At 71.4% G+C, this 54,567-nt stretch carries 59 protein-coding genes (2 of these 59 cut by a window edge); 18 read left to right on the top strand and 41 right to left on the bottom strand.

The genetic code is table 11. The annotated features are described in order from the left end of the window. The 6 genes from ACZ63J_RS24580 to ACZ63J_RS24555 form a co-directional block, all read right to left on the bottom strand. Positions 1-194, bottom strand: partial view of an ectoine synthase gene (locus ACZ63J_RS24580; RefSeq protein ID WP_465301683.1) — the 5' portion only. The gene continues 193 nt to the left of window position 1, outside the view; 194 of the gene's 387 nt are visible here — the first part of the coding sequence; the start codon lies at positions 192-194; the stop codon falls past the left edge of the window. 13 nt (positions 195-207) lie between these two features. Continuing rightward, complete coding sequence (ectB, locus tag ACZ63J_RS24575) at positions 208-1,461, bottom strand: diaminobutyrate--2-oxoglutarate transaminase (protein ID WP_465405379.1); 1,254 nt, start codon at positions 1,459-1,461, stop codon at positions 208-210. A gap of 15 nt (positions 1,462-1,476) precedes the next feature. Further along, positions 1,477-1,989, bottom strand: a complete 513-nt coding sequence (ectA, locus tag ACZ63J_RS24570) for a diaminobutyrate acetyltransferase (RefSeq protein WP_465405377.1) — start codon at positions 1,987-1,989, stop codon at positions 1,477-1,479. A 227-nt stretch (positions 1,990-2,216) separates the two neighbouring features. Further along, entirely contained in the window at positions 2,217-5,333 is a 3,117-nt protein-coding gene (locus tag ACZ63J_RS24565; protein ID WP_465405375.1) for a patatin-like protein, read from the bottom strand. Positions 5,334-5,459: 126 nt separating this feature from the next. After that, positions 5,460-6,695 carry a DUF445 domain-containing protein gene (locus ACZ63J_RS24560; RefSeq protein WP_465405373.1) on the bottom strand — a complete coding sequence of 412 codons (1,236 nt, stop codon included), beginning with the start codon at positions 6,693-6,695 and terminating at the stop codon, positions 5,460-5,462. Between the two features lie 3 nt (positions 6,696-6,698). Beyond that, positions 6,699-7,490, bottom strand: a complete 792-nt coding sequence (locus ACZ63J_RS24555; RefSeq protein WP_465334301.1) for an Abi-alpha family protein — start codon at positions 7,488-7,490, stop codon at positions 6,699-6,701. Positions 7,491-7,562: 72 nt separating this feature from the next. Between ACZ63J_RS24555 and ACZ63J_RS24550 the strand changes: the two genes are divergently transcribed. Beyond that, complete coding sequence (locus ACZ63J_RS24550) at positions 7,563-8,384, top strand: maleylpyruvate isomerase family mycothiol-dependent enzyme (RefSeq protein ID WP_465405371.1); 822 nt, start codon at positions 7,563-7,565, stop codon at positions 8,382-8,384. Positions 8,385-8,405: 21 nt separating this feature from the next. Here the strand turns inward: ACZ63J_RS24550 and ACZ63J_RS24545 are convergent, their stop codons facing one another. Genes ACZ63J_RS24545 through ACZ63J_RS24530 form a run of 4 tightly spaced genes read right to left on the bottom strand, consistent with a single transcriptional unit; the run spans position 8,406 to position 11,639 of the window. Continuing rightward, entirely contained in the window at positions 8,406-8,846 is a 441-nt protein-coding gene (locus tag ACZ63J_RS24545; protein WP_465405369.1) for a LapA family protein, read from the bottom strand. Positions 8,847-8,892: 46 nt separating this feature from the next. Further along, the gene (locus tag ACZ63J_RS24540) at positions 8,893-10,032 is read right to left on the bottom strand and encodes a dipeptidase (protein WP_465405367.1); all 1,140 of its coding nucleotides are present in this window, start codon (positions 10,030-10,032) and stop codon (positions 8,893-8,895) included. Between the two features lie 42 nt (positions 10,033-10,074). Next, complete coding sequence (locus ACZ63J_RS24535; protein ID WP_465334296.1) at positions 10,075-10,677, bottom strand: alpha/beta hydrolase; 603 nt, start codon at positions 10,675-10,677, stop codon at positions 10,075-10,077. After that, positions 10,674-11,639 (bottom strand): ring-cleaving dioxygenase, encoded by a 966-nt coding sequence (locus tag ACZ63J_RS24530; RefSeq protein ID WP_465405365.1) that lies wholly within the window; start codon positions 11,637-11,639, stop codon positions 10,674-10,676. The genes ACZ63J_RS24535 and ACZ63J_RS24530 overlap by 4 nt, the downstream gene beginning before the upstream one ends. Positions 11,640-11,719: 80 nt before the next feature. Here ACZ63J_RS24530 and ACZ63J_RS24525 point away from each other — a divergent pair, with 80 nt between their 5' ends. Then, a complete protein-coding gene (locus ACZ63J_RS24525) occupies positions 11,720-12,175 on the top strand; it encodes a MarR family winged helix-turn-helix transcriptional regulator (protein ID WP_465334292.1) in 456 nt (151 codons plus the stop codon). 46 nt (positions 12,176-12,221) lie between these two features. Beyond that, positions 12,222-12,602, top strand: a complete 381-nt coding sequence (locus ACZ63J_RS24520; RefSeq protein WP_465301659.1) for a VOC family protein — start codon at positions 12,222-12,224, stop codon at positions 12,600-12,602. A gap of 48 nt (positions 12,603-12,650) precedes the next feature. Here the strand turns inward: ACZ63J_RS24520 and ACZ63J_RS24515 are convergent, their stop codons facing one another. The 7 genes from ACZ63J_RS24515 to ACZ63J_RS24485 form a co-directional block, all read right to left on the bottom strand. Continuing rightward, positions 12,651-13,505 carry an amidohydrolase family protein gene (locus ACZ63J_RS24515; RefSeq protein ID WP_465405363.1) on the bottom strand — a complete coding sequence of 285 codons (855 nt, stop codon included), beginning with the start codon at positions 13,503-13,505 and terminating at the stop codon, positions 12,651-12,653. Next, positions 13,502-15,046, bottom strand: coding sequence for a benzoate-CoA ligase family protein (locus tag ACZ63J_RS24510; RefSeq protein WP_465405361.1), 1,545 nt, complete (start codon positions 15,044-15,046; stop codon positions 13,502-13,504). The genes ACZ63J_RS24515 and ACZ63J_RS24510 overlap by 4 nt, the downstream gene beginning before the upstream one ends. An 8-nt stretch (positions 15,047-15,054) precedes the next feature. Further along, complete coding sequence (gene boxB, locus ACZ63J_RS24505) at positions 15,055-16,476, bottom strand: benzoyl-CoA 2,3-epoxidase subunit BoxB (protein WP_465334289.1); 1,422 nt, start codon at positions 16,474-16,476, stop codon at positions 15,055-15,057. A 5-nt stretch (positions 16,477-16,481) separates the two neighbouring features. After that, positions 16,482-18,101, bottom strand: a complete 1,620-nt coding sequence (gene boxC, locus ACZ63J_RS24500) for a 2,3-epoxybenzoyl-CoA dihydrolase (RefSeq protein ID WP_465405360.1) — start codon at positions 18,099-18,101, stop codon at positions 16,482-16,484. 32 nt (positions 18,102-18,133) lie between these two features. Continuing rightward, on the bottom strand, positions 18,134-18,571 hold the full coding sequence (locus ACZ63J_RS24495; RefSeq protein ID WP_465405358.1) for a hypothetical protein: 438 nt from the start codon (positions 18,569-18,571) through the stop codon (positions 18,134-18,136). Positions 18,572-18,660: 89 nt separating this feature from the next. Then, the gene (locus ACZ63J_RS24490; RefSeq protein ID WP_465405356.1) at positions 18,661-19,563 is read right to left on the bottom strand and encodes a GNAT family N-acetyltransferase; all 903 of its coding nucleotides are present in this window, start codon (positions 19,561-19,563) and stop codon (positions 18,661-18,663) included. Positions 19,564-19,715: 152 nt separating this feature from the next. Then, a complete protein-coding gene (locus ACZ63J_RS24485; protein WP_465405354.1) occupies positions 19,716-22,142 on the bottom strand; it encodes a beta-glucosidase in 2,427 nt (808 codons plus the stop codon). 74 nt (positions 22,143-22,216) lie between these two features. Here ACZ63J_RS24485 and ACZ63J_RS24480 point away from each other — a divergent pair, with 74 nt between their 5' ends. Continuing rightward, positions 22,217-22,798 (top strand): TetR/AcrR family transcriptional regulator, encoded by a 582-nt coding sequence (locus ACZ63J_RS24480; RefSeq protein WP_465405352.1) that lies wholly within the window; start codon positions 22,217-22,219, stop codon positions 22,796-22,798. A gap of 2 nt (positions 22,799-22,800) precedes the next feature. On the opposite strand, the gene ACZ63J_RS24475 is transcribed toward ACZ63J_RS24480, so the two are convergent. Next, positions 22,801-23,184 (bottom strand): PPOX class F420-dependent oxidoreductase, encoded by a 384-nt coding sequence (locus tag ACZ63J_RS24475; RefSeq protein WP_465301641.1) that lies wholly within the window; start codon positions 23,182-23,184, stop codon positions 22,801-22,803. Positions 23,185-23,196: 12 nt separating this feature from the next. After that, positions 23,197-23,784: a dihydrofolate reductase family protein gene (locus ACZ63J_RS24470; protein ID WP_465405350.1), complete on the bottom strand. Its 588-nt coding sequence runs from the start codon at positions 23,782-23,784 to the stop codon at positions 23,197-23,199. 90 nt (positions 23,785-23,874) lie between these two features. On the opposite strand from ACZ63J_RS24470, the gene ACZ63J_RS24465 reads away from it, so the two are divergent. Then, positions 23,875-24,330, top strand: coding sequence for a winged helix-turn-helix transcriptional regulator (locus tag ACZ63J_RS24465; RefSeq protein WP_465405349.1), 456 nt, complete (start codon positions 23,875-23,877; stop codon positions 24,328-24,330). Between the two features lie 3 nt (positions 24,331-24,333). Here ACZ63J_RS24465 and ACZ63J_RS24460 read toward each other — a convergent pair whose 3' ends face one another. After that, complete coding sequence (locus ACZ63J_RS24460; RefSeq protein ID WP_465405347.1) at positions 24,334-24,744, bottom strand: MarR family winged helix-turn-helix transcriptional regulator; 411 nt, start codon at positions 24,742-24,744, stop codon at positions 24,334-24,336. Between the two features lie 82 nt (positions 24,745-24,826). On the opposite strand from ACZ63J_RS24460, the gene ACZ63J_RS24455 reads away from it, so the two are divergent. The 4 genes from ACZ63J_RS24455 (at position 24,827) to ACZ63J_RS24440 (ending at position 30,297) form a co-directional block, all read left to right on the top strand. Next, positions 24,827-25,294 carry a DUF1579 family protein gene (locus ACZ63J_RS24455; protein ID WP_465405345.1) on the top strand — a complete coding sequence of 156 codons (468 nt, stop codon included), beginning with the start codon at positions 24,827-24,829 and terminating at the stop codon, positions 25,292-25,294. Positions 25,295-25,649: 355 nt separating this feature from the next. Then, positions 25,650-27,557, top strand: a complete 1,908-nt coding sequence (locus ACZ63J_RS24450) for an ABC transporter ATP-binding protein (RefSeq protein WP_465405454.1) — start codon at positions 25,650-25,652, stop codon at positions 27,555-27,557. A gap of 383 nt (positions 27,558-27,940) precedes the next feature. After that, the gene (locus ACZ63J_RS24445) at positions 27,941-29,416 is read left to right on the top strand and encodes a WS/DGAT/MGAT family O-acyltransferase (RefSeq protein ID WP_465405343.1); all 1,476 of its coding nucleotides are present in this window, start codon (positions 27,941-27,943) and stop codon (positions 29,414-29,416) included. Next, the gene (locus tag ACZ63J_RS24440; RefSeq protein ID WP_465405341.1) at positions 29,416-30,297 is read left to right on the top strand and encodes an alpha/beta fold hydrolase; all 882 of its coding nucleotides are present in this window, start codon (positions 29,416-29,418) and stop codon (positions 30,295-30,297) included. Before ACZ63J_RS24445 ends, ACZ63J_RS24440 begins: the two co-directional genes overlap by 1 nt. On the opposite strand, the gene ACZ63J_RS24435 is transcribed toward ACZ63J_RS24440, so the two are convergent. Both ACZ63J_RS24435 and ACZ63J_RS24430 read right to left on the bottom strand, forming a co-directional pair. After that, a complete protein-coding gene (locus ACZ63J_RS24435; protein WP_465405339.1) occupies positions 30,281-31,036 on the bottom strand; it encodes a 2-keto-4-pentenoate hydratase in 756 nt (251 codons plus the stop codon). The genes ACZ63J_RS24440 and ACZ63J_RS24435 overlap by 17 nt on opposite strands. After that, positions 31,033-31,833, bottom strand: a complete 801-nt coding sequence (locus tag ACZ63J_RS24430; RefSeq protein ID WP_465334276.1) for a 2-keto-4-pentenoate hydratase — start codon at positions 31,831-31,833, stop codon at positions 31,033-31,035. Before ACZ63J_RS24430 ends, ACZ63J_RS24435 begins: the two co-directional genes overlap by 4 nt. Positions 31,834-31,971: 138 nt before the next feature. Between ACZ63J_RS24430 and ACZ63J_RS24425 the strand changes: the two genes are divergently transcribed. Genes ACZ63J_RS24425 through ACZ63J_RS24415 form a run of 3 tightly spaced genes read left to right on the top strand, consistent with a single transcriptional unit; the run spans position 31,972 to position 33,530 of the window. Then, entirely contained in the window at positions 31,972-32,475 is a 504-nt protein-coding gene (locus tag ACZ63J_RS24425; RefSeq protein WP_465405337.1) for a VOC family protein, read from the top strand. 57 nt (positions 32,476-32,532) lie between these two features. After that, positions 32,533-33,105 (top strand): hypothetical protein, encoded by a 573-nt coding sequence (locus tag ACZ63J_RS24420; RefSeq protein WP_465334272.1) that lies wholly within the window; start codon positions 32,533-32,535, stop codon positions 33,103-33,105. 23 nt (positions 33,106-33,128) lie between these two features. Beyond that, a complete protein-coding gene (locus tag ACZ63J_RS24415; protein ID WP_465301619.1) occupies positions 33,129-33,530 on the top strand; it encodes a CoA-binding protein in 402 nt (133 codons plus the stop codon). On the opposite strand, the gene ACZ63J_RS24410 is transcribed toward ACZ63J_RS24415, so the two are convergent. The 12 genes from ACZ63J_RS24410 to ACZ63J_RS24355 form a co-directional block, all read right to left on the bottom strand. Further along, a complete protein-coding gene (locus tag ACZ63J_RS24410; protein WP_465405335.1) occupies positions 33,527-34,054 on the bottom strand; it encodes an NHL repeat-containing protein in 528 nt (175 codons plus the stop codon). The genes ACZ63J_RS24415 and ACZ63J_RS24410 overlap by 4 nt on opposite strands. 74 nt (positions 34,055-34,128) lie before the next feature. Continuing rightward, the gene (locus ACZ63J_RS24405) at positions 34,129-34,686 is read right to left on the bottom strand and encodes a GvpL/GvpF family gas vesicle protein (RefSeq protein ID WP_465334267.1); all 558 of its coding nucleotides are present in this window, start codon (positions 34,684-34,686) and stop codon (positions 34,129-34,131) included. After that, positions 34,683-35,000, bottom strand: a complete 318-nt coding sequence (gvpJ, locus tag ACZ63J_RS24400; RefSeq protein ID WP_465405333.1) for a gas vesicle protein GvpJ — start codon at positions 34,998-35,000, stop codon at positions 34,683-34,685. The genes ACZ63J_RS24405 and gvpJ (ACZ63J_RS24400) overlap by 4 nt, the downstream gene beginning before the upstream one ends. Next, positions 35,001-35,216 (bottom strand): gas vesicle protein GvpK, encoded by a 216-nt coding sequence (gene gvpK, locus ACZ63J_RS24395; RefSeq protein WP_465405331.1) that lies wholly within the window; start codon positions 35,214-35,216, stop codon positions 35,001-35,003. Then, a complete protein-coding gene (gene gvpJ, locus ACZ63J_RS24390) occupies positions 35,213-35,386 on the bottom strand; it encodes a gas vesicle protein GvpJ (protein WP_465405329.1) in 174 nt (57 codons plus the stop codon). Before gvpJ (ACZ63J_RS24390) ends, gvpK begins: the two co-directional genes overlap by 4 nt. Continuing rightward, positions 35,379-36,104 (bottom strand): GvpL/GvpF family gas vesicle protein, encoded by a 726-nt coding sequence (locus ACZ63J_RS24385; RefSeq protein ID WP_465405327.1) that lies wholly within the window; start codon positions 36,102-36,104, stop codon positions 35,379-35,381. Before ACZ63J_RS24385 ends, gvpJ (ACZ63J_RS24390) begins: the two co-directional genes overlap by 8 nt. Then, positions 36,101-36,364 (bottom strand): gas vesicle protein, encoded by a 264-nt coding sequence (locus ACZ63J_RS24380; protein WP_465302738.1) that lies wholly within the window; start codon positions 36,362-36,364, stop codon positions 36,101-36,103. Before ACZ63J_RS24380 ends, ACZ63J_RS24385 begins: the two co-directional genes overlap by 4 nt. 37 nt (positions 36,365-36,401) lie before the next feature. Next, the gene (locus ACZ63J_RS24375) at positions 36,402-36,731 is read right to left on the bottom strand and encodes a gas vesicle protein GvpO (RefSeq protein ID WP_465405325.1); all 330 of its coding nucleotides are present in this window, start codon (positions 36,729-36,731) and stop codon (positions 36,402-36,404) included. Between the two features lie 183 nt (positions 36,732-36,914). Beyond that, complete coding sequence (locus ACZ63J_RS24370) at positions 36,915-37,595, bottom strand: response regulator transcription factor (protein WP_465334258.1); 681 nt, start codon at positions 37,593-37,595, stop codon at positions 36,915-36,917. Continuing rightward, positions 37,595-38,983: a sensor histidine kinase gene (locus ACZ63J_RS24365; RefSeq protein ID WP_465405323.1), complete on the bottom strand. Its 1,389-nt coding sequence runs from the start codon at positions 38,981-38,983 to the stop codon at positions 37,595-37,597. Before ACZ63J_RS24365 ends, ACZ63J_RS24370 begins: the two co-directional genes overlap by 1 nt. A gap of 67 nt (positions 38,984-39,050) precedes the next feature. Next, a complete protein-coding gene (locus ACZ63J_RS24360; RefSeq protein ID WP_465405321.1) occupies positions 39,051-39,758 on the bottom strand; it encodes a type 1 glutamine amidotransferase in 708 nt (235 codons plus the stop codon). Further along, positions 39,751-40,944: a MurT ligase domain-containing protein gene (locus ACZ63J_RS24355; RefSeq protein ID WP_465405453.1), complete on the bottom strand. Its 1,194-nt coding sequence runs from the start codon at positions 40,942-40,944 to the stop codon at positions 39,751-39,753. Before ACZ63J_RS24355 ends, ACZ63J_RS24360 begins: the two co-directional genes overlap by 8 nt. A 391-nt stretch (positions 40,945-41,335) precedes the next feature. Between ACZ63J_RS24355 and ACZ63J_RS24350 the strand changes: the two genes are divergently transcribed. From ACZ63J_RS24350 to ACZ63J_RS24340, 3 genes are read left to right on the top strand one after another with little or no spacing between them, the layout of a single operon-like run. Further along, positions 41,336-42,118: an IclR family transcriptional regulator gene (locus ACZ63J_RS24350; RefSeq protein ID WP_465301603.1), complete on the top strand. Its 783-nt coding sequence runs from the start codon at positions 41,336-41,338 to the stop codon at positions 42,116-42,118. Between the two features lie 38 nt (positions 42,119-42,156). Next, a complete protein-coding gene (locus ACZ63J_RS24345) occupies positions 42,157-43,842 on the top strand; it encodes an L-lactate permease (protein WP_465405319.1) in 1,686 nt (561 codons plus the stop codon). Between the two features lie 9 nt (positions 43,843-43,851). Next, positions 43,852-44,406, top strand: coding sequence for an HD domain-containing protein (locus ACZ63J_RS24340; RefSeq protein ID WP_465301599.1), 555 nt, complete (start codon positions 43,852-43,854; stop codon positions 44,404-44,406). On the opposite strand, the gene ACZ63J_RS24335 is transcribed toward ACZ63J_RS24340, so the two are convergent. From ACZ63J_RS24335 to ACZ63J_RS24325, 3 genes are read right to left on the bottom strand one after another with little or no spacing between them, the layout of a single operon-like run. Beyond that, complete coding sequence (locus ACZ63J_RS24335; RefSeq protein ID WP_465405317.1) at positions 44,403-45,668, bottom strand: RNA polymerase sigma factor; 1,266 nt, start codon at positions 45,666-45,668, stop codon at positions 44,403-44,405. The two genes, ACZ63J_RS24340 and ACZ63J_RS24335, sit on opposite strands and share 4 nt — an antisense overlap. Positions 45,669-45,707: 39 nt before the next feature. Further along, positions 45,708-45,845 carry a hypothetical protein gene (locus ACZ63J_RS24330; RefSeq protein ID WP_465405315.1) on the bottom strand — a complete coding sequence of 46 codons (138 nt, stop codon included), beginning with the start codon at positions 45,843-45,845 and terminating at the stop codon, positions 45,708-45,710. Continuing rightward, entirely contained in the window at positions 45,845-46,267 is a 423-nt protein-coding gene (locus ACZ63J_RS24325) for a YciI family protein (protein ID WP_465334246.1), read from the bottom strand. Before ACZ63J_RS24325 ends, ACZ63J_RS24330 begins: the two co-directional genes overlap by 1 nt. 146 nt (positions 46,268-46,413) lie before the next feature. Here ACZ63J_RS24325 and ACZ63J_RS24320 point away from each other — a divergent pair, with 146 nt between their 5' ends. Next, positions 46,414-47,394, top strand: a complete 981-nt coding sequence (locus tag ACZ63J_RS24320) for a small ribosomal subunit Rsm22 family protein (protein ID WP_465405313.1) — start codon at positions 46,414-46,416, stop codon at positions 47,392-47,394. Here ACZ63J_RS24320 and ACZ63J_RS24315 read toward each other — a convergent pair. Then, a complete protein-coding gene (locus ACZ63J_RS24315) occupies positions 47,391-48,227 on the bottom strand; it encodes a maleylpyruvate isomerase family mycothiol-dependent enzyme (protein ID WP_465405311.1) in 837 nt (278 codons plus the stop codon). The genes ACZ63J_RS24320 and ACZ63J_RS24315 overlap by 4 nt on opposite strands. 66 nt (positions 48,228-48,293) lie before the next feature. Here ACZ63J_RS24315 and ACZ63J_RS24310 point away from each other — a divergent pair, with 66 nt between their 5' ends. Beyond that, positions 48,294-49,631, top strand: coding sequence for a sensor histidine kinase (locus ACZ63J_RS24310; protein ID WP_465405309.1), 1,338 nt, complete (start codon positions 48,294-48,296; stop codon positions 49,629-49,631). A gap of 56 nt (positions 49,632-49,687) precedes the next feature. Next, entirely contained in the window at positions 49,688-51,010 is a 1,323-nt protein-coding gene (locus ACZ63J_RS24305; RefSeq protein WP_465405307.1) for a DUF2079 domain-containing protein, read from the top strand. Positions 51,011-51,139: 129 nt separating this feature from the next. On the opposite strand, the gene ACZ63J_RS24300 is transcribed toward ACZ63J_RS24305, so the two are convergent. The 3 genes from ACZ63J_RS24300 to ACZ63J_RS24290 all read right to left on the bottom strand — a co-directional run. After that, positions 51,140-51,739 carry a DUF4232 domain-containing protein gene (locus tag ACZ63J_RS24300; RefSeq protein ID WP_465334238.1) on the bottom strand — a complete coding sequence of 200 codons (600 nt, stop codon included), beginning with the start codon at positions 51,737-51,739 and terminating at the stop codon, positions 51,140-51,142. 20 nt (positions 51,740-51,759) lie between these two features. Beyond that, the gene (locus tag ACZ63J_RS24295) at positions 51,760-52,248 is read right to left on the bottom strand and encodes a DUF4232 domain-containing protein (RefSeq protein ID WP_465405305.1); all 489 of its coding nucleotides are present in this window, start codon (positions 52,246-52,248) and stop codon (positions 51,760-51,762) included. Between the two features lie 131 nt (positions 52,249-52,379). Beyond that, on the bottom strand, positions 52,380-54,567 hold the 3' portion of the coding sequence (locus ACZ63J_RS24290) for a CHAT domain-containing protein (RefSeq protein ID WP_465405303.1). It continues 362 nt past the right edge of the window; the window shows 2,188 of its 2,550 coding nt (coding positions 363-2,550); its start codon lies off the right edge, out of view — the gene reads right to left on this strand; it ends in the stop codon at positions 52,380-52,382.

Genomic DNA, 54,567 nt, shown 5'->3' with positions numbered 1-54,567 from the left:
TCGCCGGAGGTGATGAACACCGCCTCGATGTGGTTCGCGTACCAGAAGTCGTTGACCGTCCCCGCGTACAGCGTGGTCTCGTGCACCGAGAAGCCGACGCCCTCCTTGGCGAGGATGATCCGCTTGCTGCGCCAGTTCTCGGTCTTGATGTCGGCGTCGGTGTCGGTGATCTCGTCGAGTGTGCGAACGAGCACGGGCGTGGCTCCTCTACTTCTTCAGGACGGCCTTGATGGACTCGTCGATGATCGACAGGCCCTGGGTCAGCTCGTCGTCGGTCAGGGTCAGCGGCGGCAGCAGCTTCATGACTTCGCCGTCGGGGCCGGAGGTTTCCATGAGCAGGCCGCGCGCGAACGCCTCCGCGCAGACCCGGCCGGCCAGGTCGCCGTTCTCGAACTCGAGGCCGCGCGCCAGGCCGCGGCCCTTGGCGACGAGGTTCGCGTCCGGGTAGGCCTCGACGATGCCGGAGAACGCGGCGGCGATGCGTTCGCCCTTGGCCAGGGTCGACTTCTCGAGCTCGTCGTCGCTCCAGTAGGCGTTGATCGCCTCGGTCGCGGTGACGAACGCCGGGCTGATGCCGCGGAAGGTGCCGTTGTGCTCACCCGGCTCCCAGACGTCGAGCTCCGGCTTGATCAGCGTGAGCGCCATCGGGATGCCGTAACCGCTGATGGACTTCGACAGGCAGATCATGTCCGGCTTGATCCCGGCGTCCTCGAAGCTGAAGAACGGGCCGGTGCGGCCGCAGCCCATCTGGACGTCGTCGAGGATCAGCAGGATGTTGTGGCGCTTGCAGAGGTCGTCGAGACCCTTCAGCCACTCCAGGCGCGCGGCGTTGATGCCGCCCTCGCCCTGGACGCCTTCGACGATGACCGCGGCCGGCTCGTTGAGCCCGCTGCCGGAGTCTTCGAGAAGCTTCTCGAAATACAGGAAGTCCGGCATCGCGCCATCGAAGTACGCGTCGTACGGCATCGGCGTGGCGTGCACCAGCGGCACACCCGCGCCGCCGCGCTTCATCGAGTTGCCGGTGACCGACAACGCGCCGAGCGTCATGCCGTGGAAGGCGTTGGTGAAGTTGATGACCGACTCCTTGCCGGTCACCTTGCGCGCCAGCTTCAACGCCGCCTCGACGGCGTTGGCGCCACCCGGACCCGGGAACACGACCTTGTAGTTCAGGTCGCGCGGGTCGAGGATCTTGTCGCGGAAGGTCTGCAGGAAGTCGCGCTTGGCCACGGTGAACATGTCCAGCGCGTGCGTGACGCCGTCACGCTGGATGTAGTCGATCAGCGCCTGCTTCAGCCGCGGGTTGTTGTGCCCGTAGTTGAGCGCGCCGGCTCCCGCGAAGAAGTCCAGGTAGGCCTTGCCGTTCTCGTCGTAGAGGTGGCTGCCCTGGGCGCGGTCGAACACGACGGGCCAGCCACGGCTGTAGCTGCGGACCTCGGATTCGAGCTCTTCGAAGATGCTCATGACGTTTCTTTTCTCCTACTCGCCCGGATCTTTGCGTGCTGTGAGCGGACCGATGCGGTAAAGCTCTTCCGGCAGGTGTTCACCGTCACCGGGGAAATCGGCGCCGTCGAACAGCACCGTGGTTTCCACCGCCGCCTCCCAGCGCTTGGCGAAGGAGGTGAACAGCCGGATGGACGCTTCGTTGTCCGGGGTGATGGTGGTCTCGAGGTAACGCACCCCCGCGTCGACCAGGCGGTCGTACAGGGCGTCGAGCAGCTTCCCTGCCAGGCCCTTCCCGCGCTGGGACGCGTCGACCGCGACCTGCCAGACGAACCCCACGTCGGGTTCCCCCGGCCGGCGGTAGCCGGTCACGAATCCGACCGCTTCGCCGTCCTCGCGCGCGACCACCGATGTCTCGGCGAAATCGCGGCACCACAGCATGTATGCGTACGGCGAGTTGAGATCAAGCTTGGCGGAATCGCGCGCGATTCGCCACAGCTGCGCGCCGTCCGCCTTGGTCGGGGATTCGATCAAGTGCGTTACGGACATACTCAGGAAACGTAACAGAGAATTTTCGCCCCGCCAGCGACGCAGCTCACGACCCCGCGATGACCTGGGGCGAAGCGGAGTACCCGGTGAGGAGTCCCACAAACATGTTTGAAGTGGACGGTTCCGGGGCACACGCGCGCCTGGGTCGCGAACTCATGGCTCGCGACCTACCCCGCACCATGAACCTCATCGCCGGTGATCGCAAGGCGACGGGCCGGACGAGTTGCTCAGGGTGAGCGTTCGGTGGCCGGTTCCGGGGCCGCCGGGGCCGCGGGCGCGGCGGCCGGCGTCGCCAGCACGACCGGCTCGGCGGCCGCCACCGGTTCGGCCGCCGGCGCCGCCGGCCGGTCACCGCGGCGGGCCCGCCGCCACAGCGCGCCCAGCGGCGGCACGACCCACGGCAGCAGCAGGACGACCACGAACACGACCCACCAGACCGGCGCGTCACCCCGTCCCCAGCCGGCGACCACCGAACCCAGCCAGCCGAAGAACGGCTTCGCGAGCACGGGCAGGAAGGGGGCCAGCAAGAGTCCGAGCAGCGCCAGCAGGCCGAGCAGGTAGAGCCAGCCGAGCGGCGACTTCTTCGACATCAGCAGCACGTTGACCACCACGAAGACCACCGCGCCGGCCAGCACGGGCAGGCCGATGAGCCCGACCACCGCGCTGCTGTTGCCGCCCATCAGCAGGCCCGCGATCAGGGCCAGCGCCGCGGCGACGATCGTCCCCGGCGTCTTGAGCGCCATCGAGCCCTTGGTGATCCGCCAGGTGCTGCGGGCGGTGGCCCGGACGGCGGTGACCACCGACTTCGCGGCCTTCGGCGTTGACGGCGGCACCGTCGCGGCCGCCGCGTTCACCCCGGCCGCGGCCAGCTTGATCATGGTCTTGACCAGCAGGGGCGTGCCCCGCTCGTCCGAAATCCGCTCGGCGGAGACGGTGCACGCCTGGAAGGTCTGCTGCGTCTGGTCGGCGCCTTCCAGCGGGAGATCCGGCCGGGCCAGCCCGCGGAAGACCTTGGACTTCTTGTCGCTGCCCTTCGCCTTGACGACGTCGTCCTCCGCGTGGCGGCACACGACCGGCAGCTCGGTCCGGGCGATCTCCAGCTGCCGCGCCCGGGCGAGCACGAGCGCGGTCACCGGCATGCTCGGGGGCGCCGCGGCGGCGGGTTCGTCGATCGGCTCCAACCGGGAGTTGAGTCCCAGGAAGGCGAGCTCCTGGTCGAGCTGGCATTTCAGCACGTCGACGTCCGCCTTCTCGAGGTTGTCCGCCTCGCGCGGGGGACACCAGCCGATCTCCTCGAAGGTGGCCTTCACCTCGTCGCGGAACACGGCGGGCCCGGCGAGGTCCCGGAGGTTCCGCAATCGGGCCGGGTCGAGGAGCACCTGCATGAGCCAGCCCGCTCCGTCGATCCGGCCCCACATCCAGTCGTTCGCGCGCCAGGACGCCTTGTAGAACGCGCCGAAGTAGCCCGCCTGCATGCCGGTCAGCTTGTCCCACGAGCGCCGCCGCTCCATGTCGAGCAACGTCCGCGAGTCCGCGCTGACCTGCACGAGATCGGCCCGCTGGTCGACCGCGGGCGCCTCCGCGAGCAGCCCGCGCCCGGCGACGTGCAGCGCGAGCAGCCGGGCGCGCACGACGTCGTCGTCGGGGTCGCTGTCGAGCGCGAGCCAGTCCAGCAGTGTCGCCACCTCGTCGCCTTCACCCGGTCGCGACTCGACCAGGCGTCGCAACGCGGGTGCCGTGGTGCGCAGCTCCGAGACGACGGCGGACCAGGCGTCCGCGAGGCCGTTGGTCTTCCCGAGCGCCGCCCAGTCCAGGGCCAGCTTGCCGACCCACGTCGCGAGGGTCTCGGCCGGTTCCGGCGCCGCCTGCGCCATGACCCACTGGTCGAGCTTCTCCCCGCGAGCCGAGGCCACCCGCGCGCTGTGCAGCCCGGCGCGGGCCTGGTTGAGGACGGCGGCGTCGGCCGCTTCCGGGCCGAGGCGGAAGCCCGCGTTGATCAGCTGCAGCCCAGTGGCGACGGCGTCGGCGAGCGCCGAAGTGCGGTACGGGACGAGCGCCGCCGACGACATCCGGGGCGCCGGCGGATCGGGCGGGACCTCGTGCGCCAGCCCGGCCGCGGCCGTCTGCCGCAGGGATTCCGACTTTCCCGTGAACCACTGCAGTTCCGGACTGTCCACACGGGACTGCGCGTACCGCCGGGCGGCGAGCTCGACCAGCTCGGCCGCGTCCCCGGCCGTCCGCCGCTCGAGGTAGGCGCGGGAGAGCCGCGGGTCGATCAGCGACTCGGCGCCGCCGCGCATCCCGAGGCCGGCCAGGATGACCCGGGTGTCCCGGGTCCGCGTCACCCCGGCGTTGTGCCGGGAAAGCTCTTCGAGCTCGGAGCTGATGGACTGGCTCATCACCGCGGCGACGACCTTGCCCATCGTGTTGGTCAGCAACGGGAAGTCCCCGGGATCGCAGGGGTGCACCTCGGCTTCCCGTTCCCCGGTGGGCACGACGTAGAGCAGCAGCCGCCGGACGTCGGCCGCGGCCGGCCGGGCGAAGATCTCCTGCAGCGCCGGGCGAAGCGGCTTGTTGAGCAGCACCCCGCCGTCGGTGACCCAGTGCGAGCGGGTGAGGGCGGTGTACGGGCTCATGTCCGGGTGCGCCGGGTCCGTCCGGTCCGCGCCGATCGGCACCCGCGACAGCTCGAACGCGCCGGGGTAGGAGGCGGTGGACCGCACGGCGAGGGCGAGCGGCCCGACCACCTTCGGCGTGCGCCACTGGTCGCCGTGGAACCGGAAGAGCATGCGGTGCTCGGTGTCCCGGACCAGGTTGCCCAGCGCGTCTTCGTAGCGGGTGCTCTCGCCGTCGATCATGGTCCCGGTGAGCAGCACGGTCAGATCGGCGGCGCCCGCGGCGGACGGCTGCCCGCTGCGCACGATCTGCTCGAGCGCGCCCCGGACACCGTCGAGCAGCACCCGGTCGCCGTCCAGCAACGACCTCGGCTCGGGCTCGGCGGGGTCGCGGGTCAGGTTGTCCAGCGAGCCGGTCGAGATCCAGGTGTCGCGCAGGCTTTCGGGCGTGGACCCGAAGGCTTCGGCGAGCCCGAGGCAGGCGGCGTTGACCCCGCCGGCGCTCGTCCCGGTCAGGACGTCGACCGAGAGGTCCGCCCGGAGCAGCCCGGTCAGCTTCCGGTAGAGCCCGGCGGGCGCGCCGTCCCGGGCTTCGCGCAGCAGCAGCGACGTCTCGGCGGCGACCCCGCCCATCCAGACGGCGAGGCTGGCCCCGCCGACCATGGTCATCGCGAGCCGGATCTCCTGCCGGGGCAGCGCGTCCGCGCGCGGTTCCGTCGTCTCAGCCATGGGCTCCCCCGCCCGGTAGTCGTCCGTCGCAGAGTAGAGGCGCAAGGTAAGCCCGGGGATACGTACAGGTGTACGGCCGTTCGGGTGGACTTGCTCGCCCGCACGGCCGTCAGGTGTTCACCGGGGTCAGGCCGCGAGGTGTTCCAGCAGCAGGACCTGCGCTTCACCGACCGCGAAGCCGAGCACCGCGCCCGTCGCGATCAGGATCCATTCGTCCTGCTCGAACGCCGGGCGCAGCAGGCGCTCGAACTCGCGCGGGGACAGCTCCTTCATCTTGGACACCAGCACGTTGCGGATGTCCATCGCGTCGGTCGCGTAGTCCTCGATGTACCGCATCGTCTCCGGCAGGCGGCTCATGATCTGCGACGCGATCGCCAGCTTCATGTCCTGGTACTTCCGGCTGCCCACCGCGAACACTACCAGCGGCCGGGCGACACTGCCGAGCTCCTCGTCCAGCTGACGCTGGATCAGCGCGAGCACCCGGTCGGACAGCGGGCCGTGCAGGATCGCCTCGATGACGTTGTGCGGGGTGATGATCTCCTTCGCGATCAGCTCGCCGTACGCTTCCGCGACTTCTTTGCGCCGCTTCAGGAACAACCCTTGCCACGTGACGCCGAAGTACTTGCGCGGCTCGATCGGGTAGAAGATCATCCGCAGCGCGAGCCAGTCGGTGAACCAGCCGGTGAAGAGGCCGAACAGCGGCATGATCAGCGGGAACTTGAAGAGGATCCAGGCCACCATCTGGATCACGCCGATCGCGCCGCCGAACACGAGGCCGGACCGCGCGATGAACTTGAACTCCTGCGCGCCCGCCTCCTGGAAGATCCGGTTCAGCAGGCGCTTGTCCTTGACCAGGCTGGTGACCACCATGCCCTTGAGGTCGAACACACTGTCCACATCGGACTTGATCAGGTCGAGGACGGCGGCGACCATCCGCGGCGACTCGTGCTGGACGCGCTCGATCACCAGCCGCTGCACCCGCACCGGCAGCGACTCCCAGAGCCCCGGCTGGTAGTGCCCCGCCACCTCGCGGACGATGTCCTCGACACCCGCGAGCAGCGGTTTCTCGATCTCCTGGGCGATGCGGGAAGCGTCCAGCCGCGCGACGACCTCGGCCGGCTTGATCAGCTGCTCGGTCATCGTGTCGCAGGCGATGCTCGCCATCCGCGCGGCGCGCTTGGGGACGATGCCCTGCCAGCCGAGGAACGGCTTGACCCCGATGAACTCCACCGGCTGGAACATCATCCGGATCGCGACGAGCTTGGTGCCGTAGCCGATCAGCGCGGCGACGACCGGGATCGAGACGTACAGGGGCCAGTGCTGGGCGAAGTCGGCGACGATGCCGGCGAGGAACGACCCCATCCGCTAACCGAGGCTCGGGTCGCAGGCCTGCCAGAACTCCGCGCCGAGGCGCGAGACGTGGATCGTGCGTTTGACGAACTTGGCCCGTTTGACGTGCTTCTCGGCGTCGCGCACGGTCTCGTCGGTCATCAGGATCTCGTACTGCGTCTCCAGGGCCGGCACCTCTTCGTCGAGGTCGACGAGGCCGAGCCCGATCAGCCGCGTGACGTAGCCGGGCACCTGGTCGGGCAGCGACACCCCGGCCGCCTTGCCGACCGTGGAAGCGTTGCGCAGCACCACACGGCCGCTGCCGCCGAGGCCGGTGCGCTCGGTGACGTCGAGCGCGGGGAACGGCGAGCCGTCGGACAGCGCCGACAGGATGCGGGCCTCGTCGGGCGTCAGCTGACGCAGGATGATCGCGTAGAAGTACTCGCGGGCGCGGTCCCGCCCGAAGCCGATGGAGTGGTTGAGCAGCTCGGCCATCGCGGCGCGCAGCGGCTCACCGCGGTTGTCGCGGGCCGGCACGAGCGTGACGGTCGCTTCGACCTTTCCGGGCACCGCCGGGCGGTTCATCGCGGACGCCGCGGTGAGCGCCGCGTGGTAGGGGTCGTCGACCTCGTCGAGCCGGCGGCGCAGCTCGGCCAGCAGCTGGCGCTCGACCTGCCGCACGCCGCGTTCGGCCGTCTCCACCCCGGGCAGCCGGCGGGTGAACTCGAAGCCGGTGCGTGCGGCCCAGCCGGCCAGCTGGCCGGCGCGGCGGGCCAGGTCGGCCACCTCGTCGCCGGTGCCCCGGCCGTTCGGTCGCTCTGCGTTCACGGGCGGACTCCCCTCTGCTTACGGGCTGATGCTACCTGTGGGTAGGCCGAATGGAGGTGTTTGGATGCCCACATGAGTCCGACGCGCTGGGGCCCGCCGATCGACGTCCTCCCGTTCTTCTCGAAGGAAGAACAAGCCCTGATGACGCTGCTCGGCGCGCTGACCGACGAAGACTGGACGCGCCCGACGATGTGCGCCGGCTGGACGGTCAAGGACGTCGCCGCCCACCTGCTGGGGGACAAGGTCGGCCGGCTGTCCCGCGGCCGGGACGGCCACTCCGCCGATGCCCCCCGCCCGGGTGAGTCCTTCCCGCACTTCATCAACCGGATCAACGACGAATGGGTCATCGCGTGCCGCCGGCTCTCGACCGACGTCCTGCTCACGATGATGTACGAGTTCATGGGCCAGACGACCGAGTACTGGGCCAAGCTCGACCTCGACGTCCTGGGCGAGCCGGTCAGCTGGGCCGGGGACGAGCCCGCGCCGCGCTGGCTCGACGCGGCCCGCGACTATTCGGAGTTCTGGGTCCACCACGTGCAGCTCCGCGAGGCGCTGGAGCACACGCCGCTGGAGGCGGAGTACGCCGAGCCGATCGCCGACACGTTCGTCCGCGCGCTGCCGCACACCCTGCGCGACGTCGAAGCGCGGGTCGGCAAGCAGGTCGGTTACACCGTCACCGGCGCCGGCAAGTGGCACGCCCGCCGCGAGCGCGACGGCTGGGTCCTCGACCGCGGCGCGCCGCCGTCCCGCACCCCGCTGGCCACCGTGACGACGGACCTGGACACGTTCTGGCGGCTGTGCACCCGGAACGCGGCCGACCTCGGCCGGGTGAAGACCGCAGGCGACGAAAACGTTTGCGCGCGCGTGCTGGAAATGACGTCGATCATCGTCTGACCTGCGGGCAAACGTTTGCGGTCAGCGCCGGCGCGCCTGCTTCCGCAGCTGCAGGATGCGGGCGCCGCCGATCAGCGCGACCAGCACCGCGCCGCCGATCGCGGAGAACAGCATCGCGATGGCGAGTGGCAGGCTGCCGTCGGCGCCGAAGAAGTGGACCGTCACCGAGTCCAGGTTCTGCAGGATGAAGATCAGCAGCACGACGAGCACGAGCAGGCCGGCGATCACGGCGACCCAGGTGCCGCTGATCCGCGTCGGCCGGGTCCGGGTCCGGCTCTTGGCGGCCGAGGCGGGCCGGGCGGGCGCCGGGCGCACCGGCGCCACCTCTTCCGGGCCGGGACGCACGTCGCCGGCGCGCAGCTCCGCGGGCTCCAGCGCACCCTCCGGCACGTCGGTTCCGGGCAGGTCGTGGTCTGCGGGGCCGGTGGGGCGGTCGGCCGCGCCCCCGCGCGCGTGCGTCATGAAGTCAGTGTCCGCCCGGCGCGCGGGGACCGCCGCGTCAAACCCCCTAACGGGCGAAGCCGTCGACCTCCCGGAGGACGCGCAGCGTGTTCTTCCCGGCCAGCTTCGCGCAGTCGTCCTCACTCCAGCCCCGCTCGAGCAGCGCCGCGAACAACACCGGGTACTTGGACGTGTCCTCCAGCCCCTCCGGCAGCGCGCCGACGCCGTCGTAGTCGCCGCCGAGGCCGATGTGGTCGATGCCGGCGACCTCGCGGGCGTGCTCGACGTGCGCGACGACGTCCTCGACGGTGGCCTTCGGCTTGGCCGGGCCGCCCCACTCGTCGGCGAACTTCTTGCGCGCGCCCAGGTTCCGGAAGTCCTGGCCCGCGTCGGCCATCGCGGCCTTGAGCTGCTCGTCCCAGGCCGTGACCTTCGGGGAGATGAACGCGGGCACGAACGTCGTCATCGCAACACCGCCGTTGCCGGGCAGCAGCGCGAGGACGTCGTCGGGGATGTTGCGCGGGTGGTCGTTCACCGCGAGGCAGGAGGAGTGGCTGAAGATCACCGGCACCGAGCTGACCTCGATCGCCGCCCGCATCGTCGACGGCGCGACGTGCGAGAGGTCGACCATCATCCCGATCTTGTTCATCTCACGCACGACGTCGCGGCCGAACTCGGTGAGCCCGTTGTGCTCCGGTTCGTCGGTGCCCGAGTCGGCCCAGGTGGTGTTGAAGTTGTGCGTCAGCGTCATGTACCGGACGCCGAGGCGGCGCAGGATCCGCAGCACCCCGAGCGACTCGGCGATGCTGTGCCCGCCCTCGGCGCCCAGCAGCGACGCGATCCGGCCGTCGGCGAACGCGGCCTCGGCCTCGTCGGCGGTGTCGACCAGCCGGAGCCGGTCGGGGTAGCGCTCGGCCAGCTGGTAGACGACCTCGATCTGCTCCAGCACCGCCGTCACCGCGCTGTGGCCCTCGAACTGGCAAGGCACGTACACCGACCAGAACTGCATGCCGAGCTTCCCGTCGGCGAGCTTCGGGAAGTCGGTGTGCAGGGCCGGCTGCCGGACGGTCAGGTCGAGCGACGCGGCGGCCTCGACCGGGTTGGGGCCGCCGTGCTGCCGCAGCTCCCACGGCAGGTCGTTGTGCCCGTCGGCGAGGATGGCCGAGTCCAGCAGTTGGGTAGCACGCTGCAGTGCCTCGTTAGTCATCGCCCGATCGTAGGGCGAGCCGATATACGCTCCGTACAAACGCTAGGGCTTGATCCACTTCGCCGCGGCGCGCACCCCGTCGAGCGTGATCTGGTGCCCGCCCGGATGACGATGCGTGACGACGTCGGCACCGCGTTCGCGCAGCAGGCCGATCAGCTCCTCGGTGGACGCCAGGGGCGCCATCGGGTCGTGTTCGCCGTTGGCCAGGAAGACCCGCGACGCGGACAGGTCCAGGTCGGGCGGCTGCGGCACGGGTGACATCGATGCGAAGAGAGCGGCTTCGCGCACGACCTCCGGGCGCAGCAGCGCCACCGCGGCGGCGATGTTCGCGCCGTTCGAGAAGCCGACGGCGACCAGCCGCCGGTCACCGAAGCCGTACTCCTCGCGGGCTTCGAGCACGAAGTCCGCGAGCTGGTTCGCGCGCACGACGACGTCTTCGTGGTCGAAGACCCCCTCGGCGAGCCGCCGGAACCAGCGCGCGGCGCCGTACTCCGACACCGGGCCGGCCGGGGCCAGCACCGCAGCGTCCGGGCTCAGCTCGCGGGCCAGGCCGAGCAGGTCATCCGGGCTGCCGCCGGTGCCATGCAGCAGGAGCAGCACCGGCGCGTCCGGGGCGCCCTCGGTGTACTTGTGCTCCAGCTTCATGACAGCTCCGGGTTGTTCTCGGCGGGGAGGTTCAGCGCGGGGAGCATGTGCTGGATCTCGTCACGGCGCGGCTCCAGCCACGGCGGCAGCTTGAGCGCGCGGCCCAGCTCCAGCAGCGGCTCGTCGATCGCGAAGCCCGGCTCGTCGGTCGCGACCTCCAGGAGCGTGCCGCCCGGCTCGCGGAAGTAGATCGAGCGGAAGTACTGCCGGTCCAAAATGGACGTCACGTTCACACCCTTGTCGACGAGCTCCTCGCGCCAGGCCTTCTGGGTCTGCTCGTCCGGCGCGCGCCAGGCGACGTGGTGCACGGTGCCCGCAGCGACCAGCCCGCGCGGCGCGTCCGGCGTCACGAGGACGTCGACCAGCGCGCCGGGCCCGCCTTCGCCGGCGGTGAACCGCAGCCGGTTGCTTTCCTGCGTGGCGAAGCTGAGGCCGAGGCCGTCGGTGAGCATGCCCGCGGTGGCGTCTTCCTTCGTGACCGAGAGCGTCACGGAGTGCAGGCCGCGGATCGCGTGCTCGGCCGGCACCAGCTCGGTGTCCCACGGGTCGCGCGGGTCACCCTGCGGGTGGGCGACGAGGGCGAGCTGGAGGCCATCCGGGTCGCGGAAGGTGAGCGTGTCCTCGTTGTCGGCGTTGCGGACCTCGCCGGTCTCGATCTTCTGCGCGGCCAGGTGCTGCTTCCACCAGCCGATGGACGCTTCCGGGACGGAGAACGATGTGGTCGTCGCCTGGCCGGTGCCGAGGCGGCCGCTCGGCGCGTCGGGCCAGGGGAAGAAGGTCATCAGCGAGCCGGGCTTGCCGGAGCTGTCGCCGTAGTAGAGGTGGTAGGTGCCGGGATCGTCGAAGTTCACGGTGGTCTTCACCAGCCGCAGGCCGAGGGTCCGCAGGTAGAAGTCGGCGTTGCGCTGGGGGTCGCCGCCGATGGCGGTCACGTGGTGCAGGCCGGACGTCTTGATCGACATGGTTGCCTCCTCAGGCCAAGGTAACCGCAGAACCTCTCGCGCGCAAGATATATTCCGAACAGACTTTCCGGTAGGCTGGCGTGGTGGATCCCAAGACCGACGACGACGAGATCGTCACCTGGTGGGGCCTGGTCATCGAGGGATACCTGGCCACCCAGGACAAGCTGATGGGCGAGATCGCGGACCGCCTCGGGCTCGCGCCCGCGTCGTTCGACATCCTGCTGCGGCTGGTCCGCTCGCCCGAGCACCGGATGCCGATGACCCGGCTGGCGACGGAGGCCGCGCTGTCCAGCGGCGGTTTCACGAAGGTGGCCGACCGCCTGGTGGCGGCCGACCTGATCTGCCGCGTCCCGAGCCCCGACGACCGCCGCGTCACGTTCGCGTCGCTGACCGACCACGGCCTGGAGATGGCGAACAAGGCGCGCGAGGCGGCCGCGGAGATCCTGCGCCGGATCGTGCTGACCCCGCTGGGCGACGACGCGCAGGCACTGGCGGAAGCCATGCGCACACTCCGCGCGTTCAACGGCGACGAGTGAAAAAGCACTGCTGGCCAGGGCCTTGACGAGGGCGCACGATGGATCGATGCTGACCGACTCGACCATCACGACGATGCTCCCGGTGACCGACAGCGAACGCGCCGGCCACTTCTACGCGGACTCCCTGGGCCTGAAGCAGACCGGGAAGGGCGAAGACGGAACCCTCTACTTCGCCGCGGGCGCGGGCGCGATCGGCCTGCGTGTGATGCCGGCCGGCGCCCAGAGCGAGAACACGGCCCTGAGCTTCGAAGTCGGCGACCTCCCGGCCGAGGTCTCGGCGCTGGAAGGCCGCGGCGTGCGGTTCCAGGACTTCGACGTCGAAGGGCTGAAGACGGTCGACCACATCGCCGAGCTGGGCACCGAGCGCGCCGCGTGGTTCACCGACTCCGAAGGCAACGTGCTCTGCCTGCACGAAGTGCGCGGCTGACCACCTTGGGGGCGCGGGGGTGCCGGTCCGCTCACCGGCATCCCCGCGTCATACCAAGGACGGCATCAGCTTGATCGCGTTCCCCGACAGCACCCCGCTCAGCACGTCTTGCGGCCACCCCAGCCCCACCAGCGCCCGGACGTTCGCGGCCACCGACGGCACCCCCGGCCAGTCCGTCCCGAACACGAACTTCCCCGCCAGCCGCGCCAGATCGAACCGCTGGTAGTACTCCGGCAGCTTCTTCGGCGGCAGCCCGGCGAGATCCAGCCACACGTTCTCCCGGGCCAGCGCCAGGAACGCCGCGACGTCGTACCACCAGCCGCGGCCGCCGTGCGCGAACACGAACTGCAGGGACGGGAAGTCTTCGACCACATCGGACAGCAGCTCGGGATTGCCGAAGCTGGTGCGGGACCCGGGAAAGCTCGACGTTCCCGAATGGAGGATCACCGGGACACCGCGCTCGGCGCACAACGCGTAGACCGGGTACAGCTCCTTGTCCGCCGGGGAAAACGCGCCGTGCACCGGGTGGATCTTCAGCGCCACCGCGCCGAGGTCCAGCTGCCGGGCGACCTCGGACGCGGGCGGGTGGTGCAGGTACGGGTTGACGTTCGCCACCAGCTTGAACCGCACCGGGTTGTGCGAGACCAGCGGCAGGTTGTCCTCGATCGGCTGAATTCCGGTCGCCCGCGGGCTGTACTCGCAGAACAGCAGCACCCGGTCGACGCCTTCGGACTCCATCAGCTCGTCCATCGCCGACGGGATCACCGCACCGTCGTCCGAGTACACCGACCGCCACGGGTACGCCCCCGCGAAGTCGTGCGCCCACTGCAGCCACGCCGGCTTGAGCGTCGGCAGCCGCGGGGTGTGGACGTGCGCGTCGACCACGAAGTGCCCGTCGATCACGGGCTGGGCACCACCCGCAGCGAGTCGCGGACCAGGTCGCGGATCACGTTCCGGCGGATCTTGCCCGTCGCCGTCTTCGGCAGCTCGGCCAGTTCGACCACCCCTCGGGGACGCTTGAACGCCGCGAGGCCCTCGCGGCAGAACTCGATCAGCTCTTCCGCGTCCACGGTAACCCCGGGAGCGGCCACCACGCACGCCACGGGTTTGTCGAGGCCGTCGGCGTCCGGCGCGGCGACCACCGCGACCTCGGCCACCGCCGGGTGCAACCGCAGCCGTTCCTCCACTTCGGACGGTGACACCCAGATCCCGCCCGCCTTCAGCATGTCCCCGAACCGGCCCAGGCAGGTGAACGTGCCGTCCTCGTTGCGGACGTAGCTGTCGCCGGTCCGCAGCCACTCACCCTGGAACACCAGCTTTGTCGCGTCGTAGCGGGCCCAGTACCCGGTCGCCGTCGACGGCCCGGAAACGAACAGCTCCCCCGCCTTGCCGACGGCGTCGATCACCGCGCCGGTCTCGTCGCGGATCTCCAGGGAGTACCCCGGCACCGCGACGCCGGTGGTGCCCGGCCGCACCAGGCCGGGCCGGTTCGAGAGGAAGATGTGCAACGCCTCGGTGGACCCGATGCCGTCGAGGATCTCCAGGCCGAAGCGGGCGCGGAAGCGTTCGAACAACGACGCCGGCAGCGGCTCGCCGGCCGAAACCGCGTGCCGCACCGAGGAAAACGAGTCGTCCGGGATGTCGCTGGCGAGCAGCGCCGCGTAAAACGTCGGCACAGCGAAGAACAACGACGGCTGCTCCTCCCGAGCGCGCCGGGCGAACAACGCGGGTGTCGGCCGTGAAGGCTCCAGCAGCGCCGTGCCACCCGCGCCAAGCGGGAAGAAACACGAATTCCCCAGCCCGTAAGCGAAAAACAGCTTCGGCACGGACAGGAACCGGTCGGCCGGTGTCGTCGCGAGGACACCTCGCGCGTACGTCTCGCAGACCGCGCGAATGCTCGCGTGGCGGTGCATCGCGCCTTTCGGCTGTCCCGTCGTCCCGGACGTGTACAGCCACAACGCGGGCGAGTCCTCCCACGTCCGTCCACTTCGGAACGACCCGGTCAGCGACGACCATTCGTGTGTCCGGACGGGGAACCCGGTAGCCTCGGCCCGGTCGAGCAGGACGTCGGTGACCTCCGGAGCCAGCCCGAGCGCCGTCACCGCCTGCTCGCCGAACTCGCCGGACACGCACAGCACGCGCGCCCGCGAGTCGGCCAGCATCCGGCCCAGCTCGAGCCCGGTGACCATCGTCGACACCGGCACCGCGACGGCGCCGGCCAGCATCGCGCCGAGAATGCCGGTCAGCAGCTCGACGTCGTCGACCATGCAGAACATGACCCGCTCTTCGGGCCGCACGCCGAGCTCGGTGAACCCCGCGGCGACGCGCCGCGACTCGGCCGCGAGCTCGGCGTAGGTGAGCGACCGGCGGGGCGACACGACCGCGGTCGCGTCCGGATCCCCGGCCGAAAGCAGGTACTCCGCGGCATTGAACCCTGTCGCCACCAGACCTCCTACGTGAGGTACACGTACTCGTAGTCGAAGGGCTTCCCGTTGATGCCCTGCCGCGGCGGCGCCACCCAGCTCGCGATCTTCCCCCGCTCGTACACCGGACGCATCAGCGAGCGGACGAACGTGAGGTCCTCGGTCGTGGGCAGCCACTTGTGTTTGGCGGCCTGCCAGGTCGGCTCGTCGACGATGGTGCCGTCGGGAGTGACGTGGTGGCCGGAGTTTATGCCGACTTCCCGGTTGAATCCAGGGTGCGGCAACCGGAACGTGAAGTCGATGCCGGCGTCGGAGAGGATCTTGTTCCAGCGCTTCACGCCGGTCTGGCAGTCGGCCACGTACTCGCTGCGGAGATCGAGGTTCAGCAACAGGATCGCCTGCATCTCCTCGGACGTCCACGTGCCGTCGCCGCCCGGCTTCTCCAGCGTGCGGGCGTCCCCGGTGAGCTTGTGGTCGTCCTTGCGGCGGCCCTCCTGCCAGCGGCCCTTGAGCCCGGCGGTGTAGTAGTTCGCCGCGTTCGTCGAGGTCTCGCTGCCGAACAGGTCCAGGGACACCGTGTAGTGGAAGTTGATGTAGCGCTGGATGAGGTCCAGCGGGATCCCGCCGTGCGCGGCGATGTCGAGCGTGTCGTGCTCGCGGATCAGCTCGGCGCTGCGGGTCACCACGCGGTCGACGCCGGTGGTGCCGACCATCATGTGGTGCGCCTCCTCCTTCAGCATGAACTCGCAGGTGCGCGAGAGCGGGTCGAAGGAGGACTCCTTGAGCGTGCCGAGCTGGTACTTCCCGTCGCGGTCGGTGAAGTAGGTGAACATGTAGAACGCCAGCCAGTCGGCGGTCTCCTCGTTGAACGCGCCGAGGATGCGCGGCGCGTCGGGGCTGCCGGAGTTGCGCAGCAGCAACCCTTCGGCCTCGTCACGCCCTTCGCGGCCGAAGTAGGCGTGCAGCAGGTAGACCATCGCCCACAGGTGCCGGCCCTCTTCGACGTTGACCTGGAACAGGTTCCGCAGGTCGTAGAGGCTGGGCGCGGTGAGCCCGAGGAGCTTCTGCTGCTCGACCGACGCCGGTTCGGTGTCGCCCTGGATCACGATCAGCCGCTGCAGGTCGGCGCGGTACTCGCCGGGCACCTGCTGCCAGACCGGCTCGCCCTGGTGCTCGCCGAAGGCGATCCGCCGGTCGGGGTCGCGCTCGGCGAGGAAGATGCCCCAGCGGTAGTCGGGCACGTTGACGTGGTCGAAGTGCGCCCAGCCCTCGCGGCCCACGCTGACGGCGGTGCGCAGGTAGACCCCCTGGGTCTCCAGCGTCGGGCCCATCTCGCCCCACCAGTGCATGAACTTCGGCTGCCAGCCTTCGAGCGCGCGCTGCAGCCGCCGGTCTTCGGAAAGGTTGACGTTGTTGGGGATCTTGGCGTCGTAGTCGATCTTCTCGGGCATGAGCGCTAGACCCGCTTCCTGTCGAAGACGGCCTTCTGACCAGTACCGTATCGGCGCAGCGCGCCTTCCGGGCCGGATGCGTTCGGCCGGGTGAAAATCCAGTTCTGCCAAGCCGCCAGCCGGCCGAAGATCTTGGTCTCGATGGTCTCCGGGCCGACGAACCGGTGGTTGGCCTCCATGCCGGTGAGGGCGTCCGGCGACAGTGACGCCCGGCCCTCGAGGGCGATCCGGATCTCGTCCTCCCAGTCGAGGTCGTCCGGCGCGTCGGTGACGAGGCCGAGTTCGACGGCTTCAGCGGGGGTGAGGTCGCGGTTCTTCTCGCGCGCGAGCCAGGCGAGGTGGTCGTCGTCGCCGTAGAAGCGCGTCTGCAGGCGCGTGAGGCCGTTGCCCATCGGGAACGCGCCGAAGTTGGCGTCGGTCAGCCGGATCGACGCCCGCGCGTCGCTGTCTTCGTCGTCGATCGGCGGCCCGTCGAGGATGTACTGGCGGTCCGCGGCCAGCGCGATCTCCAGCAGCGCGCCGGTGAAGCAGCTGCCGGGCTCGATCAGGGCGATCAGGCTGCGGCTGGTGACGTCGAGGCGTTTGAGCACGCGCTTGAAGTAGTGCGTGATCTCGTTGGCCAGCCAGTCCTTCGTGCCGAGGACGGCCTGCTCGTGCGCGGACACCTTCTCCGGGTCGCCCTGCGTGCGCAGGATCCAGGTTCCCGCCTCGACCTCGTTGGTGCGCAGCCGCAGGATCGTGTCGTCCAGCTCGCGCGTCATCGCGAGGAACCAGCCGTTCGCACCCTCTTCGCGCAGGTCGCCGGGGTCGTTCTCGGGGCCCTTGACGGTGATGGTGACCTGGTCCTTGACCACTTCCGTGTCGACAAAGCGATGTTCGAGCTGCGTCAGCTCGATGCCGCCCTCACCGGTCCGGTCAGACTCGCGCGCGATCTCGCGGGCCCGCTTCGCCACGGCGTCGCGGAAGCCCTGGCGGGGCACCAGCTCGTCGACCAGCCGCCAGTCGACGGCGGTCTTGCCCTTGACGCCGTCGGGGCGCGTCGCGAAGACGTCGGCGAGGTCCTTGCGCACGCGCCGCTTGTCGACGACCCGCGTCAGGCCGCCGGTGCCGGGCAGCACGCCGAGCAGCGGCACCTCCGGCAGCGCGACGGTCGAGGAGTTGTCGTCGATCAGGAGGATCTTTTCGCAGGCCAGCGCGATTTCGTACCCACCGCCGGCGCAGGCGCCGTTCACCGCGGCGACGTAGGTCTGGCCGGAGTGCTCGGTCGCGTCCTCCATGCCGTTGCGCGTCTCGTTGGTGAACTTGCAGAAGTTCACCTTCCAGTGGTGCTCGGACGCGGCGAGCATCCGGATGTTCGCGCCCGCGCAGAAGACCTTGTCCTTCGCGCTGGTCACCACCACCACGCGGACCTCGGGGTGCTCGAACCGCAGCCGCTGCGTCGCGTCGTACAGCTCGATGTCGACCCCGAGATCGTAGGAGTTGAGCTTGAGCTCGTAGCCGGGGACGAGCCCGCCCTGCTCGTCGACGTCCAGCTCCAGCCACGCCACCTCCCCGTCGACGTGGAGACGCCAGTGGCGGTACTCGTCGGGACGGCGCTCGAAGGTCACCGGTGTGGTGGTGGTCACCCGCTCGATTGTCTACATGATTTCTGCGAACGTCAATGTTGTGTAGAAACTTGATCTCGCAAGGTCACCCGGTTGAGCACCGCCCACGCCCAGGTTACGAACACCCACAGGGCCAGGGCTGCCGCCGAGTCGGTGAAGATCGTCGCGAACCAGAACACCGGGACCTGCGGCACGCCGACCAGGAAGTGGCCCGCGCTGGCCAGGCCGGACAGCGAGTAGACCAGCAGGAACACCAGCGCGCGCGGGTACCGGCCGCGCTCGTAGGCGCGGTAGCCGAACCAGCCGAAAACCGTGAACAGCACCCAGCCGAACGCGACCACGACCTGCGCGGCGAGCACGGAGATCCCCGGGATCTGCGGGTAGTCCGCCGCCCGGATGACGTTGTGCGCGTAGTGCAGCGTGGTCGAGAGCAGCGAGAAGCCGAGGATCACGCGAAGCGGCGTCAGACCCTTCTCGTGCAGAACGTCCATCACGGGCCCCCTAAGCCGATTTGATAGATCGCTCTAGCGACGGTACCGCGGAGCGGCCGCGCCGGGCAAGACACGGCCGCCCCGCGGCGTCACACCAGGTCGATGCGGTACTGCGCGACCGGGTAACCCGCCTTCGCGAAGGCCTTGGCCATCGGGACGTTCCCGACGTCGGTGGCCGCGACGACCCGGTCGGAGCCGTACGCCACGAGGTCGTGCGTGGCTTCGACCAGCAGGTCGTAGGCGTACCCGTGGCCCCGCTGCCCGGGCACCACGCCGACGTAACCGATCACCGGGTTGTAGAGGTTGCGGCTCGGCAAGGTGAGCCCGACCAGCTCGCCTTCGCGCGTGTAGGCCAGCCGCCACCAGTCCCGCGGCCCCGGCATCCACCGCATGATGTCGAGGTCTTCCTGCGCGGCTGCGTCGAGACCTTGCTCCTCGACGGTCTTGCGGACGTGCGCGTCGAGGCTGCCGACGTGCACCTGCTTGAACACCTCGAGGATGACGTCGTCGTCCGGCTCGGGCCGGAACACGAGCCGTCCCGGCCGGTCCGGCAGGCCGAGTTCCGGGGTCCAGTGGTAGCGGTGGCGCTCGACGAGCTTGCGGTAGCCCGCCTTCTCCGCCGCCTCGACGCGGACGTTCACTTCGTGCGCGACGTCCGGGTCGTCCCGCCACGCGGGTGGCGCGGTCAGCGCGTACTCCGCGCGCAGCGGCGCCGTCTTCAAGAGGTGGACAGCGGCGTCGAAGTCGGTGAAGTCGAACCAGTCCAGCGCGATCGGCTTCTCGTCCTCGGGGCCGGCCCACCAGGCGGCCCGGGCCACGACGACGCCGTCGCGCAGCGCGACCCAAGTCCACTCGGGCCGGTATTCGCCGCGTTTCGCCTGCTCGGCGAAGTTGTGCCCGAGCAACGAGAGGCCGACGAGACCACGGTCGGGCAGAGAGGTGAACAGTGCTTCTTCGCCCGCTTCGAGCGGGCGCACGACCAGTTCGGTCATGACGATCCTTCCGGGAGTGCGCTCCCGGGGTCAGCCGACCAGCACCCTCGTGCCGAGGTGGGAGCGCGTGATCAAGGGCGTGATCATCGGACCCACCTCCTTTCGCCTGGTCGAGGGTGCTCCCGCCACCCTAGGGACCCGACCCGGGGTGATCAACGGATTTTCTGGAGCACCACCCGGGTGCTCAACCGCGGCTGCGCGTAGGAGTGCGAAGCCTCCAGGACGTACTCACCCGCGATGTGCCGCCAGCCGTCCTGCCAGACCGAAACCGACCTCGGCGCGATCGCGATGTCGGTCTCGACGGCTTCGCCGGGCCCGGCTTCGACGCTCGCGAAGCCGGCGAGCCACCGGTGCGGCCGGTCACCGCGCTCGGTCGGGGCCAGATAGAGCTGGACGACTTCGCGGCCCTTGCGCTTGCCGGAGTTGCGTACGCGGACTCGGACACGCGCGCCGCCTTCGTCGTCCGGATAGACGTCGAGCTCTTCGTAGACCCAGGTCGTGTAACCCTGGCCGTGGCCGAACCAGTAGGCGGGTTGCCGGTCGGTGCGTCCCCACGCGCTGTAACCGATGTAGACGCCTTCTTCGTACGGCAGCACGCCTTCTTCCGGTGTCACGTTCGTGACGGGCGCGTCTTCGAGGACCGCCGGCCAGGTCGTCGGCAGGCGGCCGCCGGGTTCTTCGAGGCCGAAGAGGACGTCGGCGAGCGCGTCACCGCCGGCCTGGCCGGGGAACCAGGTGAGCAGCACCGCGGCGACGTCGTCCCGCCACGGCATCTCGACCGGGGAACCCGCGTTCACGACGACCACGGTGTTGGGGTTGGCTTCGGCGACCCGCGTGACCAGTTCGTCCTGCCTTCCCGGCAGGGCCAGGGAAGTCCGGTCGAAGCCCTCGCTCTCGACCTCGGCCGTGGTGCCGACGACGACCACCGCGACGTCCGACTTCCCCGCCGCGGCAACGGCTTCGTCGAGCGCGGCGTCCGGGTCGAGCACCGGGCCGCGGTGCCCGAGCGCGAAGGTGACCCAGGCGAAGGTGCCCCGCGCGAACTCCGCCATCTCCGACGGGATCCAGTAGGTCAGGCTGACCTCCACGAGCTCGTCGGCGGTCAGCTCGACTTCCCGGCGCTGCTCGTTGACCTGCATGATCGACGTGAAGACGTCGCCGCCTTCCGGCAGGTTCACGCCGTCGAAGAGGGTCTGGCCGGCGACGGTGAGGCGGAGGTCGCCGGGGCCGGTGACGGCGAAGGTGTGCGTGCCGCTTCGCTCCGGCAGGTAGGTGCCGGCGATCTCGACCGACGCGAGGGTGCCCATGTCGAGGCCGGCGGGGAGTTCCCCGATCCACGTGATCTTGGCTTCCCTGAGCGGAAATTCAGCCAATCGGGTGCCGTCCGCGGCCTTCGCCGTCGCACGGAGCCGGAAATTGTCGGTGGCCGGCGGTAGCGTCGTTCGCGGATCGGCACCGATGGCGAAAGTGAGGTCGGTGCCCGGCGGAACGGCCTTGCGGAGGCCGTCGAGAGGGGAGACGACGTGGTCGGGGAACACGGTGGCGCTGCCACCACCGAGGATCTTCGGGTCCGCGGCGAGCGCGCCGATGAGCGCGATGCTCCGCGGCTCGCGCAGGGGCAGCACGCCGGTTTCGTTGCTGAGCAGCACGAACGACCGGCGCGCGACCTCGCGCGCGACCGCTTCACCGTCCACATCGGACTTCTCCGGCCCGGGGGTGTCGCCGAGCGCGCCGGTCCGGTGGGCCAGCAGGAGCACCCGCCGGACCATGTCGTCGAGCACCTCTTCGTCGACTTCGCCACCGCGCACGGCTTCGGCGAGCCGTTCGCCGAACACCGTGCGCGGGCCGGGCATGGCGACGTCGAGGCCGCCGTTGGCGGAGGCGACGGTGTCGCGCGCGGCCAGCCAGTCGGAGACGACGAAGCCGTCGAAACCCCATTCGTCGCGCAGCACCCCGTTGAGCAGCTCGGCGTGCTGGGTCATCGTGGTGCCGTTGACGCTGTTGTAGGCGGCCATGATCCCCCACGGCTTCGCCCGCCGGACGATGAGCTCGAACGGCGCGAGGTAGAGCTCGCGCAACGCGCGTTCGCCGACGTGGACGTCGGCGGTGAAGCGTTCGGTCTCGAAGTCGTTGGCGACGAAGTGCTTGACCGTGACGGCGACCCCGCCGTCCTGCACGCCGGTGACGTACCCGGCGCCGATCATCCCGGTGAGGAGGGGATCTTCCGAGTAGCACTCGAAGTGGCGGCCGCCGAGCGGCGAGCGCTGGAGGTTGACCGTCGGCGCGAGCAGCACGTGCACGCCCTTGCGGCGGGCCTCTTGCGCGAGCAATCGGCCGGCGCGCACGGCCAGGCGCGGGTCCCAGCTCGCGGCGAGCGCCGTCGGGCTGGGCAGCGTCACCGAGGGGTCGTCCGGGCTCCACCGCACCCCGCGGACGCCGATCGGGCCGTCGGAGAGCACCAGCGACCCGAGCCCGATCTCCGGGCGGGCGGGGAGCGACCAGACGTCCTGGCCGGCGAGCAGGCTCGCCTTGGCGTCCAGGTCGAGCTCGGCCAGCAGCGCGTCGACGTCGAAGCTCATGAGCGCCCACTCTACCTGGCGGCGAGTAGTGAACGTTATGGTTCCGTGACGCCGTGTCCCGTAGGCTCGGGATCATGACCCGGGCCAGGGGCGCCGACCGCCGAGCGAGCATCGTCCGCGCGGCGTTCGAGGTGATCGCCGAGCGCGGCTACCGCGGCACGTCGCTGGCCGCCGTCGCCGACCGGGTCGGGCTGACCCAACAGGGCCTGATGCACTACTTCCCGACGAAGGAAGACCTGCTCACGGCGGTGCTGGAAACCCGGGACGAGTGGGACCTGCTGCACTTCGGCCACGCGCCGGCGGGCGACCCGTCTTCGATGACGGTGAACCAGCTGGCCGAGCTGGTCGACTACAACGCGACGCGGCCGGGCATCGTGCAGACGTACACGGTGCTGGCGGCGGACAGCGTCACGGAGGACCATCCGGCGCGGGAGTACTTCCACGACCGCTATGTGCGCGTCCGGGCGGGCATGACCGAGATGCTCGAACGTCATCGCGACGAGCTGCCCCCGGGCACCACGCCGGAACAGCTGGCGCCGATCGCGGTCGCCGTCCTCGACGGGCTGCAGCTGCAGTGGCTCCTCGACCCGGCGGCGGTCGACATGCCCGCCGGGTTCCGCACCTTCCTCACGGCGCTGGGGATCAAGCCGGACTGACGTCAGCCCATGCCCACGCTCTGCCGCTCCACCGCGATCAGCGCCACGACCCGCTCCTGCTCCCGCGGGTAGGGCGTACCGATGTACTTCGTCGCGATCCGGTCGACGATCGCCCAGCCGGCGTCGCCGTCGACCCACCGTTCCACGCGGCCGCGGATGACGACCGGCTCGAACGGGTTGTCCGCCGGGGTGAGGGAGAGCGCCACCCGCGGGTCGCGCCGCAGGTTGCGGGCCTTGCGCGAGTCCGGGCCGGTCATGATCGCGATGTACTCGCCTTCCGGGTCCACCCAGAGCGGGATCGAGTGCGGGGCGCCGTCGGGCAGCACGGTGGCGAGGTGCGCGACGACGGTGGTCGAAAGGATGCGGCGGACTTCGTTGTCGAGCATGGTGGTTCTCCTTCAGGCGACGGCGTAGTGGAGGTGGGTGACCCCGGGAGCGGGAACTGCTTCGACGAGCCGCAACCGTACGTGCGACGGCAGGTCCCGGAAGAACGACCGGCCGCCACCGAGCAGCACCGGCACCTGGTGCAGGACAACCTCGTCGACGAGCCCGGCCTCGAGCGCCGACGTCAGCACGCCCCCGCCCATGAGGCCGACGTCCTTGCCGCCGGCGATCTCGCGGGCCTTCTCGATCGCGTCCTCGATGGAGGTGGCCAGGGTCTGCCGCGCGGTCAGCTCCGGCACCGGCCGCCGGCTGAGCACCACGACCGGCGCGGCCGGATGCGGGCTCCCGCCACCGAAGTGCTCGGAGTCCTCATAGGTGGTGCGCCCGGCGACGATCGCCCCGACCCGCTCCGCGAGCTCGTCGAAGACGCGGGCGCTGGGCTCACTGAGCTTGAAGAAGTCGAAGGCGCGGCTGGGGGTGTCGCCGTCGCTGTACCAGTCGAAGAGCGTGCCACCGTCGCCGAGCCCGCGCCCGGGGCCGGCCCCACGCCCGGTGATGTACCCGTCCACCGACACCGCGTGGGCGCTGAAGACCTTGCTCATCGCCGCGATCCTTTCGAAGTTCCTTGAGGAGACTCCAAGACCGTAGCAGTGTCAGTTCCCTAAGGGAACCCCAAGTGCTAATCTAGGTCCATGCAGCGCACGAACTTCAGCGAGCTGGCGGCGTGCTCGATCGCGCGCACGCTCGACGTCATCGGAGAGCCCTGGTCCCCCCTAATCCTGCGGGACGTATGGGTGGGCTTCAGCCGCTTCGAGCAGCTCCAGGCCGACCTGGGAATCTCGCGCAAGGTCCTGACCGAGCGCCTGAACCACCTGGTCGACCAGGGAATCCTCAGCCGCCACCCGTACGACAACCGCCCCCGTTACGAGTACGTCCTGACAGAGAAGGGCCTGGACCTGGTGGACATGCTGATGGCAATGACCCACTGGGGCGACAAGTGGCTGGCGGGCAAGGCGGGCCCTCCGGTGGTGTACCGCCACCACGAGTGCGGCGAGATCACCCAAGCCGGCCTGACCTGCACAAACTGCGGCAAGCCCATGCACGCGAGGGACGTGGACGTCCTCCCGGGACCTGGCGCAGAGGTGTAGCCCTCACGGCTGCCCCGTGGACAAACCCTCCCGCAGCCTCCGCAACGTACGCAAAGTCGTCTCCAAATCCCCCTGCGACACCACCGCAGCCACCCCTTCCGCCCAAGCCTCCTGCGCCACCCCCAGCTCCCCCAGAGCCTCCCGAGCCTGCCGCGTCAACGACAACAACGGCGCCCGCCCATCCGCCGGGTTCGGCAAACGTTCCAGCATTCCGTTGCGCAGCAAGCGGTTCACCGTCTCCTGCACACTCTGCCGCCGCAACCCACGCCGCCGGGCCACCTCTGCCGCCGTCGCCGGGCCGTCCTCCAGGAAACCGAGCACCTGCCACTGCGCCGCCGTCAGCCCCACCGGCTCCGTCAGCGCGTCGCCCGCCGCCAGGAAGCCGCCGTTGCATGCGAAGACCGCGTCGATCACTCGGGTGAACGTCTCGGCTCGGTGCGACCACATGCGTGCTAGTCTCGCACATCGACAGGTACCTGTCGAAATGGAGACGACCATGGACATGCCCACCCTCGGGCCCGCGCACGACGCCCTGAAGGCCTTCGCCGGCGACTGGACCGGCACCGAAGAGCTCGCCGCCTCGGCGTGGGCGCCGGCTTCGACCGCGAGCGCCGACTGTGAATACCGGTTGGCGCTCAACGGTTTCGCCCTGGTCCAGCACTACCGCCAGCGCCGCGAAGACGGCACGGAGTTCCTGGGCCACAACATCTTCACCGCCGACCCGCGAACCGGCGAGACGCTCTGGTACGGCTTCGACAGCTACGGCTTCCCGCCCGAGTCACCCGCCCGCGGCGGCTGGGACGGCGGCACGCTGGTCCTGACCAAGAACACCGCCCGCGGGGTCGCCCGGCACCGCCTCACCCCGGGCGGCGACACCCTCACCCACGAAATCGATGTCAAGATGGGCGAAGACAGCGAATTCAGCCCATTCCTGCGCGCCCGGTACACCCGGAAAAACGGGTAGGAGGAAACAGGCGACGCCCCTCCCCCCTTACTTGAGGACGTCGCCCGTTTCCGGTCTCTGCCACCACATCCGCGGACCTGCCGCCTCGGGCGGTCCCACGGTGGGCGAATTAAACAACAATTATTAGTTATTCGGTCTTGCTCGCTTTCGCGCTATGCAGCGAGTGTGTCCCGGATATCGCCGGAGGCCCAGAGAAAACGATTACTTTCACCCGAACGGCCTAGTCTCATCGGCTGACCACCGGGACAGCGCGACACCGGCCACGCCCGGAATTGTCGGACCCCCGGAGTACAGATGAAGCGTGCCCGAACCCGCCCAGGACCCACCCCCGCTGATCGGGGTCGAAAACGTGAAGATGCCCGAGTGGGCGCGCGTCGACGAACGTGTGGCCGCCGCGGGCTTCGGCCAGGCCGTGCGCGCGCTGCCCACCGCGATCAAGGTCGTGCTGCGGCTCGCGTGGCGGACATCGCGACGGCTGACGCTGCTGGCCGGCTTCGTGCACGTCATCTCCGGGTGCGTCACGGCGTTCGGGCTGCTCGCGACGGCGAACGTCTTCACCGCGCTGCTCGAACAGGGCCCGACACCGGAGCGGGTGCTGCAGTCGCTGCCCGCGATCGCGGTGGTCACCGGCTCGTACGCGGCGCGCGCGTTGCTCGACGCCGCCGTCGCCGCGGTCGAGGGCGCGCTGCGGCCGCGGGTCACCGCAGCGGCGGACGACGCCGTGACGGCCGCGGTGGTGCGCGTCGGGCTGATCGCGTTCGAGGACGCGGACTTCCGGGAGCTCGCCCGCCAGGGCGCGCGCTTCGGCGTGCGGTCCATCGAGACGAGCCTGCGCCGCGTCGCCGACCTGACGTCGTCGGCGATCTCGCTCGCGGCGGCGATGCTCACCGCCGGATTGCTGAACCCGTGGCTGGCGCCGGTGCTGCTGCTCGCCGCGACCGCCGACGGCTTCGCGGCCGCGCGCATCGCGAAGCTGAACTACCGCCACTTCATCGACACGGTCGGGCGCAACATCCGCAAGTCCGTCGTCGAAGAGGTCGCGACCTGGCGGTCGATGGCCCTCGAACGCCACGCGCTGACGCTGCAGGAACCGCTGCTCGGCGAGTACCGGCGCATCTCGCGCAGCCTCGCGCGGGAGGAGGTCCGGCTGGCGCACCGCAGCAACCTGGTGCGGACCACCGGCCGGGCGGCGGCCGGCTTCGGCACCGCCGTCGCGTACTTCGTGCTCGGCTGGCTGCTCTACACCGGCGCGATGGAGCTCGCGCTGGCCGGCACGGCGGTGCTGGCGATGCGCACGGCGTCGACGGCGCTGTCCAACACCATGCGCGCGGTCAACTCGCTGTACGAGGACTCGTTCTACATCGGGTTCTACAACCAGCTGCTGGCGGAGTCGGTGAAGCGGCAGCCGCCGCCGACGGCGCTGACCGCGCCCGCGGACCCGGGTGAGATCCGGCTGACGGACGTCACGTTCACCTACCCGGGCCAGAAGAAACCGGCATTACGGGACATTTCGCTGACGATCCGGCGCGGTGAGGTGGTCGCGCTCGTCGGGGAGAACGGCTCGGGCAAGACCACCCTCGGCAAGCTGCTGACCGGGCTCTACCCACCGGACGCGGGCACGGTGCACTGGGACGACGTCGACCTCGCGCGGGCCGACCCGGCGTCGGTGCACACGAACATCGCGGTGATCGCGCAGGAGCCCGCGGAGTGGCCGATGACGGCGGCGAACAACGTCACGGTGGGCCGCCTCGGTCGCGCGGACCCGGACGGCCGCGCGTGGCGCGAAGCGGTGGACAGCTCGGGCGCGGCCGAGGTGATCGAGTCGTTGCCCGCCAAGGAGAACACGGTGCTGTCGAAGAAGTTCGACGAGGGCCAGGACCTTTCCGGCGGCCAGTGGCAGCGCATGGGCATCGCCCGCGGCATCTACCGCGACGCATCGGTCCTGGTGGCCGACGAGCCGACGGCCGCGCTCGACGCCCGCGCGGAGGCCCGGGTGTTCGCGGGCCTCCAGCACGCGAGCACCTCGGCCCGCGGCCGCCGCACGACGGTCCTGGTGACCCACCGGCTGGCCAACATCCGTTCGGCCGACCGGATCCTGGTGCTGGACAAGGGAAGGCTGATCGAGGAGGGCACCCACGAGGAGCTGATCAGCGCGCGCGGGACGTACCACGAGCTGTACGAGATCCAGGCCCGCGCATATCGGAAGGGCACGGAGGTTCCGGCGCCCCGAGCAGCCCGAAGCCAGGCGGATCGGTCACCGTAGGCGCGAGGAGACGGACTTTCCCGCGCCGGGCGGGGACGCCGAGCGCACGCCGGCGGGCGGCCGGACCGGCCTGCGGACAGCGGCCACGGCGATCGGGCAAACACCCATGCCCAGCCGAAACCCGGGCGACCACCCAATCTCGCGCGCAGCCGAGGCTCGGCGGCAAGCCGCCCAAACACCCGGCGATCACCCAACCTCCCGCGCACAGCCGAGGCGGCCAACCGCCCAAGCACCCGGCGATCGCAGCCCGACTCGCCCCACCCCGCGCGCGCAGCCGCGCCCCGGCGGCCGCCGGGCTCGGCGGCCAGCCCACACCCAGGCAGCGGTTCCACCCCCACCACCCGCCGGGGCAGACTGGCCTGCCGAGCTCCGAGGAGGGTCCGATGCGCCAGCTCACCGCGCTTGACGTGCAGTTCCTCAACGCCGAGTCGACCACCACCACCGGGCATGTCGGGGGCCTCTCGATCCTCGATCCCTCGACCGCGCCCGGTCGGACGCTCAGCCTCGATGACCTGCGGAACCTCATCGGCAGCCGGTTGCACCTCGCCAAACCGCTTCGGTGGCGGCTGCTGCCCGTGCCGCTCGGGCTCGACCATCCCTACTGGATCGACGATCCCGAGTTCGACCTCGAGTACCACGTCCGCGAGATCGCGCTGCCCGCGCCCGGGGACGAACAGCAGCTCGCGGAGCAGATCTCGCGGCTCACCGCGCGCCCCCTCGATCGGCGGCGGCCGCTGTGGGAGGCCTATCTCATCCACGGGCTGCAAAACGGCAGCAAAGCCGTCTACACGAAGGTCCACCACAGCGCCATCGACGGTGTCTCCGGGGCCGAGCTCATCGGCGTGCTCATGGACACCACCGCCGAGCCGCCGCCGGTGAAACCGCCGAAAACGCCGCAAAAGGAGTCCGTGCCCACCGAACTGACCCTGGCCTTCAACGGGGCGAAACGACTCGCGCTGCACCCCGTCAAAGCCGCCCTGCAGGTGCCGAAGCTGCTTCAGCACCTCGACGACGTCCCGGGCCTCAGCCGCTATCCCGGGGTCGGGCTGCTCTCCAAAGCCGGCAGCGTCCTCAACCGCGTCACCCGTCAGGGCTCCGGACGCCACGAGGCCGACCGGCCGCGGCTCGTCGCGCCGGACACCCCTTTCAACGGCCCGATCAGCCCGCACCGCCGGTTCGCCTACGGCTCCTTGCCGCTCGACGAGGTCAAGCAGGTCAAGAACGCCTTCGGCGTCACCGTCAACGACGTGGTGATGGCGTTGTGCGCCACCGTCATGCGCCGCTGGCTCGTCGACCACGACGCCCTGCCCGAGCAGCCGCTCGTGACGCTCGTCCCGCTGTCCGTCCGGACACCCGAACAGGCGAAGGACGCCGGCAACCAGGTGTCGGTGATGCTCGCGCCGCTGCCGACGCACCTCGCCGATCCCGCCGCGCGGCTGGCCGAGGTCACCAGCGCCATGATCGCCGCGAAACAGCGTTACCAGCCGCTGCCCGCGTCGTGGCTGGTCGACTTCAGCGGGATGCTGCCGGCCGCGCTCGGCGGGCTCGCCGCCCGCGCGACCATGCGGTTCCTCGGCGCCACCGCGCCCGTCGTGAACCTCGTCGTCTCGAACGTGCCCGGCTCCCAGCGCCCGCTCTACCTCGCCGGGGCGCGGCTGCTCGCGAACTACCCCGTCTCCGCGATCACCGACGCGAGTGGCGGCCTGAACATCACCGTGATGTCCTACGACGGCAAGCTGGACTTCGGGCTCGTCGCCTGCCGCGAGCTGATCCCGGACGTCTGGGACCTGATCGACCACCTGCACGACGCCCTGGCCGAGCTCACCAAGCTGGCCGCCGAGCACACCCGGGAGGCCTGATGGCGGAGCGCGTCACGGAGGTCGGCGGTGTCGAGCTGTGCCACGAGACGTTCGGCGACGCGGGCGGGCGGCCGCTGCTGCTCGTGATGGGCCTCGGCGCGCCGATGATCTGGTGGGACGAGGAGTTCTGCGAAACCCTTGCCGCACAAGGGTTCCACGTCGTCCGCTTCGACAACCGCGACTCCGGGCGGTCGAGCCGGATGCGCGGGCGGGCCAGCCTGCCGCAGGCCTACGTGCTGCACCGCGCGCCGTACTCGCTCGCCGACATGGCCGGGGACGCCGCCGGCCTGCTGGATGCGCTGGGCATCCCGGCCGCGCACGTCGCCGGGGCGTCGATGGGCGGGATGATCGCGCAGACCCTCGCCATCCGGCACCCCGAGCGGGTGCTGTCGCTGACGTCGATCATGTCCAGCACCGGTGGCCGCCTGGTCGGCAGGCCGAGTCCCAAGGCGATGTCGATGCTGCTCAGCACGCCGCCGCGCAGCCGCGCGGACTACGTCGACATGCTCGTGCGCACCTTCCGGCTGATCGGCTCGCCCGGTTACCCGTTCGACGAAGAACGCATGCGGCGCCGCGCCGAGCGGACCTTCGACCGCGGGGTGCACCCGGGCGGCACCCTCCGCCAGCTCGCGGCGATCATGGCCGAGCGCGACCGCGGGCCGCGGCTGCGCAAGGTGCGGGTGCCGGCGCTGGTGGTGCACGGCGCGCGCGACCCGCTGGTGCACGTCTCGGGCGGGCGCGCCACGGCCCGCGCGATCCCGGGCGCGGACCTCGACGTCGTCCCCGGCATGGGCCACGACCTGCCGCGCGCCGTCTGGCCGCGGGTGGTCAAGGGCATCACCCGGATCGCCGACCGCGCCGAGGTCACCCCGAAAGCGTGACCGAGCCCAGGTGCGAGAAGTGGGCGGCGACCCGCGAGCCGCGTCGCAGCGGGACCGCGTCGGTCATGCCGCCGGTCAGGACCAGCCAGCCCGGCTCCAAAGCCAGGCCCCGCGCACCCAGGGCGTTCGCCGCCAAGGCCAGCGCTTCCGCAGGGTGGCCTTGGACGGCCGCGCCGGTCGCCGTGTCGACGATCTGGCCGTCGACCTCCAGCAGCGCCGCCTCCAGCGAAAGATCGAGAGAAGACGGCGGCAGCCCCACCGGGCCCACGCTGAAGTACGCCGACGAGCCGTTGTCCGCGACGGCGTCCGGGAGCGTGAAGCGGTAGTCGGTGTATCGGCTGTCGATGATCTCGATGCCGCCGTACACGCGGTCGACCGCGGCCAGCGCCGTCGCCGCCGTGACGCCCGGGCCCGCCAGCCGCGAGCCCAGCACGAAGACCAGCTCCGGCTCGGCGCGCGGGTGGATCAACGGCGGCACCGGGACTCCGGCCGGCAGGACCATCGCGTCGGTGAGCCAGGCCAGCAGCGGTGAGCTGATGCCCATCCGTTCCTGCTTCGCCCGGGACGTCAGGCCCAGCTTGAGCCCGACCAGCGTCTCGCCGCGGGCCCGCCGCAGCCGCAGGGCCTCGTCCTGGATCGCGTACGCCGTGTCGACGTCGAGCCCGGGCCAGTCCTCCGAGAGCGGAGCCCGCTCCGACTCCGTGGCCAGCAGCGCCGCGGCTGCCTCTCGCACGTTCACGATTCCTCCGAAGCGGGAGCGAAGACCGCGGTGACACTGCCCAGGCCGGCGATCGTGGCGACCACCGTGTCCCCGGGGGACACCGGGATCGCGCGGGTCATCGACCCCGGCAGCACCACGTGCCCGGGTTCCAGCGTGACGCCGAGCGGGCCGACCGTGTTGGCCAGCCACACCAGCGAGTTCAACGGCGAGCCGAGCACCGCGCCACCCGCACCCGTCGCGGCCACCGAACCGTTCTGGTGCAGCACGCAGCCGGCGAGCCGCAGGTCCGCGTCGCCCAGAGCCGTCGGGCGGCTGCCCAGCACCACCCCGCCGGACGACGCGTTGTCGGCGATCGTGTCGAACAGCGAGATCTTCCAGTCCCGGATCCGGGAGTCGACGATCTCCAGTGACGGCAGCACGAAGTCGACGGCCCGCACCGCGTCGGCGACCGTGACGCCGGGGCCGCGCAGCGCCGAGCCGAGCACGAACGCGATCTCCGGCTCGATCCGCGGCTGCAGGAACGCCGAGGTCGGGATCGGCTGGTGCTCGAGGTGGAACATGGTGCCGGTGAGGTGCCCGTAGTCGGGCTGGTCGACGCCCATCTGCCGCTGCATCGCGGCGGACGCGAGGCCCACCTTGTGCCCGCGGACGGCGTCGCCCGCTTCGGTCCAGTGCCGCACCTGCTCCTGCTGGATCCGGTAGGCGTCCTCGACGGTCGCCTCCGGGAAGGTCTTGATCAGCGGTTCGATCGGTTCCCGCGTCGCGTAGGCCCGCGCCAGGATCGCGGCGGCCTCCTGCACCCTGCTGACTTCCACACCCGGACTCTGCCCGCGCGCGGGCGCACGCACAAGCCTGATTGTTCCGTTCAGCGGAACTCTCGCCAGGCAACCTCTTGCGCGCGAGATAATTACGGCGTAGCGTTCCCGGTACCACCAGGAGAGGACGTGAGGGACATGGCACCGACCCAGGCCGAGGTCACCAAGCTCGCCGAGATCCGCGACGAGCTGCGGGAGCGCCACCTGCACCCGGCCGCGGAACGCCCGGAGACGAACGGGCGCGGCATCCACCACACCGCGCTGATCTCCAGCGACGTCGAGCGGACGATCGAGTTCTACCAGGACATCCTCGGCTTCCCGCTCACCGAGCTGATCGAGAACCGCGACTACCCGGGCTCCAGCCACTTCTTCTTCGACGTCGGCAACGGCAACGCCGTCGCGTTCTTCGACCTGCCCGGCCTCGACCTCGGCCCGTACGCGGAAGTCCTCGGTGGACTGCACCACCTGGCCCTGTCCGTCACGCCCGAACGGTGGAGCGTGATCAAGGACAAGCTCGACGAAGCCGGCGTGCAGTACCTGCTGGAGAGCAAGACCTCCATCTACCTGTCCGATCCGGACGGTGCCCGCGTCGAGCTGATCTCCGACCCGCTGGGCGAGATGTACGGCGAGAAGATCGGCTGAAAGCGTGGTCGGAGACGTCGTGCGCCGTTTAGCCTGTGCGCGACGTCTGGAGGTCCGATGCCCGACTGGTCGCTCTCCCGCGCGAAAGCGCGGCTCGATCACCGCGAGCTGCTCGACGAACTGACCGCGCGCACCCGGTTCGAGGTGCGGCTGCACCTGAACGAGCCGGCGACGAACGGCAGTTACGACGAGCTGACGAGCATCTTCGCGATCGGCCACGGCGAGTGCGCCGCGCTGCTGGCGCACCGCCGGCTGCTGCCGTTGTGGGAGCGTCTCCTGCTCGCGCGGTACGCCCGGCGCCTGCACGGCAAGGCGATCACCCGCAGTGTCGGCGTGGTTCCGGCGGAGGTCGCGCCGCAGGCCGCGCGGGCCTTCGGCGCCGAGATCGCCGAGCTGGCGCCCGGCTCGGGGGACACCGGCGCGAAGTACGACCTGCAGGGCCGCGGCCTGCTGACGGTGTTCCGCATCGCCGTCGGGGCCCAGGGCGAGATCTGGCCGGACCGCCACGAGGTGACCACGACGTCCGCGCGCAACATCCTGACCTGCGCCGGGACGTTCGCCCGCCGCAAGCCGTGGCACGTCCTGTGGCCGGTCTACCGCGTGCGCGGCCTGCGGCTCTGGAAGCTTTGACACCGCCGGAGCGTTCCCCCCACATGAAGGCAGAGGAAATCCTCGAAGGCGCGAAGACCATCGCCGTCGTCGGGCTGAGCCGGGACCCGGCGAAGGCCGCGCACGGTGTGCCGGCGGTGCTGCAGGCCCACGGCTTCCGCATCATCCCGGTGCACCCGTCCGCGACCGAGCTGCTCGGCGAGAAGGTCTACCGGTCGCTGAAGGACATCCCGGAGCCGGTCGACCTCGTCGACGTCTTCCGGCCGTCCCCCGAAGCCGCCGGTATCGCGCGGGAGGCCGTCGAGATCGGCGCGAAGGCGCTGTGGCTGCAGCAGGGCATCGTCTCCGCCGAAGCGCGCCGCATCGCCGAAGAAGGCGGGCTCGAGTACGTCGAGAACCGCTGCACGGCCGTGGTGCGCGCGACGGCCGCGATCTCGAAGAACTAGCCGGACGCTCCGAAGTGGACGATGCGGTGGCGGTCCGGGTCGGCGACCCAGACCCCGCCCGCGCCGTCGTCGGCGGTGTCCCGCGGTGAGCTGATGCCCTCGGTCGAGTCCGGAAGCGCCGCGCCCGTGCGGGTGTCGAAGCGCGCGACGCGCCCGAGGTCCTCGACCAGCAGCCGGCCGGCCGGGTCGATCGTGACCCCGCTCGGCCGGCCGAAGGTCCCGAACTCGCGCACGAACCCGCCCTGCCACGAGTACTGCACCACGCGGCGGTTGCCGGTGTCGGCGACGTAGACGTTGCCCGCCGTGTCGACCGCGACGGCTTCCGGCGCCTTGAGCCGCCCGGCCAGCACGCGCACGAGCGCGCCGTCGCGGGTGAACGCCTGCACGCGGTTGTTGCCGGTGTCGGCCACCCACACCCGTCCGCGCGCGTCGACGGCGATGCCGCGCGGCGCCCTGAACTGGCCCGGCCCCGAGCCGGGCCCGCCGAACGCGCGCTCGCGCGTTGCGGCTTCGCTGGTGGTCACGTCGCCAGGATCGCCGATCACGGGCCGCGACGACCAGTACCGAAAAGAGTGTTCAACCGCTGTTCCGCCCACGCTCACCAGCTCCAGCGGGAGCACGTCCGCCGCGCCAGGAAGCTGTACGCGGGCAGCGGTCCGAGCCAGTCCGCCTCGACCCCGCCGTCGGCGAGACCGGCGACGGCGTCCCGGACGACGAGCAGGTCTCCCATCCCGACGAGGAACGCCCACCGCTCGTCGGCCGACTCGCCCGCCGGCAGCGACACCGAGTCGCGGGCGCGTTCGGCGACCGCCGAGAGCAGCACGTCGGAGCGCGCCGCCCGCCACGCCGACCCGGGTTCGGTGAACCGCAGGCAGACGTGCACCTCGGCCAGGCCGTCGAGCCGCTCGAGATCGGCGCGGTACTCGTCGGCGGCGGGCGCGAGCACGTCGGTGCGGACGGCGTCCTCGTCGTCGGCCACCGTGCCGAACCGGACCGGCAGCACCGGGCCGCCTTCGACGAGCGCGGACACCACGGCCAGGTGCACGGCCGGGTCCGGCTCGGGTTCGCCGACGACCATCGCGAGGTCTTCCCAGCACACCGTCCGCGGCGCGCGCGGGTGCCCGGCCCGCACGACGCCGTAGAGCTGCAGCGTCACGGCCGGTCGACCGAGACGGCCGGTTCCACCGGCACGGCCACCGCGGGTGTCGGCGGCGGGGGCGGGATGAGCCCGGTCGTCTGCCCGAGCCCCTGGGAGATCTGCCCGGGCACGGTGGTGTTCTGCAGGCGCTGCATCGCTTCGAGGTACCGGATGTAGGTGTCGACGCTGGCGATCACGATCCGCGCTTCGATCGCGAGAAGCTCGATCCCGATCACCGACACGCGCACCGACGCGTCGATCACGAGTCCCTTGTCCAGCAGGATGTCGAGGGTGTCGGCGAGGCCGCCGCCGGTCTGTCCGGGTCTGGTCACCTAGAGCCTTTCGTCGAGGGCGGCGCGGATCTCCGCGAACCGGATCTCCAGCGCGATCAGGGCTTGGCCGAGGTCTTCGACCTGGGCCGGGGTGAGCGTGTCCATGCGGCGCAGCGCCTGGCGTTCGAGCACTTCGCGGAGGATGTCGAGCACGGTGACCACGAGGTGGCCGAGCCCGCGGCCCGCGTCGGCGGGGATGCGGAGGGGTTCGCTCATTCTTCGATCCCGAGCAGCAGCAACCGCAGGTCGAGCCGGACGAGGTTGATGCCGGCGAGCGAGATCACCACGTCCCCGGTCACGACGGCGCCGCGGTGCACCACCCGGTCGAGCAGGTCGGCGACGGCTTCGGCGGGGTTGGTTCCCGTGATCGCCACGTGGTCAGCCATCGGCCACGCCCAGCTCGACGTCGGTGAACGAGTACGGCGGCCACGGCCCGGACGTCTCGACCACCGCGCCCGCGGTGCGCAGCTCGCGGGCGAACCACTCGAACTCGGCGTGGAACGCGGCCTCCCGCCCGGTTTCGACGAGGTAGGCGGTGTTGACCAGCACGCCGTGCGGCCGGGCCCGCCCGATGCTGTCGGCGGCGTGCCGGCGCAGCGCTCCCTCGAGCCGCCCGGCGGCGCCGGCGATGTCCTCGCGGGCCCGGTCGACCGCCTTCAGCCGTTCGCGGCGCCGGACGAGGTACTGCGTGCCGGTCAGGCCCGCGGCGTCCGGCCGGGTGGTCGTCGCCGGCTCGGTGTGCCGGACGCGCACGCCCCACTCGCGGTGGCCCTCGACCTCGTCGAGGCAGTCGCGGGCCTGGTCGTAGGCGACCTCCAGGAGCCGTTTCACCGAAGCCTCACCGTCGAGGACCGTGCCGAACCGCAGGGGCAGCACGGGTTCGTGCCGGAACACCGCGCGCACCACGGCGTCGTGCTCGCGGGCCAGCTCGGCCAGCGTGCCGTCGACCGGGTCGAGCGTGTCGATCCGGTCGAAGCACGCGGGCGCCACTTCGGAGACGACCACGCCGAGGTCGCGGTAGCCGATGAGCCGCGACGCGGGCTCGATGTCCAAAGTGGCCGGTCGGTTGCGCGTGATCGCGTAGGCGCACAGCCAGTCGTTCACCGCTGCTCTCCCGTCACGCGCGGCGCGGGCAGCCGGGCCTCGAGGTCGGCGACGCGCGACGCCAGTTCTTCACGCTGGGCGTTCGGCGAGAAGAACGGGTCGTTCGTCCACCAGTCCATCCCCATTTCCCGGGCGGTCTGCGCGGACGCGATGAACAACCGGATCCGCAGGGTCAGCAATTCGACGTCGACGACGCTGACCCCGATGTCACCGGCTATCACCACACCCTTGTCGAGCACTCGTTCCAGAATGTCCGCCAATGAATCGGACGAAGCGGCCAATCGGTCGACCTTCCTTTCAGGAATCGGTGGCGCCCCGGGTGAACCGCCGCAGCCGCTCGCACGCGACCAGCTCGCCGGTGCCGTCGAGGTCCACCCGGTAGGTGGCCATCACACTGGTGGAGTCCGGGATCCGGGCCAGCTCGACGACGTCTACGAGCACGGACCAGCCGCCGTCGGCGCGGGTCCGGACGCCGGTCACGGCGTGCGGGGTCAGTCCGGTCACGACGCCGAACAGGGCCCTCGCTTCGCGAATGGCGTCGGCGGCGCGGAGCCGGGAAACGGAATTCTCGGGGGACTCTTGAACATTGTTACTGGGGGCGGGGAACGGTGGTGGCGATTCGGTCATCGCTTTCCTCGTCGCGGGTGGGTGCCCACCGTAGCAACGGCCACAACCATCCGCAGGTGTGCTGCGGGACGCTATTTTTCACCGGTTCGCGGGAACGGATGGGCTCTCCGCGGCAACCCGTCGCGGCAAACGGCGGAACCCGGAACACCCGGCCGCACCAATTTCCCGATTCTCCGCGCGAAGTTACGATCGAGTAACGTCCACGAGCCGGTACCCGACCCCCCGGACCGTCTCGATGGTGCGGGTGCCGAACGGGACGTCGATCTTGCGGCGCAGGTACCCGACGTACACCTCGACGACGTTCTCGTCACCGTCGTAGTGCGCGTCCCAGACGTGGGCGAGGATCTCGTTCTTCGTCAGCGCGGTGCCCGCGCGGCGCAGCAGGAACTCCAGCAGCCCGAACTCCCGCGCGGTCAGCTCGATCCGTTTCTGTCCTCTGTAGACGGTCCGGGCCGAGGGGTCGAGGCGCAGGTCGCCCGCCTCCAGCACGGCGGGGCGGGCCGGGGCGCCGCGGCGCAGCAGCGCCCGCAGCCGGGCGATGAGGACCACGAAGGAGAACGGCTTGGACAGGTAGTCGTCGGCGCCGAGGTCGAACGCGTCGGCCTCGTCGTACTCGCCGTCCTTCGCGGTGAGCATCAGCACCGGCGTCCAGTTCTCCGCCGCCCGCAGGCGTTTGAGGACCTCGTAACCGGACAGCTCGGGCAGCATGATGTCGAGCACCACGACGTCGTGCTCGTGCCCGAGCGCGCGGCGGAGCCCGTCGGCGCCCGTGTGCGCGACGTCGACGGTGAAGCCCTCGGCGACGAGCCCGCGCCGCAGCGTCTCCGCGAACTCGCGCTCGTCCTCCACGATCAGCAGCCGCACTACTCCTCCTTCGCCAGTTCGAAGACCGGCAGCTCCAGCACGAACCGCGCGCCCGGCCCGTCCGACGCGGCGTAGCGCGCCCGGCCGCCGTGCCGAGCCGCGATGCCCGCGACGATCGGCAGGCCGAGCCCGGTGCCGCCGTGCCCGCGCTGGCGCGACGCGTCGAGCCGGACGAACCGCTCGAAGATCCGGTCGCGGTCGGCCTCGCCGACGCCGGGCCCGTCGTCGCTCACCTCGACCACGGCGAGCTCACCGCGCACCGAGCTGGTGACGCTGATGCGCGAACGCGCGTGGCCGCGCGCGTTGTCGACGAGGTTCCGCACCGCCCGCCGCAGCTGGGCCTCGCTGCCGCGAACCTTCGCCGGCCCCGCCCGGACCTCGACCGCCAGCGTGCACTCGCCGCGGACCCGCTCGGCCTCGGCGCGGACGATGTCGTCGAGGTCGACCTCGGTGCGCGCCGGCCGGTCGGTCGTGTCGTCGGTGCGGGCCAGCATCAGCAGGTCGTCGACGAGCTCCCGCAGCCGCGCGGTCTCCCGGCCGATCACCGGCACCAGGTCGCCGGTGCTTTCCGGGTGCCGGCCGGAGACGTCGAGCGCGGTGCTGATCGTCGAGAGCGGCGACCGGAGCTCGTGGCTGGCGTCGGCGACGAACCGGCGTTGCGCCGCCTGCGCCGACGCGAGCCGCCCGAGCATCCCGTTGAGCGTCACGGCCAGGCGGTGCACCTCGTCCCCGCCCGGCGGCAGCGGGACGCGCGCCGCGAGGTCGTGCGTCGAGATCTCCGCGACGGTCCGGCGCATCCGCTCCACCGGCCGCAGCGCCGAGCCGACCGCGCGGTACACCGCGAACCCGGCGATGGCCAGCAGCGGGACGGCGATCAGGCCGAGCAGCAGGGTCAGCCGGGTCGACGCCTCGGTCACCGGCTCCAGCGAGCGCGCGGAGATGACGGTGAACGGCCCGCCCGGCCCGTTCACCTCCTGGGACACCACCCGGTAGTCGTCCCCGTCGCCGTTGAGGCCGAGCGGGAGCGTCTCGACGGTCTCGTGCCCGACGGACGGCTGCGCGGTGGTCAGCGGCGGGTGCCCGACGATGGCCGGGTCGCTCGCGATCGGCACCCGGCGCGCGTTCAGGACCTGGGTGACGGCTTCGGTGTCGCCGGTGCTGGCGACGTCGCTCGCGCTGAGGTCCCGCGCGCCCTCCCGGACGAGCTGGATGGCGACCTGCCGCCCGGTGCCGCGGGCACTCTCGGTGACGCTGCGGTCCAGCGACTCCTCCAGCAGCAGCACCACGACCACCCCGGCGGCGGCGATGGCCAGTGCGAGCGCGAGCACCGCCACCGCGGTGGTGCGCATCCGGACACCGGTCGCGGCGATCACCCTGCCGAGGTTCATCAACGCAGCGTAACCGCGGGTGAGGCCGGCGCGCGGAGCCGGCACGGTCACGTCCATTTTGCCGCCGTCACCGGCGCCGGCGGGTCGCGGTGAGCCGTTCGACGCGCAGGCGGTCGACCTCGGGCAGCTCGAGCGGCGGCAGCGGTACCCCGGCCGCCCAGGTCAGCAGCAGGTCCGCCAGCGCGGGGTTGCGGGCGAGCGTCGGGCCGTGCAGGTAGGTGCCGACGACCTGGCCGGTCACCGCGCCTTCGGTGCCGTCGCCGTTGCCGGTGCCGCGCACGACGTGGCCGAGCGGTTCGCTGCCGGCGCCGAGCTTGCTGACGCCGAGGTGGTTCTCGAACCCGGTGAGCGGGGCGCCGCCGAGCAGGTCCGACGACGTCGCGACCAGCTCGGACACCGCCCGCCGCTCGCCGGGCTCGGTGGTGACGTCGAGCAGGCCGAGGCCGTCGTGGTCGACCCCGTCGAGCCCGCGGAAGCGGGTGCCGAGCACCTGCAGGCCGGCGCAGACGCCGAACACGACAGCCCCGCTCGTCATCGCCCGCCGGTGCTTCCGCAGGTGCGCCGCGGCGAGGGCCTGCGCGCCGTCCTCACCGCCCCCGAGCAGGTAGAGGTCCAGGGTCGACGGCACCGGCTCGCCGAGCCCGACCGGCACGACCTCGGCGTCGAACCCGCGCCAGCGCAGCCGCCGGCAGAGGACCTGAGCGTTGCCGGAGTCGCCGTAGGTGCCGAGCACCTCGGGCAGCAGAAGTCCGATGTGGACGATCGAGTCACGCATCCGGCAGCCGGCCCACCAGGTCGCGGAACGCGGTGTAGTTGGCGACGAGCTCGACGCCGCCGGGCGGCAGCGCGTCGATCGCGGCGACCGGGTCGGGCTCGGCCCAGTGCGCGACCTCGGCGTAGCAGAGCCGCACGGCGAGGTCGGCGCCGCGCTCGCCGGTGACGACGACCTGGCGGCCGCGCAGCCGTTCGAAGTGCACGTCCCAGAGCCAGGACAGGTCGCGGCCATCGGCCTCCTGGGCGTTGACCGCGACGACGACCGGGGTGTCCTCATCCAGCACGCGCAGCGTCTCGGCCCAGCCGGCCGGGTTCTTGGCCAGCATCAGCCGCACGGAGTGCCGCGACCTGCGGATCGTCCGGTAGCGCCCGCCGATGTCGGTGATGGTCCGCAGCCGCGCGGCGGCGGTGTGCGGCGGCACGCCGAGCCGGTGCGCGGCGGCGAGCGCGAACGCGGCGTTCGCCCGGTTCGCGTCGCCGGGCAGCCGCAGGTCCAGGTCGACCTCACGGCCGCCGGGCGTGCCGACGAGGTCGCCGTCCAGGGTCCAGGTGGGTTCGGGCCGGGCGAGACCGCAGGCGCAGCTCCAGTGCTCCTTCTCGTGTTCGATCGGGCCGTCGCAGCGCGGGCAGGCGGTCGAGTCGCCGGTCCACCGCCGGCCGGTGCCGACCCACACCAGCTTCGCCGCCACGCTCGCCGCGGAGGTGACGAGAACGTCGTCAGCATTGGCGACAATCGTGGTTTCGGGATGTTCGGCGATCGCGGCGCGCAGTTCGCGCTCGGTCGAGCGGACCTCGCCGACGCGGTCGAGCTGGTCGCGGCTGAGGTTGAGCAGGACGAGCATCGCGGGTTTCAGCTGGCCGGCGACCCAGCGCAGGTAGGTCTCGTCGACTTCGAGGACGGCATACGGCGCGTCGGGGCGCGCGGCCAGGGCGGCGAGGACGCCGTCGGGCATGTTGGCGCCGTCGCTGTTGGCGGCGACCTCGGCCAGGGCTTCGAGGGCGCGGGTGATCATCAGGGCCGTGGTGGTCTTGCCGTTGGTGCCGGTGACGAGCACCACGGCGCGCTCCCGGCCGAGGCGGCGGAGGGCCTTCGGGTCGAGCGCGAGCGTGACCCGGCCGCCGATGACGCCGCCCCGGCCGAGGCCGGCGCTGCGCGAGAGCCAGGCGGAGAGGCGCCCGGCGGCCACGGACGCGCGGGTACGGAGAGGGCTTCGGACGGTCACGCCCCGACGGTGCCTGCCGGGCGCTGTGATTTTGCTGAGTGCGCGGCCGCCGGACGGTCCGAAAAGGACATGAATGGTGACCGCAAACAATTCACGTTCACGAATGTGACATTCATGGATCTGAACGCCCATCCGTGTCGAAGCTGTCGAACGAGCCTCGTCACGAGTGCACAACCGCCATAGGTAGGGAACTTAACGATCGGAGGTTGTACCAATTAGCGTCCGCAAGTAACCGCATTCTTCTGAAGCGTTTCAAGATCTTCCGCAGATACATCGGAGGTGTTACCGTCCAAGCCCACCCAGCGGAAAGCCTTGCCGCTGAGCGGGAAAACCCGAACGTCCAACGGAGGGCAACGTGGGACCGGAGCGCGGGCTGGAACAGAGCGGCACTCTCGAACGCGGGCTCGCGGTGCTCGAGCACGTGGGTCGGCACCAGGAGATTTCCACCAATGCGATCGCGCGGCAACTGGGGCTTTCCCGCAGCGCCGCCTACCGCATCGTCGGCACGCTGAAGAACCTCGAATACCTCGAAGCCGACCAGGTCACCGGCCGCGTGCGGCTTGGGACGCGGCTGGTCGAGCTCGGCGCCCGCGCGATGGCGGCGACCGACCTGCACCGCTGCGCCCCGCGGTACCTCGCCTCGCTCGCCGAACGCTCCGGCGAGACGACCTACCTGGCCGTGCCGGACAACGACACCATGGTCTACGTCGCCACCGAACGCAGCGCCAGCGCCGTGACGCTCGCCTGCCGCCTCGGCACCCGGCGGCCGCAGCACGCGACGTCGCTCGGGAAGGCGTGGCTCGCCGCGCTGCCGGAGATCGACCGCGCCGAGCGCGTCCGCCGGATGAAGCTGGACTCGCTGACCCTCAAGACGATCATCGACCCGCACCGGCTGCTCGACGAGCTCGCGAAGACGAGCCGGCGCGGCTGGGCGGTCGACGAGGTCGAGAACGAGCCGGACGTCGGGTGCGTCGCCGCCGCCGTCCGCGACCACTCGGGCCGGCCGATCGCCGCCATCAGCATCGCCGGACCGGCCCCGCGGGTGCTGCGCCGGCTCGACGAGCTGGGCGCCTCCGTGGCCGGGACCGCCGCCGCCCTGTCCCTGCGCCTCGGTTACGTGCGGGGCCGGCCGGCCTGACCCCGCTCCCCCCTGCGACCACGGCGAAGGAGCCGAGCGTGACCTGGATCCAGGACTACCAGCCGGCGGGCGGACTGTGGGTCTCCGCGGCGCTCGCCGCGCTCCCGATCATCGTGCTGCTGGTCGCGCTCGGCGTGGTCCGCCTCTCCGCGCACCTCTCGGCGGCGCTCGCGCTGGTCACCGCGCTGGGCGTGGCCCTGCTGCTGTACCGGATGCCGGCCGCGCTGGCGTTCGACTCGGCGGCGATGGGGGTGCTGTTCGGCGTCTGGTCGGTGGCCTGGATCGCCTTCCACGCCGTGTACTTCCACAACGTCACGGTCGCGACCGGCCGGTTCGACAGCATCAAGCGGGTCCTCGCCGGGTTCAGCGAGGACCGGCGGCTGCAGGCGCTGCTCATCGCGTTCGGCTTCGGCGCGCTGCTCGAAGGGGTCGCCGGCGGCGGGTCCCCGATCGCGATCACCGCGGCGATGATGGCCGCGCTCGGCTTCCCGCCGGTCAAGGCCGTGGTGCTGGCGCTGCTGGCGAACACCGCGCCGGTGGCGTTCGGCGGGCTGGGCAACCCGCTGATCGTGCTCGGCCGGCTGACCGCGCCGATCATGCACCTCAAGCCGGACCAGGCGACGGACCTGTTCTCGTCGATGGTCGGCCGTCAGGTGCCGGTGCTCGCGCTGATCATCCCGGCGTTCCTGGTCGTGGTGCTGGCGGGCTGGAAGCGGATGCTCGAGGTGTGGCCGGCGGTGCTGACCGCCGGGCTCGCGTTCGCGGTGATGCAGTTCGTGGTGTCGAACTACATCAGCGCCAGCCTGGTCGACGTCCTCGCCGCGCTCACCGCGATGGCCGCGCTGTGGATCCTGACGCGCTTCTGGCAGCCCGCCTCGGTCTGGCGCTTCGACGGCGAGGAGGCCGTCGCGAAGAGCCTGGGCGCCGCGAAGGCCGAGCGCGGCGCGCTCTACGCGTGGACGCCGTACATCATCCTGATCCTGGCGATCTTCCTGTCGCGGATCGGGACGATCTTCAAGAACCTGCCGGTCTGGCTCGACCTGACGAAGCTGCTGCACCGGGCGGACTGGATCTTCGCCTGGCCGGGGCTGCACAACCACGTCGTCCAGCACCCGCCGATCACGGCGAAGAACGCGCCGTACGCGGCGACGTTCACGGTGGACTTCCTGTTCTCGCCCGGCACGGTCGCGCTGGTCGCGGCGGTGATCGCCGGGTTCGTCATGGGCGGGCGGCCGGGTCTGCTGCTCGCGACGTACCGGAAGACGCTGGTCCAGATGCGCTGGGCGCTGGCCACGATCTTCATGATCCTGGCGATCGCGTTCGTGATGAACTACTCGGGCGCGACGCAGACGCTGGGCCTGGCCCTGGCGACGACGGGCGTGATCTTCCCGCTGTTCTCGGCCTACATCGGCTGGCTGGGCGTGTTCCTGACGGGTTCGGACGCGTCGACGAACAGCCTGTTCGGCCCGATGCAGGTGATTTCGGCCCAGCAGCTGCACATCGACCCGATCCTGGCGGGCGCGACGAACACGTCCGGCGGCGTGATGGGCAAGATGATCTCGCCCCAGAACCTCTCGATCGGCGCGACGGCGATCGGCCAGAGCGGCAAGGAGGGGTCCCTGCTGCGGCAGACGTTCCTCTGGTCGTTGCTGCTGACGGCGGTGGTCGGCGTGATTTCGCTGCTGCAGGCCACGATCCTGACGGCGATGATCCCCTCGCCCTAGGCTGGCGGCATGGCTTCTGACGGGCTTGCCTCCTTCGGCTACGAGCTGGGTCTGCTGAAACGCGTCCGCCGGTCGGGCTGGTGGCACGCGGGCGTCCGCGACCCGGAGTCGGTCGGCGAGCACAGCCTGCGCGCCGCCCAGCTGGCGGCGCTGATCGCGGCGGAGGAGGGGGCGTCGCCGGAGCGGGCGGCGTTCCTGGCGGTCTGGCACGACACACAGGAGACACGAACGGGCGACCTCCCGCTGACGGCGGTGGACTACCTGGAGAAGCCGTCCCCGCGAGCCATCACGGCGGACCAGACGGCTGCGCTGCCGCCGCGCTCGCAGTCGGTGGTGCGGTCGGCCGTGGACGAGTACGAGAGCCGCGTTTCGGCCGAGGCGTTGTGCGCGAAGGACGCGGACAAGCTGGAGATGTTGTTGCAGGCGTTGGAGTATCGCGACGTCGGGGTGCAGCGGGTCGACGAGTGGATCGAGTCGGCGCGGAAGGGGTTGACGACGGAGACGGCCCGGAAGATCGCGGAAGCGGCGTTGACGCTGTCACCGCTGTCCTGGCGGGATCGCTAACGGCCCACCGCGGTCGCGCGGTCCAGCAGCAGCGCCCGCTCCCGCGCGTTCTCCGTCATCTCGGCCGCGCGGCGGAACTCCTTCTCCGCCTCCTCCAGCCGTCCCAGCTTCTGCAGCAGGTCGCCGCGGACGCTGGGCAGCAGGTGGTAGTCCTTGAGCGCCGGCTCGTCCGCCACCGCGTCGACCACCGCCAGGCCGGCCTCGGGGCCGTACGCCATCGCCACCGCCACCCCGCGGTTCAGCTCGATCACCGGGGACGGCTGGAGCTGGCCGAGTCCCTCGTACAGGGCCGCGATGCGGCCCCAGTCCGTCTCGTCCGCCGTGCGGGCGCGGGCGTGGCAGGCCGCGATCGCCGCCTGGGCCGAGTACGGGCCGTACGCCCCCTCCGCGATCTGCTCCGACAGGGCCAGTGCCGCCAGGCCGTGCTGGATCAGCAGGCGGTCCCAGCGGGCGCGGTCCTGGTCGAGCAGCAGCACCGGCTCGCCGTTCGGGCCGGTGCGGGCCTTCGCCCGGGACGCCTGCAGCTCCATCAGCGCGACCAGGCCGTGGATCTCGGACTCACTCGGCATCAGCGCGGCGAGGACACGGCCGAGGCGCATCGCCTCGTCGCAGATCGCCGGGCGCATCCAGTCGTCGCCGCGGGTCGCCGAATACCCCTCGTTGAACACCAGGTAGATGACCTCGAGCACGGACGAAAGCCGCGCGACGCGCTCGTCGCCCTCCGGGACCTCGAACGGCACCTTCGCCGCCGCCAGCGCCTTTTTCGCCCGCACGATCCGCTGCGCGATCGTCGACTCGCGCACCAGGAACGCGCGGGCGATCTCGTCGGTCGTCAGGCCGCCGAGCATCCGCAACGTCAGCGCGACACGGGCCTGCGTGTTCAGCACCGGGTGGCAGGCGACGAACAGCAGGCGCAGCAGGTCGTCCTCGATGTGGTCGTCGAGGGCCGCGTCGAAGTCCGGCAGCACGCCGTCGCCGAGCTGCTGGTCGCGGCCGACCTCTTCGAGCTTCTCCGCGTACCGCTCGTTGCGGCGGAACTGGTCGACCGCGCGGCGCTTCGCGATGGTCATCAGCCACGCGCCGGGGTTGCGCGGCACGCCGGACTCCGGCCACTGCTCCAGCGCCGCGACCAGCGCGTCCTGCGCCAGTTCCTCGGCGAGACCGACGTCGCCACGGGCCATCCGGGCCAGGCCCGCGATGAGCCGCGGCGACTCGATCCGCCACACCGTCTCGACCGTGCTCCGGGTGTCCGCTACCGTCACCCGGCCATTCGACAGGGTGATCGGCCGCGGTGCAACCCACTACCCGGCGATGGCCCGGATCTCCACCGTGCCGCCCTTGGCCTCCGGGTTCGGCGCCTGCTTCATCAGCGCGACGACGTCCTCGAGCGAATCACCGTTCAGGAGGCCCTCGTCGAGCAGCCGCGCGTTGAAGCGCATCAGGCGTCCCCGGCAGCCTGCGCGCGCAGCCGTCCTTCCAGCTCGGCGACCTCGGGCGTCATGTTCTCGAAGTCGGACGCCTCGGCGACGCGCCGGATCTCGACCTCGCCGTGCTCGCCCTCGGGGTTCGGCATCCGCTTGATCCACTCGACGCACTCGTCGCGGTCGCGGCACTGGAGGATCCAGAACCCGCCGACGAGCTCCTTCGACTCGGTGAACGGCCCGTCGACGACCTTGGGCTCTTCCTTGCCGTCGAAGACGACCCGGGCGCCTTCCGCGCTCGGCGCGAGGCCCTCGCCGGCGAGCATGATGCCGGCCTTGACCATTTCTTCGTTGAACTTCCCCATCTCGGCGAGCAGCTCGGCGCTGGGGGCCTTGCTGTCGGTGTGCTCGTTCGTCTTGACGATCACCATGAAGCGCATCGCGGAGTCCCTTCGTTCGGTCTTGCCCACGCGTCGAACGGCCGTGCCCCGGATCGACAGCGTCCGCCAAAAAACTTTCGCGCGGGAAAACTAGCAGCTCAGGGTCGGTCCGGGTGGGCAAATCGGACAGGGGAGAATCAACGGCCGTGGCGGTTCTCCCCGACGACCTCTCCTCCGCGCTCGACGACGAGCTGGCCAGGCACCCCGTGCCGAGGCTGACGCAGTCCGTCGACCGGCTCAGCACGCGCTACCGCCAGGGTGACGCGGCGACTTCACCCATCCTCAGTTCCGAAGCCGACGTCGCCGCGTACGCGGGCTATCGGATGCCCGCCACCTACGCGGCCGTACACGCTGTGCTCGCCGAAGCCGCTTCGCGCGCGCCCGGCTTCGAACCGCGTACGCAGGTCGACGTCGGCGGAGGCACGGGCGCCGCGGTCTGGGCGGCCGCGGCCGTCTGGCCGTCGCTGGCGAAGTGCACGGTGCTCGAGCAGGTCGCCGGCGCGATCGGGCTCGGCAAGCGGCTCGCCGCCGGGGCGTCGCTGCCCGCGGTCCGCGGTGCGGAGTGGCGACGCGGGTTTGTCGACCCGGCGGCGCCCGCCCCGGAGGCGGACCTCGTGACGCTGTCGTACGTCCTCGGCGAGCTGCCGGAGGCGACGCGCGCCGACGTCGTGCGGTGGCTGGCCGCGAAGGCCGGGGCCGTCGCGCTGATCGAGCCGGGCACCCCCGCGGGGTACGAGCGGATCCGCGCCGTGCGGGCGCAGCTGGTCGACGAGGGTCTGCACGTCGTCGCGCCCTGCCCGCACGACGCCGCGTGCCCGATCGTGCCGGGCGAGGACTGGTGCCACTTCGCCGCGCGGCTCCCGCGGTCGGGCCTGCACCGCCGGCTGAAGGCGGGCACGCTGGGGTTCGAGGACGAGAAGTTCGCGTACGTCGTCGCGGCGCGCTTCACACCGGAGCGCCCGGACGCGCGGATCATCCGGCACCCGAAGAAGCACAAGGGCTGGGTGGCCCTCGACCTGTGCACCCCGGACGGCTTGAAGCCGGGCGTCGCGGTGTCGAAGAAGCAGGGCCCGCGCTACCGAGCCGCCCGCGACGCCGAGTGGGGCGACGGCTGGTCGGCGAACTAGGGCATCCGCACGGTCCGCAGGAACGCCGGCAGCAACCACGGCCGCGGCCCGCCGATCCGCACTCCACCGCTCAACACCGCCCGCACCCGGGAGATCCGGCCGAACATCATCGGCACCAGCACCGCCGGGTCGAACCGCAACCGGACGTCCGCCGTGCCGTCCGGTTCCTCGAAACGCAGCTCGCCGTGTTGCAGCGCCAGTACTCCCGGGCGAGTGTGCGCCGAGCGGAACTCGACCGCGATCCGTCGGGGTGACAGTGTTGCGTCCTCGAGGAGGCGGCCCATGTCGTTGCGCACCATGCCGAACAGGAACAGCTCCAGGAACAACGCCTCGTGCGCCGCGGGGATCGGCCACTGCCGCCCCGCCGCACGCGCGATGTCGAGGCCGTGGATCAGCATCTCGTTGACCAGGTGCGCGAGCACGCCCGCGACCGGCACGCGCGAGCTGCCCAGCCACCACACCGGCTTCTCCGGGTCCAGGTCCGCGCTCACCATCAGCACTTCGGCGATGTCCGCGCGCAGCCGCTCGGCCAGCCGCACCGGGTCGCGCTCCGGGTAGAGCTCGAGCGCGAGGGCATTCATGTCGGAGATCGTGTCGACGCTGGCCGCGCCGATCGGGTCCTTCAGGCCCGGCAGCGGGAGCGGGCCGCCGTCGCCGCGGATCATCGCCGTGTACATCAGCGCGATCATCCCCACGTGGGACGCCGTTTCGGCGACCGACCACTCGCCGAGCGAGCGCGCGTGCGCGCCCGGCACGCCGGCCACCAGGTCCGCGAACCGGCCACCGACCTCCGGCAGCGCGGCGCGCACGGCTTGCCACTTTTCGCCCGTCACAGCTTCCGACGGTAAGGGGGTGACGCGCCGGGCGGATCTTCCAAGGTGCGCAGGTATCTTCGCCGCATGGCCCGGTTCCTGCCCCGGTCGACCCGGGTGCGGGTCGCCTTCTTCGCCGCTCTCGCGTCGGCGCTCGTGCTCGGCCTGGGTTCGTTCTGGTTCGTGAACGCGCTGAGAAGCGGCCTCGAAACCTCCGCGAACCAGCTCGCCAGCGAGAAGGCCCGCGCGATCGGGTCCCTGCTCGACGCCGGGGTCAAGCCGGTCGAGGTCGCCCGGCAGCTCGACTACGCCGGGTACTGGATCAGGCGTGACAAGTCGGGCGACACCGGCTGCCCGGACGAGCCGGGGAACACCGGCACGACCGTCGGCCAGGCACGGGTCTACGGACCGGACTGCGTCCTGGGGTGGCCCTTCGGCGGGGACAACACCGTGGTGTCGCAGACCGGGACGACCGACCAGCAGCACTTCGTCCAGGCGTCGGTGCCGCTCGACCCCATCGGCCTCCAGACCGTCGAAACCGCCCAGCGGATCCTCTGGGGCGGCGTGCCCGCGGCCGCGCTGCTGATCGGCGCGGTCGCCTGGTTCGCCGTCCGGCGGTCGCTGCGGGCGGTGGGCGCGATCCGCGCCGAGGTCGACGGCGTGCGCGCGGGTGACCTCGGCCGGCGCGTCCCGGTGCCGGACTCCGGGGACGAGATCACCCAGCTCGCCGTGACGATGAACGAGATGCTGGCCCGGCTCGACCGGGCGGTGCAGCGGCAGAGCCGGTTCACCGCGGACGCGTCGCACGAGCTGCGGACGCCGCTGGCGTCGATGCGCACGCAGCTGGAGGTGCAGCTCGCCCACCCGGACCGGCTCGACTGGCGCCGCAGCTACCGCAACGCCGTCCTCGACGTCACGCGGATGGAAGCGCTGGCCGGTGACCTGCTGCTGCTCAGCAAGCTCGACACGGACCAGCCGGCCGGCACCGCGCCGGTCGCGCTGGCGGACCTGGTTTCCGAACACGTCGCCGAGCGGCTCCCGCGGGACGGCGTCGAAATCACGACGCACATCGAGGCGATGCCGGTGGTGCGCGGCCACGCGGGACGGCTGGAGCGCGTGCTGCGCAACCTCGTCGACAACGCCGAGCGGCACACGAAGAGCCGCGTGACGATCACGCTCACCGCGTTCGACAGCCAGGCTGTGCTGACGGTCGAGGACGACGGTCCCGGCATTCCCGCCGAAGACCGCGAGCGCGTCTTCGACCGGTTCGTGCGGCTCGACGAAGACCGCGCCCGCGAAGACGACGGCGGCTCCGGGCTCGGCCTCGCGATCGCCGCCGAGATCGCACGGACGCACGGCGGCACCCTGCGGGTCACCGACAGCACGTCCGGCGCGCGCTTGGAGCTCCGCCTGCCGCTCGCCTGAAGACTTCTTCAGCTTGCTTAAGCTCCGGTTCAGCGTGGCCACCCGAGCATCCGGCCATGCTGATCGATCTCGCGCCGGCTCCGGCGCGCACGCGCGAAAGCCGCGCGGTCCCCTACGTCGTCGCTTCGGTCGCCTTCGCCGGGTACGCGGCTTGGTCGCTGCAGCGGCTGCGGACGTTCGACGCGAGCGGGTTCGACCTGGGGATCTTCGAGCAGGCCGTGCGGTCCTACGCGCACGGGCACTGGCCGGTGTCGGACCTGCTCGGCCCGGGCGCGCCGACGCTCGGTGACCACTTCCACCCGATCCTGGCGCTGCTGGCGCCGTTCTACCTGCTCTGGCCGGGGCCGGGGTGCCTGCTGGTCGCGCAGGCTTTTCTGTTCGCGCTCTCCGCCGTGCCCGTGATGCGCTGCGCGTCGCGGGTGCTGGGCGCGCGCCCGGGTGCGGTGGTGGGCGCGGGGTACGTGCTGTCGTGGGGGCTGCTGTCCGCGGTGAACTTCGACTTCCACGAGGTCTGCTTCGCCGTGCCGATGGTGGCGTTCGCCGCGGAGCACCTGCTGCGCGGACGGTGGCGGGCCGCCGTCTGGTGCGCGCTGCCGCTGGTGCTGGTCAAGGAGGACCTGCCGCTGACGCTCGCCGCGGTGGGCGTGGTGCTGGTCCTGAACAAGCAGCGACGGCTCGGCTGGGCGGTCGTCGTCTTCGGCGTGGCTTCGTCGATCCTGCTGGTGACGGTGGTGCTGCCGGCGCTGAATCCCGCGGGCGCGTACGCGCACAGCGGCGGCTTGAACCCTTTCGGCGGGTCGATCGTCAAGGTCTCGATGCTGCTGGCGCTGGTCGCGCCGACGGCGTTCGCGGCCGTGCGCTCACCGGTGCTTTTGCTGGCGGTGCCGACCCTGCTGTGGCGGCTGGTGTCGGCGAACGACCGCTACTGGGGCCTGGGCTACCACTACAGCGCGGTCCTGATGCCGATCGTGTTCCTCGCGGCGGCGGACGGCGTCCGCCGCTTCGACCGGCGGTGGCTCTTGCCGGTGTTCGCGCTGGTCGCGGGGCTGGGCTCGCTGGCGCTGCAGGCGGCGCACCTGACGAGCGGAGTCTGGACGCCGTCGCAGCGGGACGGCGTCAGCGCGGTGCTGTCCCGCATCCCGGACGGCGCGACGGTCCTGGCGTCCAACCGCCTGGCCCCGCGGCTGACGTCCCGCTGCACGGTGCTGTTCTTCGACGGAGTGTCAGCGGAGCGGCCGGAGTGGGTGGTGGTCGCGAAGCCGGAGCAGTCCTGGCCGACCACGCTGGAGACGAAGGCTTTTGCACTCGGTGAGCTGCGGAGCACGGGATACGTGAGCGTCGCGGAGACGGACGCTGTGGTGCTGCTCCACCGTGCGTAGAGAAATCGCAGCGGTAACCGGCCAGTCGGGGGGCGTGCCGGCCGGTTACCGCCGCACCGAGAAAGAGGGAGCCCCACGCCCAGAATGACGCGCGGCCCCCCGCTTCACCCGATCGAGTGACGCCCAGGCTCAGGCCGGGTCGGCCAGGATGCCGTTCACGTAGGAGCCCGGGTGGGTTGCCGCGTCCTGGCGGAGGACCGGGAGGTCCGCCGGCCAGCTCGCCTCCAGCGGGGTCCGCTGCCCCGGCGGGATCGTCACCAGCTTCTTCGGGGTCCACGTCGGCTCACCGGCGGCCGGCTTCACGACCGTGATCGTCGCCGACGCCGTTGTCCCTGCCGTCACCTCGTTGTACTTCACGCCGTTGTCGACGCGCGGCAGGTGGTACACCGGGCCGAATGTCGCGTCGTCCGGGCCGACCAGGTCGACGCCCGGGACGCCGTACAGGCCGCACGTGTGGTCCGTCGTGTTGCGGTAGGTCAGCGGGATGTCGTACTGGCCCGGCGCGTCGTTCTTCTCGGCCGGCTTGCCCAGCAGGACCTCCAGGTCCGCCGTGGTGCAGCGCGGCGTCGCGGTCGACGCCGGCGCGACCCCGCCCCCGGAAGCCCCCTGAGCAGCGGCCGGAGCCGGAGCAGCCGGAGCCGGAGCGGCAGGAGCAGCCGCCGAAGTGCCACAAGCGGCCAACGCGAACGCCCCCGCCGCCGTGCCGATCCCGATCAAGATGCGCTTCATGGTGGTTCCCCTCCCGAAGATCAGTTGCTGACCGGCGTGACCTGGACGGCCGCGCCCTTCACGAGCGCCCCCGCCGGCCACGCGACGCTCACCGGCTGGCCGAACGGCCCGGTCGGCAGGTCGAACGTGACGAAGTCCGCCGCGACCCCCGCCTCGGCCGAACGCTGCACGATCCGCGACTCCGCCGGGTGGCCGGCACGCAGGTTCACCGGGAGGGCCTGGCTGCCGTCCGCGGTGGTGGTCACCGGGAGCCGCTGCCCGCCGGCGAGGAAGCTCAACGCCGTCGGCGTGCCTTCGAGCTTGCAGTTCGTGGTCGGCGACGTCGCGGTGTAGGTGAGGACGTAGGCCTCGTGCCCGGCGGCGTTCGACGGGTCCGGCGTGACCGACACGTGGACGTCCGAGGCGCCGCACGGGGTGTCGCTCGGCATGGCGTTCGCGGCCCCTCCGGCCAGGAACAGCCCACCGGCCGCCAGGCCCCCGACGATCAGCGCGGTAGCGGTTCGCTTCATGGTGATCCTCCCTCGTTCCGTGATCAACTGGACTCACTGGGAAAGATGCCCACGGACCCCTCGGGGATGCGCCGGGATGGGGTCGATCACCCGAAAGCAACCCACCGCCGCGCCGGACGTCAAGACAATTGTCAACTACGGCCGAAGCAGACGAACGGCATCAGCGGTTCCGCCTGTGCCGCGTCGGCCAGCGCCCGCGCCGGCGGAGTGCCCGTCGACAGGGCCCGGTGGTAGGCCAGCATCACGCCGCCCGCGGTGCGGTCGTCGACCCGCGCCACGCTCGAAACCACCGTGCGGCTCCCGCCGTAGAGCAGCGCCGCGGTGAACCCGAGGACCTCGTCACCCGCGCGGACCACCGTCTGGCCGACGTCGCACGAAGACAGCACGACCTGTTCCGGCGCCGTCGAAAGCTGCTGGACGTCGTAGGCCATCAGCGGCCCGTCGGCCAGGTTGAGCCGCGAGAACAGCACGTTCTCCTGCTCGTGGTGGCCGTGCGCGGCGAAGTGCGCCAGCCGGCAGCCGTCGAACGCCTTGAGCGTCGCCGTGACCGTCGCGTCCGGCCCGGTCAGCACCTCCGCCTCCGGGTACAACGGCTTCAGCAGCGCGATCTCCGCTTCCGCGTGGGTCAGGTCGGAGCCCGCGACGAGCAGCGGCGCCCCGGCGGCCTGGCGCGGACGGCGGCCCGCGTCGAGCCAGGCCGACGACGACGGCGTGACCGTCACCGGGCGGCCGTGCAACGTCGGCAGCAGCCCCCACGGGATCGCCGAAAGCGCGCCGGTCGGCACCACGACGACGTCGAGGTCGCCGAGCCGGGACGCCAAGGGCGCCAGCAGGATCGAGTCCAGCGCGGTGACCTGGGTGCGCACCGAGCGGCGGATGACCCGGTCCAGCTGCGGCGGGAGCTGCCGCCCGCACAACGCGTCGAGGTCGCTGTGCAGCCGCGCGACCGGCTCGACGACGGCCGAAGCCGGGCCGAGCTCGATCAGCGCGACCCGATGGTCGGCGATCACCTGCGCGCACAACGCGCCGTGGTCGGCGAGGAAGCACACCATCGCGCTGCCGGTGGCCGCGAGCTCGTCGCCGATCTCGCCGAGCTTGGCCTCCGGGTGGTCGACTTCGGCGCCTTCGGCCTGCCAGCCCTTGGCGCGGATCTCCCGTTCCAGCGCGGCACACCGCTTCACGGCCTGGCTGTCCGGCTTCCCGGACAGCTCGCCCGCGCGGATCTGCATCGACAGGAACCGCAGCTCGGCGACGGCGTCGACGGTCTGCGGGTGCGCGGGCGGGCGCACCGGCCGGAACCGGAACGCCTGCGCGCGCGAGCGGTCGAGCCAGCGGAACACCACGCCGGGTGAACGCTGGGCGAGCGCCGCGGCGAGTCCGGCGTCCGCGAGCTCCTTGCCCAGCGACGTCGTCCCGGTCTGCAGGTCGACACTGCCGAACCGGCTGCGGTGCCGCTGCAGCTGGGTCAGACCGGCCCGCGCGTTCGCGAACGTGATACGCCGGTTGCCGCCGGCCGCGCCGAGCTCGGCCAGGGCCAGCCGCCGGAAGAGGCGGTTCTCCAGCGGCGCGGTCCGCCGGTCGCGCGGGGCGATCGCGGCGCGGGCGCCGTCGAGGTCACCCCGGGCGATCCGGGCCCGGGCCGCCAGCAGCGCGGCGATTTCGGCGTCGTTGCGCAGGCCCAGCCCGGTCAGCCGGTCCGCCAGCGCGGTCGCCTCCGCGACGACGCGCGCGACCCGGCGTCCGGTCGCGAAGTCCGCGCGCAGCACGGTCAGCTGCGCGACCGCGGCCCAGGTTTCGTTGCCCCGGCGGCGAAACCGCCGTTCGGCCCGCACGGCCCAGCTGCGCGCGGTGGCCGGGGCGCCGCTCGCCAGCGCGGCCAGCGCGCGGGTCAGCTCGGCCTCGCCGTGCTCCTGGTTCATCCGCAGCCGCGGGAACTGCTCGAGCGCCGCGTCCAGCTCGGCGGCGGCCTCGTTCGGCAGCCCGGCGGCGAGCAGCGCCCGGGCCTTGTCGACGGCCAGCACCGGCAGCATCCCGACGCTCTGTTCGGCGTAGAACCCGCTCGCCGCGTCGAAGTCGCGCAGCGCGCCCGGGATGTCACCGGTCAGCACGCGCGCCTGGCCGCGGCCGTGCGCCGCCTTCGCGAAGATCCGCGCCAGGCCCTCTTCCGACGCCTGCCCGGCGCTGATCTGCTCGCACTGGTCGAGGTCGGCGAGCGCGAGCCGGACACGTCCGGCGTACTGGTGCAGCATCGCGCGGTTGAGCAGGGTCCGGGCGAGCACGACGAACTCGCCGGCCTGCCGCAGCAGCGGGATCGCCTCG

Source organism: Amycolatopsis sp. NPDC104863 (assembly GCF_055582965.1).
This window is presented reverse-complemented; position numbering and strand designations above follow the sequence as displayed.

Excerpts from the sequence above, each read along its gene's own strand:
- ACZ63J_RS24565 (WP_465405375.1), bottom strand. The coding sequence starts at position 5,333 with ATGGCTGAGACGACGGAACCGCGCGCGGACGCGCTGCCCCGGCAGGAG.
- ACZ63J_RS24550 (WP_465405371.1), top strand. The coding sequence starts at position 7,563 with ATGAGTCCGACGCGCTGGGGCCCGCCGATCGACGTCCTCCCGTTCTTC.
- ACZ63J_RS24535 (WP_465334296.1), bottom strand. The coding sequence starts at position 10,677 with ATGAAGCTGGAGCACAAGTACACCGAGGGCGCCCCGGACGCGCCGGTG.
- ACZ63J_RS24310 (WP_465405309.1), top strand. The coding sequence starts at position 48,294 with ATGGCCCGGTTCCTGCCCCGGTCGACCCGGGTGCGGGTCGCCTTCTTC.
- ACZ63J_RS24375 (WP_465405325.1), bottom strand. The coding sequence starts at position 36,731 with ATGACCGAATCGCCACCACCGTTCCCCGCCCCCAGTAACAATGTTCAA.
- ACZ63J_RS24450 (WP_465405454.1), top strand. The coding sequence starts at position 25,650 with ATGCCCGAGTGGGCGCGCGTCGACGAACGTGTGGCCGCCGCGGGCTTC.
- ACZ63J_RS24490 (WP_465405356.1), bottom strand. The coding sequence starts at position 19,563 with ATGACCGAACTGGTCGTGCGCCCGCTCGAAGCGGGCGAAGAAGCACTG.
- ACZ63J_RS24495 (WP_465405358.1), bottom strand. The coding sequence starts at position 18,571 with ATGGACGTTCTGCACGAGAAGGGTCTGACGCCGCTTCGCGTGATCCTC.
- ACZ63J_RS24540 (WP_465405367.1), bottom strand. The coding sequence starts at position 10,032 with ATGACTAACGAGGCACTGCAGCGTGCTACCCAACTGCTGGACTCGGCC.
- ectA (WP_465405377.1), bottom strand. The coding sequence starts at position 1,989 with ATGTCCGTAACGCACTTGATCGAATCCCCGACCAAGGCGGACGGCGCG.
- ACZ63J_RS24305 (WP_465405307.1), top strand. The coding sequence starts at position 49,688 with ATGCTGATCGATCTCGCGCCGGCTCCGGCGCGCACGCGCGAAAGCCGC.
- ACZ63J_RS24360 (WP_465405321.1), bottom strand. The coding sequence starts at position 39,758 with ATGCGTGACTCGATCGTCCACATCGGACTTCTGCTGCCCGAGGTGCTC.
- ACZ63J_RS24485 (WP_465405354.1), bottom strand. The coding sequence starts at position 22,142 with ATGAGCTTCGACGTCGACGCGCTGCTGGCCGAGCTCGACCTGGACGCC.
- ACZ63J_RS24455 (WP_465405345.1), top strand. The coding sequence starts at position 24,827 with ATGGACATGCCCACCCTCGGGCCCGCGCACGACGCCCTGAAGGCCTTC.
- ectB (WP_465405379.1), bottom strand. The coding sequence starts at position 1,461 with ATGAGCATCTTCGAAGAGCTCGAATCCGAGGTCCGCAGCTACAGCCGT.
- ACZ63J_RS24530 (WP_465405365.1), bottom strand. The coding sequence starts at position 11,639 with ATGTCGATCAAGACGTCCGGCCTGCACCACGTGACCGCCATCGGCGGC.
- ACZ63J_RS24300 (WP_465334238.1), bottom strand. The coding sequence starts at position 51,739 with ATGAAGCGCATCTTGATCGGGATCGGCACGGCGGCGGGGGCGTTCGCG.
- ACZ63J_RS24480 (WP_465405352.1), top strand. The coding sequence starts at position 22,217 with ATGACCCGGGCCAGGGGCGCCGACCGCCGAGCGAGCATCGTCCGCGCG.
- gvpK (WP_465405331.1), bottom strand. The coding sequence starts at position 35,216 with ATGAGCGAACCCCTCCGCATCCCCGCCGACGCGGGCCGCGGGCTCGGC.
- ACZ63J_RS24425 (WP_465405337.1), top strand. The coding sequence starts at position 31,972 with ATGGCACCGACCCAGGCCGAGGTCACCAAGCTCGCCGAGATCCGCGAC.
- ACZ63J_RS24475 (WP_465301641.1), bottom strand. The coding sequence starts at position 23,184 with ATGCTCGACAACGAAGTCCGCCGCATCCTTTCGACCACCGTCGTCGCG.
- ACZ63J_RS24415 (WP_465301619.1), top strand. The coding sequence starts at position 33,129 with ATGAAGGCAGAGGAAATCCTCGAAGGCGCGAAGACCATCGCCGTCGTC.
- ACZ63J_RS24420 (WP_465334272.1), top strand. The coding sequence starts at position 32,533 with ATGCCCGACTGGTCGCTCTCCCGCGCGAAAGCGCGGCTCGATCACCGC.
- ACZ63J_RS24465 (WP_465405349.1), top strand. The coding sequence starts at position 23,875 with ATGCAGCGCACGAACTTCAGCGAGCTGGCGGCGTGCTCGATCGCGCGC.
- ACZ63J_RS24325 (WP_465334246.1), bottom strand. The coding sequence starts at position 46,267 with ATGCGCTTCATGGTGATCGTCAAGACGAACGAGCACACCGACAGCAAG.
- boxB (WP_465334289.1), bottom strand. The coding sequence starts at position 16,476 with ATGCCCGAGAAGATCGACTACGACGCCAAGATCCCCAACAACGTCAAC.
- ACZ63J_RS24445 (WP_465405343.1), top strand. The coding sequence starts at position 27,941 with ATGCGCCAGCTCACCGCGCTTGACGTGCAGTTCCTCAACGCCGAGTCG.
- ACZ63J_RS24470 (WP_465405350.1), bottom strand. The coding sequence starts at position 23,784 with ATGAGCAAGGTCTTCAGCGCCCACGCGGTGTCGGTGGACGGGTACATC.
- ACZ63J_RS24520 (WP_465301659.1), top strand. The coding sequence starts at position 12,222 with ATGCTGACCGACTCGACCATCACGACGATGCTCCCGGTGACCGACAGC.
- ACZ63J_RS24340 (WP_465301599.1), top strand. The coding sequence starts at position 43,852 with ATGGCTTCTGACGGGCTTGCCTCCTTCGGCTACGAGCTGGGTCTGCTG.
- ACZ63J_RS24295 (WP_465405305.1), bottom strand. The coding sequence starts at position 52,248 with ATGAAGCGAACCGCTACCGCGCTGATCGTCGGGGGCCTGGCGGCCGGT.
- ACZ63J_RS24365 (WP_465405323.1), bottom strand. The coding sequence starts at position 38,983 with ATGAACCTCGGCAGGGTGATCGCCGCGACCGGTGTCCGGATGCGCACC.
- ACZ63J_RS24545 (WP_465405369.1), bottom strand. The coding sequence starts at position 8,846 with ATGACGCACGCGCGCGGGGGCGCGGCCGACCGCCCCACCGGCCCCGCA.
- ACZ63J_RS24330 (WP_465405315.1), bottom strand. The coding sequence starts at position 45,845 with ATGCGCTTCAACGCGCGGCTGCTCGACGAGGGCCTCCTGAACGGTGAT.
- gvpJ (WP_465405329.1), bottom strand. The coding sequence starts at position 35,386 with ATGGCTGACCACGTGGCGATCACGGGAACCAACCCCGCCGAAGCCGTC.
- ACZ63J_RS24440 (WP_465405341.1), top strand. The coding sequence starts at position 29,416 with ATGGCGGAGCGCGTCACGGAGGTCGGCGGTGTCGAGCTGTGCCACGAG.
- ACZ63J_RS24560 (WP_465405373.1), bottom strand. The coding sequence starts at position 6,695 with ATGGGGTCGTTCCTCGCCGGCATCGTCGCCGACTTCGCCCAGCACTGG.